Here is a 57,671-nt window from a genome sequence, read left to right as displayed (position 1 = left end):
ATCATCGCCTTACCCTTAAGCTTTTGCTTTTTAGCGTTAAAATGCTCTAGTATATCCTTAGCCACAGCCTGCAGTCTTTGCTTTGCACCTATGATTTGACTAAGTTTTAGGGCGTTAGTATTATTTTTGTCTTTTAAGTTCTTATCTAAATTTTCTATGAGCTTTTTACCCTCATCACTCAAATGAATCTTAGCAAGCCTACTTTCATAATACAGCGGCACAGTAGCCCCGTCCTCCACAGCCTGCTTCATATCATAAATATCGATATAATCCCCAAAAACACTACGCGTATTGGCATCATCTTTTTCTATAGGCGTTCCGCTAAAGCCTATATAAGTGGCATTTGGCAGGGCATCACGCACATTTTGCGCGTAACCATAGCTGATTTTCTCGCCCCTTAATCTCGCCTCAAAGCCATACTGCGTGCGGTGCGCCTCATCAGTGATAACGATAATATCCTCTCTATTGCTTAAAGTCTCAAAGCGTTCGTTCTCATCTTTAAATTTTTGCATAGTTGAAAAGATAATCCCACCTTTTATACCCTTTAGCACACTTTTAAGCTCTTGGGTAGAATCTATGCGTTTTGGAGTGGTTCTTAAAAGCTCGCTTGAGTGGCTAAAGGTGGTAAAAAGTTGATTGTCTAAGTCGTTCCTATCGGTTAAAATTACAAGGGTTGGATTGCTTAGCTTGTCTAAAGCCTTAGCTGCAAAAAATACCATAGAAAGGCTTTTTCCACTACCTTGTGTGTGCCAGACTACGCCGCCTTTTTTGCTTTCTCCAGCTACGCCCTCACTCATCGCCTTTTGCGTGCTTAAAATGGCTTTATTTACAGCATAGTATTGATGATATGCAGCGATTTTTTTGATGATTTTACTTTGTGCGTAGCCGTTTTTATCAAGGAATTTGACATTTTCATAAGTGATAAAAAAGCGGATAAAATCAAGTAAAACACTAGGATTAAACAAGCCATTTATAAGATTTGTTAGCTCAAGTTTAGAATCTGCTTGCTTATCTTTAATCTTCCACGATAAAAAGCGGGAAAAATCCGCACTCAAGCTTCCTACCTTAGCACTAAAACCATCGCTAATAATGCATAATTCATTCGCAACAAAAAGCGCGCAAGATTCTGCCTTATAAGTTTGAATTTGATTAAAGGCATTTTCCAAAGTCGCATTTATATCAAGGGGATTTTTCAGCTCAAAAACCACCAAAGGCAAGCCATTGATAAAAAGCAAAACATCAAAGCGATTTGTAGCCTTTTGACGAAAGGAAAATTGACGAGTTGCTAAAAATTCATTTAAAGCCACATTTTCAAAGTCGATAAGCTCTAAATTTATGCTTCGCTCCTCCCCACCAGCAAACACTCTTAAACTCATACCATTGATAAGATAATTATGAAAAGCCTTGTTTTGCTCTAAAAGCTCGTTATTATCACTTGCAAGCTGGGTAAGTTTTTTATACGCTTCTTTGACTAAATTTTCCTTTTGCTCCTCATTTAAAAAATCATATCTTTTATTTTGAGCGAAATTTAAAGCATAAATTGAGCGTAAAAACTCTTCTTGCAAAATCCACTCATCGCTTTTTCTTTGCAAGCTTTTAGCTTCTTTATACTCATAACCAAGATTTGTTAAAAGCTCTATAGCTTCTTTTTCTATGGTGTTTTCATTTATTTGGTTGGTTGGCATTTAGTTATCCTGTGATTGCTTAATGTTTGTTTCAATAAAATCTCGCATATCTTTGATTGATTGTTTAAGCTCTTCTTTTGTAAATCTATCGTTATGCTTATTTTCTGGGTGATGTATTTGGTGTCTTATATATTCTGTTAAAATTATATCTTCTGACTTTGTTTCGCCTTTTTTAGTAACTCTAATATATTCCCTAATATCCCTGTCCTTTTTATACTCATCAAATTTCTTTTCAGCTTCTATATATCCATATAATTCATTATGATATTCTTCATAGGCTTCGCCAAAAGCTAAGAAAATTATTTCATAAAGAGAAGGTATTGGCATACTTTGCTTTTCTATTTTAACAACTTCTTTAAAGCTCCCGTTATCTTTTAAAAGTCTTATATTATCAAAATCAAGCATTTTAACAATAGATGGACTATGTGTAGTAAGAATGACTTGAGTTTTATCTGTTTTAGAGAGTTCTAAAAGAGCATTAATAAGCATATATTGGTAATTAAAATGCTGAGAAGTTTCAGGTTCTTCTATCGCATAAATAATGTTTGGAGCTTTTGCCATATTTCTTTTTCTTTCAGCTTCAGCTCTAAAGAAATTTAATAAAATTAGCCTTTTAACTCCACTTCCTCGTTTATTAATAGGAATATCCTCATCGCCTGTTATGGAAACATTTTTAAAAACATCTACCCATTTTAAACTACTAGTTTCTGGTATATTCGGGTTTAAACTATCGGCAATTTCTGGGTTCATCTCTTTTAGCTTATCAATGGTGTTTTTAGTAACTTCTTGCAGCGATTCTCTAACTTTCTCTGCAACCTTATCTAATGTTTTTTGTATCTCTTCATCTTTAAAAATTTCACTTACGGCAAGTTTCATTGGATTTTGTATTTCATTGTCCCCATCACTATTTTTTCTATCTGATTGAAATAGTGAATATGAAGGCATATATTTTTTTAATTGTTCCCAAATATTTTTAGCCTCTTCTTTACTTGCGTCAATTTCAACTTCTTCACACTGCAAATCATCTTTAAAATGTTCCCATACGGCTTTTCTTATGGTTGCACTTTTCGTTTTGTCTTCACATTTAATTTCTTCGTCTTCTAAAATTTTTTTCAAGCTTGTAATTTTTGTTATTAATAAATTATTGCATCTTTCATTAGTCGGGTGATAGGCTTTGATAAAAACACTTTCAGTTGCTTTTGATCCAAATTTGTATTCTTTTATAATTTCAAGTTTTCCATCATTATTTAACAAATACTCATCACTTAATGTGGTAGGATTGGTAGAATCAATTATAATCTCACTAGGCAAATCATCAAAAACTATAGTTATTCTAATATTTGCATTTTCATTTTCAGCTAAAGCTTGCTTGTTAATATCATCTTTATCAAGCTTTACAACACCAGAATTTTCGTTTAAAAAAATATCTAATGCCTCTAATATAGTAGATTTCCCAAAATCATTTTTTCCAACAAGTGCAGTTAAGTTTCCAAATTCAATTTCTATTTCATCTTTATAGCTTCTAAAATTCTTTATTTTTACCTTTGAAATTCTCATTGTAAATCTCCTTTAAAATTTTTTAAAAAAATTATATCATATTCTAAAAATTAGTTTTGAAAAAAATGATGAAGTTATTCATATTTACTCTAAAATCCTTTTTAAAACTATATCACGCAGAGATTCTAAATTTTGAATTTCTCTTGCATTGTGTGAAATTTTGTCAAAATATATTGAAATTTCTTTCTCAAATTTCTCAATCTTTTCTTTGGGATATTTTAAAAGTTCCAAGTCCATAATATGACTAGGATAAATATGCGGTTGAACGCTACCCTCTTGCTTTCCATATAAAACTTCTTGATTCATTTTTAAAAATAAATAACAAAAATAAATATAAGGTGTAACACTTTCATCTATAAAAGATGAATCAGAAGCCCACACCGGCGTATAATGAATGCTTACATATCCTGCCGTGCCAGAAGCACTAATTGTAATAACAGGAGATTTTGTATTGCTTTGATTGTGGTAGCAAGCAGGTTTAACTCCACCAGCAATAACAGGATAAATTCCAAAAACAGCATCTTTTTTAGTGATGTTTTTTCCTCTTTTTACCTTTATCAAATCCCCTAATTTTCCAACTTCCCAGCTCTCTTTGGCATTTTCTATAAAATGATGGCGGAATAATGTTTGGGCTAGGATTTCTAGGGTTTTATTTTGTTTGTGGAGTAAATCTATTTTATCATCAAAGCTACTTAGAATTTGTGCTATTTTTTCTTGGGTTTTGAGGGGTGGTAGAGGGATTGTTATATCATATATAACTTGAGTTGTAAGACTAGGAACTGCTGTGCCAACATTAAGTAATCTAAAATCAATTGTTTTTAGTTTATAGTATAAAAATTTTGCATAAGCTAATTTTAAATCAATAATTGAATAAAACATTGTATCAACAACCCAAAATGGTTTTTCTGTATAAAAAATATTATTAAGAGTCCCTTTTCTTGGTATCAAAATAGATTTATTATTATAAATAGAAGTATCTACATATCGAATTATTCCACCACTTCCATAAGTTGGAATATTGCCATTATTTAAGCTTTTATGTTCCTTGCCATATTTTAACTTTATTATTTTTTCAAGTCTCACTTCCTCCCAGCTTTCTTTTTGCAATGATTGAAAAAAGTTAGATTCCATTATTTAGCCTTAGCACCTATCATATCAAGGCTTGCAAGTATTTGCTTATTTAGGACTTCCTCTTGTTTCAACTGCTCTCTTAACTCTGCATTGAGCCTTGCAAATTCGCCCTCAAAGTCAAATTCTTCATCATTATCCGCAAGTCCTACGAAGCGTCCGGGTGTGAGTATATACTCAAGCGCGCGGATTTCTTCAAGTGAGGCGGATTTGCAAAAGCCTTTTGTGTCCTCATAATCGTTTAAATCCGCATTTTCTTGGGCTTTTTGCCATTTGTGATAGGTGCTTGAGATTAGGTTTATATACTCGTTTGTTAGGATTTTATTTTTGCGGTTGATGAGCGTGCCTAGATTCCTTGCGTCTATGAAAAGCGTGTTTGTGTGCGTTTTGCCCCTTCTTAAAAACCACAGGCAGGCTGGAATTTGTGTGTTTAAAAAGAGTTTTGCGGGTAGATTGACTATGCATTCTACTAAATTTGCTTCGATGATTTGCTTGCGGATTTCGCCCTCGCTGTTTGTGTTGCTCGTAAGGCTTCCTTTTGCGAGCACAAAGCCAGCCCTGCCATTTGGTGCGAGATGGTGGATAAAGTGCTGAATCCACGCATAATTTGCATTTGAGCTAGGCGGCGTGCCAAAGTTAAACCTTGCGTCATTTGCAAGGCTTTCATTAAAATAATCTGAATCATTAAAAGGCGGATTTGCGATGATAAAATCCACCTTAAGCCCCTTGTGCGCGTTGTTTAAAAAGCTTCCCTCGCTGTTCCATTTCACTTGCGAGGAGTCAATTTTTCGCATAGCTAGGTTCATCTTTGCTAGTCGCCAAGTGGTTTGGTTGCTTTCTTGCCCAAAGATAGATATGTCATTTATCTTTCCTTGATGTTCTTTGATAAACTCCTCACTTTGCACAAACATACCCCCCACTGCCACAGCACGGGTCAAACACTCTGCCTTTGTAAGGCTCAAGCATGCTTACAAGCAGTTCCACAACGCTTTTTGGAGTGTAAAACTGCCCGCCTTTTTTGCCTTCAGCCAAAGCAAATTCGCCCAAAAAATACTCAAAAACATGCCCTAAAATATCGCTTGTATTTGCTTCTTTTAAGCTTATAGAATCAATTAAATTCATCAAATCCCCAAGTGTAGCACTATCAAGATTTTCTTTTGCATAGACTTTTGGTAAAACGCCTTTTAAGCTTTCATTTTGCTTTTCGATAAGCTCTAAGGCATAGTCTAAGTCCTTGCCAATGCTAGGCGTTTTTGCCTTTTTGATTAAGTCTTGCCAGCGCGCATTTTGCGGGATAAAAAAGATATTTTTTGCGATATAAAAATCCTCTTCCTCAGCGTCCTCGCCATCATTTACTAACTCATCATAAAGCTTTTGAAAACTATCGCTGATAAATTTCAAAAACACTAAGCCTAGCACTATGTGTTTATATTCAGCTGCGTCTATGTTTTTGCGAAGCTTATCAGCTGCGGTAAAAAGTGCGGTTTCTAACGACTTTTGAGGCTTTGCTTTTGTTTGTTTTGCCATCAATGTGCCTTTTGAGTGAAATTTTTATACAATTATACACTTTTTATCAAAATTTAAAAGCATTTTTTTGTAAGTGTATAAAACTTTTATTTAACAAAAAAAGCTAAAATTACGCCTATGTTTTTTATAGTTTCTTGTATTTTTATGTTGATTTTTGGCTTGGCTAATGTTTTTATTTATAAACGTTTGTTTATGAAAATTCCTTTTTTACAAGCTCATAGGTTTTGGGTTTTAGGCTTTGTGCTTGTGATTTTTGTGATGGAATTTGCTTTTTTGATGTTTAGGGCAGATGATCGCTTTAATAGCACTATATATAATGTTTTAGCTCATTCTTTTGCTTTTACTTATTTTTTCTTTTTTGTTACGCTTTTTGCTGAAATTTTAGCCTTTTTTATACGCTTTTGGGTAAAAAAAACGAGCAAACTTCCCTTAAATCCACAAAGACGTTCTTTTATCAAGCTTATTTTTAATTTTTCCTTGCTTATCTTTGGTATAGGGCTTGTGCTTAGGGGCTGGGGCAATGCTATGAATGTGCCAGCTGTAAAGCAAATGAACTTGAGCTTAAAAGGCTTAAAAAATGACTTAAGACTTGTGATGATTAGCGATGTGCATTTGGGTAAGAACCTGCACGATGTCTTTTTGGGCGAGCTTGTAGCAAAGATCAATGGCTTAAAGCCTGATATTGTAGTCATAGTTGGCGATTTAATCGATACAAAGCCTAAGGAGCTAGAGCATTATATACACAAGCTTAATGACTTACAAAGCAAGCTAGGCACTTTTTATGTGCTTGGCAATCATGAGTATTACAGAGGGCTTGATGAAGTTTTAAGGGTGCTAAAAACAAAGACAAATTTAAAGATTTTGATTAATGAAAGCGTGGATTTAGGTGAGTTTAATATAGCTGGGCTTGCTGATCTTGCTGGACTTCGCTTTGCAAATGATGAAAAAGGCGTTGGCTTAAGTGGCTTAGGGCTAAACTCAGCTACAAATTTTACTCCTGATATAAAAGCTACAACGAGTAATTTAAGCTTAAACAAGCCAAGCATTTTACTTTCTCATCAGCCAAAAAGTGTCAATGTGCTTGATGTGAGTGCTTTTGATCTTGTTTTAAGCGGACATACTCACGCTGGGCAGGTTTTTCCTTTTGGAGCTTTGGTGCTTGCTCAACAAGGCTTTTTGTATGGGCTTTATGAATTAAGTCAAAAGACTAAGCTTTATGTAAGTAGTGGGGCTGGATTTTGGGGACCTGCGATTCGCTTTTTAGCTCCAAGTGAGATTGTTTTAATGCAAATAAAGGCTGAGGCTTAGAGGAGGGGATTTTGGATAAGCTTATATCGCGAGTTTTTGGGGCAATTGCTGGTTTTGAGTTTTTTAGCTTTTTGCAAAATTTCATTAATCAAGCTTATGTGAATTATTTTAAGATAGACTTAAGCGAATTTCAAGACGCCAAAGAATATAAAAGCCTCACCGCCCTTTTTACAAGAGCTTTGCAAAAGCCAAGAGTTTTAGAACAAGGCTTTATCTCTCCTTGTGATGGTAAGGTTTTAGAATGTGGCAAAAGTTTTGTGGGTGAGGGGACAAATCTAGCCTTTAGCGTGAAAGGTTTTACTTATGATATCGATGAGCTTTTGCAAAACGCTTATGAAAAAAAGGAACTTGAAAAAGGCGTAAGTTACGCAAATATCTACCTTTCGCCTCGTGATTATCACCGCTATCACGCCCCTTGTGATCTACAAATTCTAAGCGCAACTTACACCAGTGGCAAACTCTTAAGCGTAAGTGAAGCAAATGTTAAAAAATACGCGAATTTATATGCAAAAAATGAAAGAGTGGTATTAAAATGCCTTACAGCTGAAAAAAACTTGTTTTGGCTTGTTTTTGTTGGGGCTTTAAATGTAGGTAAAATGTGCTTTGAATTTGACAAAAGCATACAAACAAATGCCCCACACGCTCATAATTTTACGCACACTTATGAGAATTTAAAGCTTAAAAAAGGCGAGGAGCTAGGGCATTTTGAGCTTGGCTCAACTATACTTATCTTAGCTTCAAAGCTTGAATTCCAGCAAAACTTAAGCCAAAAAAGTGTGAAATTCGGGCAAAATATAGCTAAGGCTTAATAAAAGAAAATCAAAAGCTAAATACTTAGTTTAAGCTGATAAAAAGTGTGTTTTGTGTGGTAAATGAAGCTAAAGCTTACCGCAATACAAATAACAAGAATTATTCAAAAGTGTAAAATAATCTCGCCTTAAAAGCTTTTTTGAGACTTTCAAGGCGAAAAAGTTTAGTGTGAGCAAGAACAGCCACAACCGCTATTTTCGTTAAAGAATTTTTCAAGATCTTCTATATTTGGGAGTTCTGTAACCTCAGGAACGATTTGTTTATACACAATCTTGCCGTCTTTAATCACGAAAATCGCACGAGCAAGCAAGCCTTCTAAAGCTCCATCGCTAAGCAAAACGCCGTATTTTTCACCAAATTCTTTAGATACAAAATCACTTGCGACGATTATATTATCTATGCCTTCTGTGCTACAAAATCTTCCCATAGCAAAAGGTAAATCTTGGCTCACTACGATCACTTCGGCATTTGGGTTTTGAGCAACTCTTTTATTAAATTCTCTTGCCTCAGTTGCACACACTGGTGTATCAAGGCTTGGCACGCTTAAAACAACTTGGATTTTAGCAGATTTTCCCACTTCAACCACGCCTAAGTCCTTGCTTTTAAGCTTAACAACAGGTGCATTATCACCAACGCTTACTCCGCTACCTTTAAGGTGCATTGGATTTCCTTTAAAAGTTACTGAATTCATTGTTTCTCCTTTTGGATTTTATATTTGCTTATTTTTAAGCTAGCCTTATTATAGCATTAAAGTCTTAATTTAAGATATTAATCACTTAAAATAAGTCTTTTTTAATATATGAGTGTAAAAATGTATCTTAAAATATATAAAAATTTGTTATAATCTGCTTTTTTAAAGGATAGCCTTGAATGTAAAAATTTGCTTAAAGCTGTGCTTGCCAGTAATCTTTAGTTATATACCGCTTGGAATGAGTTTTGGGATACTTGCTTCTAGCAATGATTTTTCCTTACTTGAAGTGATTTGTATCTCTTTTTTTGTGTATTCTGGTTCAGCTGAGTTCTTACTCATCGCTTTTATTACGGCTAAGCAGGGTTTGCTTGGTATTTTTGTTACGCTTTTTTTGCTTGGGTTTCGGCATTTTTTTTATACCTTAAGTTTGCTTGAGCGACTCAAAGGCTTAAATTTCTTAAGACATTATGTGATCTTTGCTCTTTCTGATGAAAGTTTTGCCCTTTTAAGCACTAATGAAAAGGGCTTTGAAAGCGTGCAAGATAAAAACAAAAAAAGTTTGTATTATGCTTTACTTTGCTTTATCAATCAAGTCTCTTGGGTGCTTGGCGGAATTTTAGGCGTGTTCGTGCAAAAGATGATGAAATTTGATTATAAAGGCATTGAGTTTTGCTTAATCGCTCTTTTTATCGTGCTAAGTTATGATGCGTTTAAGCTTAATCCAAACAAAAAAGTTCTTATTTTAGCCGCTGTGATAGGAATTTGTGGCTTTTTGTTTATCGCAAAAGCTTATATGCTCTTTATCTGCCTTACTCTTGCTTTGATTTTGCTTGTTTTAGGAAAAAGATATGTTTGATAGTTTTTATTTAGAGGCTGTTTTTTGTGGGTTTTTAGCGACTTATCTTGGGCGAGTTTTGCCCTTTTTACTCTTTAAACGCAAGCAAAACTCAAGCACTTTGAGTTTTATCCAAAAAAATATGCCACTTGTGATTATGGTTATTTTAGTGTTTTATTGTCTTTTTTCTTTTAAGCTTGATTTTGTGCTATTTTTTTCTTGTATTTTAGTTTTAGGGCTTGAAATTTATTTTAAAAATGCCCTTTTAAGTATGATTTTAGGGACTATTTTTTATATGATTGCTTCAAGGCTTGTGTGATGGATTATACCCTTTTTGTGCTTTCTTTTGCTTCGGTTTCTTTTCTGCCCGGACTTTGTATGAGTTTGGCTCTTTCTTTGGGACTTAGCATTGGTTTTAAAAAGACTTTGTGGATGATGGCTGGAGAGCTTTTTGGGGTTTTGCTTGTAGTGGTGCTTTGTGGGCTTGGGGCGAGTTTTATTTTGCAATTTAAGCTTGCTTTTGCGGTGTTTAAACTTTTTGGAAGCTTGTTTTTGCTTTACACAGCTTACACGCTTTTTCATCAAAAACTCGAGCTTAAAAAAGGTGAGTTTAAATTTAAAGATAAAAGCACGCTTGTGTTTCAAGGCTTTTTAGCAACTATTTCTAACCCAAAAGCGTGGATTTTTATGCTTGCTCTTTTACCGCCTTTTTTGCAAAAATCAAATTTACTTGTGTTAAGCTCTATCATCATTTTTATAGAGTTTCTAGCACTTTGCACCTATGCCTTAGGTGGAGTGGCTTTTGGCTTGTTTTTAGGCAAGCATATAAATAAACTCAGTAAATTTTCAGCCCTTTGTGTAGCATTTTTAGGCTGTTTTATGCTCTATGAGCTCTTTTTTGAGCTTTAAATTTCTTAGAAAAGCTTAAATTTATTTTACAGGCAAGCTAAAATAAAAGCATTTTGGCTCTTTTTCAAAGCCTATTTGTCCGCCATGTGCGTTGATGATTTGCTTGCAAAGGCTTAGTCCTAAGCCATTTCCCTTAAGTTTTGTTGTTTTAAAGGCTTCAAATACAGCCTTTTCATCTTTTATGCTTGCTCCATTGTCAAAGACTTTGATGATGAGTTCATTTTCTTTAAGCAGGCTTTTTATGCTTATTTTTCCATTTTGATTTTCGCTTTCTTCTATGGCATCTATGGCGTTGTAGATGAGATTTTGAAGCACAAGGTTGATTAAGGCTTTATCAGCGTTGATTGTTAAGTCTAAAAACTCAAAGCTAAAGTCAATTTCAGCATTAAAATTATAAGAATGACTAATTTGCTCGCATTCATCTTTGAGCTCTAAAAGATTGAAATCCCCTGAGTTTATACGCACGCCCTTAGTAAAAAGTAGGGTAGAATTGACTATCCTTTCTACCCTTGAAGTAGCTTTTTGAATTTCAAGCACTATGTGTTTGTTTTTAAGCTCTGTTCTTGAAAAAAGCGTGCTTGCAAGTAAAGAGATCGAGCCTATAGGATTTCTAATCTCATGAGCTAGATGCGCTGCCACGCTTCCCATACTTGCTAGCCTTTCATTTCGCTTTTCATCGCTTATATCAGTAGCTTGAATAATGAGCCTTCCTTCATGGCTGATATTTTTGATGATAAAAAAACGTCCCTCATACTCAAGCTCATAATGAGCCTTTGAGGTATCAATATGAGCTAGCAAAGCCTCATTTTTTAAAGCTTGCTCATTTTGCAAGATGATGGTTTTGCCCTCAAGCACCCAAAGCGCAGTTGGCAACACCTCGATAATCTCACTCATCATCTTTCTTAAGCTCTCATAGCTAGCTTGCAAGGCTTTGTATTCATTTTCTATAACATAGGTTTGTTCGATTAAGGACTTAAGCCCTTCTTGTAAATTTTCTTTTTCAGCAGAATCAAGGCTTTTTAAGATATTTTCATTCATCATTGTTCCTTTAAAAGTTCTTTAAAATCATTCAAATCAAATAAAAGCAAATCGCTTTCTTTGAGCTTTAACAGCTCGCTTGAAAAGCCAGATTTTGAAAAAAGCACATAAAAATTTGGCTTTATATCAAGGTTTGAAGCTTTGATTTTAAGTAGATTAAGCACATTTTTACACACTTTTTTATTTTTGTATTTCACCTCGCCCACAAAGCACAAATTTACATCCTCATAATACAAATCAAGCTCCAAATCCCTATGCCAAAAGCTTGAAATTTCAGCTAAATCAAGCTTTTTTTGTAAAAATTCTTTACTTAAAAGCTCAAAACACAGGCTTTGATAATGTTCAAAATCCTTTTTTATAAGTTCTAGCACAAGATCAAATTCGGCATTTAAGATAAGTTCCTCATTGGGCTTTAAAAAATAATAAAAAAATCTCATAAAATGACTACAAAATAAAATCTTATCTTGGATAACATACCCTCTTAAGTGTTTTTTAAGTTTTTGTCCTTTTGGGCTAAAAAAACGCTCCTCCTTACTTTTTTCAAAGCTTACAAAGCCAAGTTCTAAAAGCTCTTTAAGTGCAGCTGTAGCTTTAAAATGCCCGAGTTTTTTGTTGATAGAGTATTTTTTACGGCTATTTTTAGCAAGTATTTTTAGGGCAAGCTCGCTTTTTGCGCTCAATTTAAAATTTGAAGCGATAGAAGTATAATTTTGCAGATAATTAAAGTTGATATTTTCATACAAATCACCCTTGTTTTCAAAGCTATCAAAGCCCTCAAACACGCTATATAAGTCAAAAAGTTCTTTCATATTTAAGTCCTTAAAAGACTTTGAAAATTGGCTAAATTCTATATTGCTACCCTTAAAATGATAAAATTATTGTATAATTTTAGCAAATTTTTGCTGAGGTTTGCTTTGGAAATACAGAATTTAAGAAAAGATATTATTTTAAAAAAAGGCGTGCATTATTTTGATTTTGCAGCTTCAGCTTTGGCCTTAAAAAGTGTGGAAGCTCATCTTAAAAATACGCTTTTAACCTACGCAAACACGCATTCTGATAGTGCTTTGCACTCTTTTAAAACTCAAAATTTATATCAAAATGCAAGAAAAGAGATTAAAGCCTGTCTTGGTTTGAATGATGATTTTGCTTTAATTGCTTGCGGATATGGCTCAAGCGCTGCTATAAAGAAATTTCAAGAGCTTTTAGGTGTTTATGCTCCACCTCTTGTAAAAGAAAAATATCTTTTAAATTTAGATAAAAAAACCCTGCCCCTTGTCATCATAGGACCTTATGAGCATCATTCAAATGAGCTAAGTTTTAGAGAAGGCTTGTGTGAATGCGTGCGTGTACCTTTGAATGAAAAGGGCGAGTTTGATCTTGACTTTTTTAGTTCTGTTTTAGAAAAAAACAAAGAAAGAAAGATCATCATTAGCATTTCTTTGGCTTCTAATGTAACAGGAATTTTAAGTGATTATAAGGCTATAAGCAAGCTTGGACGCAAATATAAAGCTATTATTGCTTATGATGCTTCAGCTTTTGCGCCTTATCATCATATAGCTGCTAGCTTTTATGATGCTTTATTTATCAGCTCGCATAAATTTTTAGGTGGAGTTGGAGGATGTGGGCTTTTGGTGATTAAAAAAAGCCTATGTGCCCCTAAGCCTAGCTTTGCAGCTGGTGGAACTGTGGGTTATGTCTCAAGGAGTTCAGCTTCTTATCTTTGTGATATTGAAAGCTTAGAAGAGGGTGGCACACCGCCTATTTTGGGGCTTATTAAAGCAAGTCTTGCTTTTAGAGTAAAAGCAAATATAGGACTTGAAAAGATCGTTTCAAAAGAACAAAAACTTGTAAAAATGTTTTTTAAGGAACTTGAAAGTATCAAAGAAGCCATCATTTACGCAAAAGAGCTTAAAAATCGCTTAGCAATCTTTTCTTTTAATATCAAAGGCATTTCTCCTTTTGATCTAGCTTATCATCTAAGTAAAAAATACAAGATAGAAACAAGGGCAGGGTGTGCTTGTGCTGGACCTTATGGGCATGATTTGCTTGGCTTAGAAGATAATGTGAAATTAAGCACTAAACCGGGCTGGCTTAGGGTAAGCCTTCATTATACGCATGAAGAAGAGGATTTGCGTTATTTCTTTAAGGCTTTAAAGGCGAGTATAAAGGAATTGAGCTAGTTTTTTAAAATGAGAGCTTTTTATCAAAGTAAAACGAGCTCATTTTCTCTGCACTTAATCATCAAATTCTTGACTTAAGATAGTTCCATTTGCGTCTATTTTAAGCTCAAGTCTATTAGAAAGCTTGATTTTGTAGTAATTTATCTTTCTTTCAGCCTCGAGTAAAAATGTATTTGGAAATTGATTTTGTATGATTGCGGCGATATTTGCTGGCAATATAGAAAAATTAATCGGTGTGAATTTGCTACTAATTTCTTTCCAATTTCCCATTATATCAAACTCAAGTTCAGTGCCATCAGTAAGATACACTTCAAAAGAATTGCCATCTCTTTGTGCCATACCAACTTGTGCTTTAAAATTCGTGCTTAAAAATTGTTTAGTGTTTTCAGGCAAAGAGTCTGGAGATATGATAAGATCAGCCTTTGCAAGCAAACAAAGAAAGAAAAAAGCCAAAACAAACTTTTTAAACACTATAATATCCTTAATTTTTCTGTATTTTAGCTCAATTTTAGTGAAGCCAGCGTGAATTTTGGATTATCTTAACATAGAAATGTTATAATTTGCTAAAAAGGCTTAAAATTGTTTTGTGTTTTGCTTATCGCTTTAAATATCATTATTTATTTTCTTTTGCCAGATAATGAGCTAAAAGTTATTTTTGGCTTAAATTTAGCCTTTAAAGATGGTTTTTATTGGCAGCTTTTAAGCTCTATGTTTTTGCATGCTAATCTTACGCATTTAGCGCTAAATATGATCACACTTTATCAATTTGGCTTTGTTTTAGAACGTTATCTTGGAAGCCTTAGGTTTGCTCTTTTATACATACTTGGAGGGCTTGCTTGCTCGTTTTTGAGCTTTTTGTATATTGATATATTTGAAACGCATTTTGTGAATATTGTTGGTGCGAGTGGGGCGATTTGCGTTTTGATAGGGTATTATGCGTGTATTGATAAATCAAGTGCAAAAGGACTTGTAGTGGCTATTTTACTCATTAGTTTTGCACCTTTACTTGTGGGTGTAAATATCGCTTGGTATGCGCATATATTTGGCTTTTTGTGCGGATTTATCATCGCTAAAATGCGAATTTTAAAGAAATAGCTAAGGAAGTGATTATATGAAAAGGATTTATTTTTTACGTCATGCCAAAGCTGAGGAGAGTGCAAAAGAGGGCGATTTTTACAGAAGGCTAAGCAAGAAGGGCAAGAAAGATATACAGCTCATGCTTGAAAGACTTAAGAGCTTTGAATTCAACTTAAATTGCATTATCTCAAGCCCAGCTACAAGGACAAGCCAGACAGCTAGGGAATTTGCGCAGACTTTGGGCTGTGAGCTTGTTTTTGAGGAGCGTTTATACGAGGCTGAAGCTAAAGATATAATTAATCTCATCAAAACAATCGATGAAAACTACCAAGAAATAATGCTCGTAGGACACAACCCAGCCCTGAAAGAAAGCATTGAGCTTTTAAGCGAAATTCATTTGCCTTCCTTTGCGACTTGCTCTGTGTTGTGTTTAGAATTGCCAAGTTTTAAGGAGCTAAAACTACACCAAGCAAGGCTTGTATTCTTTGAAAACTCAAAGAATTTAAAAGAAAGGCATTTGTAAATTTGTGTTTTTGCAAAAATGAACTTAATAGACGAAATATGATAGGGGAGGGGAGTGATTAAATTTTGTTTTTAAAAGTTGGTTTTTATGTCTTAAAAATTAACAAAAGGCTAGAAAAATAACTAGCCTTTGTATTTTAGTGAATAATGTTTAATTAAAACGAAAAAGTATAGCGAAGTCCTACTTGATAAGGTTGTTTTACCTTAGAGGTTACGCCATTAGCTGTAGCTTCTTGATTTAAAAGTCCAAAACGAGTAAAAAGCTCAAAGCCATGTACATAATTATAAGTAGTTCTTAAACCAAGATTTAAAGCAACATCAAAGCCATCTGGTTCATCATTTCCTGTTCTTTTATTTTTTACTTCGTGGCTAACATAACCCAAGCCCACACCGCCAAAAACGCCATATTCAAGATCGCCTTCTTGAGCGAAATTGTAAAGCGCATCAGCATTAACATAAAGGTTCATTGTTTCAATTTGTGGATTGTTACCACCTTTGGTGTATTTAGTTCCCAAATCAAAGGTTCCATAGTATCTTACACCAAAATTCGCATCAAAAAATTCTTTATAACCAGCGATGATACCATATCTAAAGCCAGTATATGAGCCACCTGATCTCAAACTAGTTGAATTTGGTTTAGCTGCACCATAAGCAACATTTGCACCAACAAATGCACCAGAGTCTTCTGCAACAGCAGCACTTGCAAGCAAAGCCGAAGCTACTGCAACGCTTGTGAAAATCTTTTTCATTGTGTTTCCTTCAAAGTGTATTTCATTAAATTTTAAGATTTAACGATTTTGAAAGTGTAATTCTAGCCAAAAAATATAAATACGCACTTAATAAAATTAAAAATCTTTATAAAATCATTTCACAACACACAACATCAAAAATACAAACACCAAAATAACGCAAAAACATTAAAAGAATGGATATGATTTTAAAGCTGATAAAATAGTAAAATAATATTATTTAAATACAAAAAATATTATATAAGTATTTATAAATAAATTTATAAATTATTAATTTAAAATAAACTTAATTAATATGTATAATTATATGATATAATGTAAAATCAGCTTTGTATTTTAATTTTGTATTGAAAACTATAATTTTCAAACTTTTTTATATTTTTGCATACCATACTCTATTTTTACTTTTAAATTACTATTATATAGGATATTAAACCATTTTACCTTTTGAAGTTTATTTTTTTATCCATAGAATTTTAAGCATAGGTTTGTGTTTATATATACCTACTTTTTTAGCATAGCAAAAAATAAAATTGTAAGTATGAATATAACTCAATAAGAATTTATAATTTATATTTATCATTTAATATAAATAATGATAAAAAAAGAGTTTTAAAATATTATTTTTATTTTTTAATTTTGTTTAAAGCTCTTTTTCATTAAAAATATCTTACAATACCCTTTTATTTTAAGGAAAACCAAACGATGAAATACCCACTTGACTGCGAAGAGGATTTTGAGCATTCCCTGCTCTTTTGGCTTGCAAGATATGTTAAATTTAAGCTGAGTTCGCTTTCAAATAAAGAACTTAAAAACGCTCAAGCCTTGGCTATGGTAAATTTTGAACTTACAAAAAACGTGCATCATATAGAAGAGCTTGACGCCTTGGTAAAAAAAGCTAGAAATGCCGGATTAACAGGCGTAAATACTTATTTTAACCCTCTTAAAAAGCTTTATGAACAGCTTTGTTTTTATAAGCTTTACTCGATGAAGCAGATTGATGAGGAGCTCGTGATTGAAGTGCTTGCAAGCATTACAGGAGCTTTATCTGATGCGAGCAAGAAAAACTACCGCATTGCGATGATGAATTTTTTTGATTTTTTAGATAAGCAAAATGAAGAAGAAGGCAAGGCTCATATTTATGATATAAGCCTTAAAAACTGGGCTGGCATAAGCAGCTTTAAGGGCAAATTACCCGAATATATGAGCGAAGATGAGATTAAAAAATTTCTTGATGCGGTTGAAAATGCAGACTTTAAAGCCAACACCACGCGAAACAAGCTCATCATTAAAATCATCATCTTTACAGGCATAAGAGTAAGTGAGGCTATCAATCTCAAACGCAAGGATATCAGCGAGGAAAATGACTTATATATCATTCGAATTCGAGCTAAGGGCAACAAATACCGCGTTGTGATGATTAAAAAAGAATTAATTGAAAAGCTTTTGCAAGACTTAGAGATCAATTATCTTAGCCAAGACGCCCTACTTTTTAGCAACAAAAAAGGCACAGCTTTAACTCAAGCTTATGTCAGCCGTATAGTCGAGCAAATCCTTTTTAAAGCTGGCATTCGCAAGCAAAAAAACGGCGCTCACATGCTACGTCATACCTTTGCTACCTTGCTTTATAAAAAACAAAAAGACTTAGTTTTAGTCCAAGAAGCCTTAGGGCATGCTAGTCTTGATACTTCAAGAATTTACACACATTTTGATAGTGACAAGCTCAAGCTTGCTGCTGAAGTGGCTAAAGAAGTTAGCGAAAAAGAAATAAGTCAAGATGAGTAAGGCTAACTTAAAGCAAAATTTTGCTGTGTTTGGGGATCATATCTATCAAGATTTTGCCTTTTCTTTTTCTGCGAGAAATTATCAAGAAACCAAGACTTTTTTTGAAAAAATAAAACAATATAAGCAAGAGTATTTCATCATAATTTGTGTAAAATATGAGTTTTATACTTATCTTTTTGATACAAATTTTACAAGCAAAAAGCCTTATATATACGCACTTTGCTTTAAAAAACGATCGATTTTTAAGCTAAATTTAAATCCATTTATGCGCTACTACCCTACCCTTACTCAAAAGCTTGATAAAAAAGCTTACTGTAAGGCTTTTAAAAAGGTTTTAAAAAGTATCAAAAAAGGACAAAGCTATCAAATCAATCTCACCCAAAAGCTCAAGCTTCGCACGAAAATTCCAAGCTTTGAGCTTTTTAAGCTTCTTACAAAAGAACAAAATGCCGAATACAAAGCCTTTTTACAAAGTGAATTTGGCGAAATTTTATGCTTTTCTCCAGAGCTTTTTTTCAAGATAAAAGATCAAAAAATTCTTACTGAGCCTATGAAAGGCACGATAAAAAGGGGTGAAAATGAGATTTTAGATAAACAAAATAAGCACTTTTTACAAAATGATCATAAAAATTTAAGTGAAAATGTGATGATTGTGGATTTATTACGCAATGACTTATCAAAAATCGCTGATGAAGTAAAAGTTGATAAGCTTTTTGCGATCAAAACTTACAAAAGCTTGCACCAAATGATCTCGCAGATCAGTGCGACTTTAAAGGCTGAAACAACTTTGTTTGAGGTGTTTGAAGCGCTTTTTCCATGCGGATCTATAACAGGAGCTCCAAAGCTTGAGACGATGAAGCTGATAAACAAACTTGAGCGAAGAAAACGAGGCGTGTATTGTGGGGCTATAGGCTTGGTGCATAAAGATGAGAGTGTGTTTAATGTCGCTATTCGCACACTTGAGCGAAAGAGTTTAAAGTCTGATTTTAGCTTTGGTGTGGGAAGTGGCGTGGTGTTTGATTCAAAAGCTGGGGATGAATTTAAGGAATTAAAGCTAAAGAGTTCCTTCTTAAAGCCTTTGAAGCAGGATTTTTGTCTTTTTGAAACTATGCTTTTTAAATATGGAAAAATTTTGTTTTTTAAAGAGCATTTAAAACGTTTATTTCACTCTGCCCTAGCCTTAAATTTCAAACACAAAAAGCTTTTAGGAGAATTTAAAGGCATTTTAGAAAAGCAGCGGGCTTATCAGGATTTTACTAAGCTAAGTTTTGAAAGCTTTAATGAGCTTTTATTTTCTAAGGAAAATGATTTTTTTGATGAAAGTTTTGTGAAAAGTGAGTTAAAAGAGGCTGGTTTGAGACTCAAGCTTTTTAAGAATGGCGATTTTGAATTTGAGTTTTTTAAGATTAAGCCTTCACAAAGCAAGCTTTTATACTTGTCAAAAGACACGTTTATAAAAGATGATCTAAGCTTTCATAAAAGCTCTTTAAGGGATCGTTTTTCAAATTCAGCGAGTAAATGTGAGGCGAATTTATGCTATGATGAGGCGTTTTGTGATGAGAAAGAAAGACTTTTGGAAGGCTCAAGGACAAATTTAGTGCTTAGTTTAAATGGCAAACTTTATACACCAAGCTTAAAATTTGGTTTGCTTGATGGCATATATAGACAAGTCTTGCTTCAAACTCAGCATATCAAAGAAAAAACACTTTTTAAACCCGAGCTTTTTAAGGCTGATGAGCTTTGGGCTATTAATTCACTTAGAGGAGCTGTAAAGCTGAATTTAAAGGTTTTTGATGAGTAAAGTTTTATTTATCGATAATTATGATTCATTTTCTTATAATATCATCTATTTGCTTGAAAAATTTGGCTTTGAAGCGCTTGTTATCAAAGATGATGAGTATAAAAGCCCCAAAGAGCTTGAGGGTTTAAATTTCTCTCATATCATCATTTCTCCGGGTCCAAATGCGCCAAAACATACAAATTTAAGCACAAAAGTTATCAAGCATTTTCAAAAAAACAAAAAAATACTTGGCATTTGTCTAGGACATCAATGCCTTGCTTATGTGAGTGGGGGCAAGATCGCCAAACTAAAAGAACCAAAACACGGCAAAACAACGCAGATAAAATTCAAAGAAAATGCCCTATTTCGAGGTTTAAAGCAGAATTTTAAGGTATGCTTATATCATTCTTTATATGTGAAAAAACTTCCTAAAGATTATGAGGCTTTAGCTTATGATACAAACAATGTTCTTATGGCTTTAAAGCACAAAAAGTATGATATTTATGGAGTACAGTTTCACCCAGAAGCGATTTTATCTCAAGGCGCGGAGGTGATTTTGCTGAATTTCTTGCGTTTAAAATAAATTTACAAATCTTACCGCAAAAATCTCATTTTTTTAATCTCAAATTTAAGCTTTTGGTATTATAATACAGCCTGATTTTAAAGAAATAAAAAAGGAAAATCAATGTTTTTCAAGAAAAAAATACCGCCAAAAACAAGTATGAAAAAAGAGCAAATAAGCGATTATATGCTTGATGATAGGCTGTATGATTTTACACAAAATATAAGGCAAATTGCTAAAGATAAGGACAAGGCCGCCCTACTCGCAAGGCAATTTACAAGACTCATTAAAGCCGATAAAGGTTTATAAATTTAAACTCTACTTCTTTTTGATCTTTCATTTTTAGCCTAAAATCTTTTATATTTTTCAAAATTTTTTAATCACGCTTTGTGATGTCTTTTAATCTTTATAAATTCAAATCCACTGCATTTTTATCAAAATTTTTATTTTGTAGTTTTTAAGCTTATATTAAGGGGGGGGGGGGGCTAGAATACACCTTTTTAATTTGTATTTTAAAAAGGTTTTTGATATGTTTTTGCCCCTGCAACATAAATTTAAGTTTATCTTGATCGTAGTTTTATTTAATATCCCCCTAGCTTTTTATCCTCTTTTTTTATACGCTTTAAATTTAACTTTTAATGGCTCTAGTGTGTATTTTTTATGTGCTGGGGTGGCTCATTTTTATCTTTATTTTTTCCTTATCAATTTGGTGCTTGCATATCCCTTGTTTTTGGTGCTTAAAAACAAGATGGTTTTAGCGTTTTTTATCACTTGTTTAATCAATATCTTTGCTCATATCATACTTTTAACAGACGCGCATATATTTTATCTTTACCGCTTTCACTTAAGCTTTGCTATGCTTGATTTGTTTTTTAATGCAGGCGGTGAAGTGATTTCTTTAAGCACGCAAACTGTACTTGCTATCATTATAAAGGTGCTTGTGATTATATTTTATGTTGTTTTTGCCAGCCTTTTTGCCCTTTATCTTGCACAAAATAAAAGCCATAAAAGATTTTTTGTGCTTGTTTTGCCTTTGATGATAGTGCTGTATTTAAGCGTGAATTTTATACATGCTTTAAGTATGGCTAAACAAGACTTAGCAATCATCAATCTTGCCAATCGCCTGCCACTTTACAAGCCTTTAACTATGAATTCTTTTTTAAGAAAATTTGGCATTGTCGCTCAAGAGGGACAAAATGAGAAGTTTAAAGTTTTAGAAAGCGGGTATTTTGACTATCCTAAAAAGCCACTTGAGTATGAAGATGCAAGCTTAAAATACAATGTCTTGCTTTTGCTTAGTGATTCTTTAAGGGCAGATATGCTTAATGCCACAAATATGCCTTTTACTACAGAATTTGCCAAAAATGCAAGCGTTTATACTAACCACTATTCAAGTTCAAATTCTACTCGCGGAGGTATATTTGGCTTGTTTTATGGCTTGCCGCCTTCATATTGGCAGGTGGCTTTAACAAGCGGAAAAAGTGCTGCTCTTATCCAAGCGGTCAAAGATCAAAACTATAGTCTAGGCGTCTTTACAACAGCAAATTTATACAAGCCTGAATTTCATCAAACTATCTTTGCAGCCGTTGAAAATCTTCGAATGGGCTCAAAAGGGGAAACTTTTCTTGAAAGAGAGGAAAATACGATAGAAGATTTTCACAAATTCATTCAAAATCATGATAAAAACAAAAGATTTTTTAGCTTTGTATTTTTAGACAATATACACGCTTATACTTTTCCAGATGAATTTGCTCGGTTTAAACCTTATTCAAGTATCAATCATCTTTCTTTAAATGCTCAAAGCGATGCGAGCGAGTATTTTAACCTTTATCAAAACGCTGTGCTTTATACGGATGCAAATTTTAAAAGAATTATTGAAATTTTAAAAGAAAATCAGCTCTATGAAAATACAATCATCATTATAAGCGCAGATCATGGCGAGGAATTTAACGAAGATAAAGACAATCACTGGGGGCATAATAGTGATTTTAAGGATTATCAAGTTAAAATTCCACTCATTGTAAAATGGGGCGAGCAAAACAAAAGCGCCACGATACATACAAAAACAAGTGTATATGATATCAGCACAACCTTAATGCAAGAGGTTTTTAGAGTAAAAAATAATAGCTTGGATTATTCTATAGGTGAAAATCTTTTTCATCTTACAAATCGTCCTTATGTGCTAGCTGGCTCTTATACTGAAAATGCGGTTATAGAAGATGAAAGGATTGTCTTGATCAATGCCTTAGGTTTGCTTGAATTTAAAGATAAAAAATACCAAGATAGCAACAATACAAGCAAGAAAAATTTATTTGAAATTTTTGAAATTTTTTCTCGGTATTTGAAAAAAGAATGAAAAGAATATCATTAAGCAAAAGCTAAATGTATGAAAATAAAGAGTTTAAATGCAAAATCCTAGTTTTCACTCTTTTCTAGCACCTCAAAATATACTTCTTCAAGGCTAGAAAGCTCGCTTTGAGCAGTGCTAAGCTCCTCATACAAACTCGTTATACCTTGCTCCTCATAAAGCTCTTGCTTTGAAAGGGCGTGTTCTAGCTCTTTGATCTTTGTTTCAAGCTGAGTTATTTTATCTGGGTAGCTTTTTAGAATTTCTTGTTCTTTGTAGCTTAGTTTTGTGCTTTTATTTGTTTTTATATTTTTGCTTTTATATTCAGCTTCATCAGGCTCTTTAGAGCTTAATTTTTGGCTAAGTTCTTCAAATTCTTTAAGCTCTTTTTCATCTTCTAAAAGCTGAGTATAGCTTTTATGTTCGATCTCAATGCTACCATTTGGCTTAAAGACAAAGAGTTTTGAAGCGATTTTATCCATAAAATATCTATCATGACTTACCAGTAAAATCGCACCATTAAAGCTTAGCAAATACTCCTCAAGTATGTTAATAGTGGCGATGTCTAAATCATTTGTTGGCTCATCAAGCACGAGCATATCGTATTCTTTGGTGAAAAGCAAGGCTAAGGCTACTCTGTTTTTTTCGCCCCCGCTTAGCACAGCTACATTTTGAGTTAAAAACTCCTTAGGAAATAAAAATTGCTTCAAATAGCCATAAATATGCATATTTTTACCCCTAACTTCCACCCTATCGCCTCCATTTGGGCAAAAAATTTCTTGTAGAGTTTTTTCACTTTCAAGCAAGGCTCTTGCTTGATCAAAATAACCAATTTTAAGCTCCCCTCTTTTTATCTTACCGCTATCTGGGCTAAGCCTATCTAGCAAAATCTTTAAAAGACTAGATTTTCCACAGCCATTTTTGCCTACTATGCCTATGCGTTCAAGTTGTAAAATACGCGTTGAAAAGTCCTTAAACAAAAGCTTTTCGCCCATACTTTTACTGATATTTTCAAGCTCAAAAAGCATTTTTTGACGATTAGTGCTTTGAGTTTGAGTGAAGTTATTTTGTGCTCTTTGTAATTCAAGCTTGAGTTTGTTAATTTGGCTTGGGTTTTTCTTTGCCTCTTCTCTCATCTTTAAAATTCGCTCTTTACGCCCTTCGTTGCGTTTAAGCCTTGCTTTTACCCCACGTCTTAGCCATTCCTCCTCGCTTTTAAGCTGTTTGACTAAAGTCTCATAGCTTTTACTAAGACTCGCTAAAAGTTCAGCTTTTTTAGCCAGATAATAAGTATAATTTCCCTCAAATTTTCTCAACTCTCCTTCTTCAAGCTCCACACAACGAGTAGCTACCTCATCGATAAAATAGCGATCATGAGAGATGAAGATTACACAGGATTTTGAGTTTTTAAGATAATTTTCCAAAAAAGCACACATATACACATCTAAATGATTGCTTGGCTCATCTAAAAGCATGATGTCAGGGCTTTTAAGCAAGATGGCACAAAGCGCAATTCGCCTTAGCTCGCCCCCACTTAAAGAAAGCAAACTTCTATGCTCAAAACGTAGCAAATCAAGCTCTTTTAAGGCTCTATTCATTTTACTTTCTAAATTCCAAGCATCTTTACTCGTGATAAAATCAAAAAGGCTATTAATCTGCTTTAAAAGTTCTTTATTTTCAGGCTCACTAGCAAGCCTTTCATTTAAGCTTTCATAAGCTTTTAAAGCCTTAAATTCCTCAGCTAAATGTTCTTTCAAAGCCTCTTTAACGCTTAAATTTGAGTTAAAATCAAGCTCTTGAGCAAGCATAGCCACGCTTATATCATTTTGCTTAATCACGCGTCCGCTATCAAGTTTAAGCTTGCCATAAAGAGCTTTTAAAAGGCTTGACTTACCACAGCCATTTTTGCCGATGATAGCGATTTTCTCGCCCTTATTTGCACTAAAATTCACAGCTTTTAAAATGATTTTTTCACCAAATTTTTTATTTGCTTCTATACACTCAAGTAAAGCCATTTTTACTCCAATTCAAAAGAAAACTCGCTACCTTTATTAAGCTCGCTTGAAATTTGAAGATAGCTTTTATGTAGGCTGAGTATTTTTTTCACTAAAAAAAGCCCTATTCCAAAGGAATTTTCACTTTTTATATCCACTTTATAAAATTTTTTTGTGATGAGTTTGATTTGATCTTTGGCTATGCCTATGCCCTTATCTTTTACGCTTACCTTTTTATCCTCTACTTTTAAAATCACTTCATCTTTGCTGTATTTAAGAGCATTTGAGCTAAGATTGATTAAAACCTGTTCGATTAAAAACTCATTAGCAAAAACCATAGAGCTTTTACCTTCTAGCTTTATCCTATCATCATTTAGGGCTACTTTTTTTGCAAGCTCATACAAATCAAAGGTATTTTTATTATCTTGGCTTAAATTTAAGTTAAAAACAAGATTGAGCTGAGTAGTGAGCTTATTGAGCTTTTCGCCTTGACTTTCTATCTTAGCTAAAAGCTTATTTTGGCTATTTTCATCTTGAAAGTCCTTGTCTTTTAGGGTTTGTATGCTTAGCTTTATAACAGAGAGTGGATTTTTAAGCTCGTGAGATATGGCTGAGATAATGCTTGTAAGCTGGGTATTTTTAAGATTGATCTTATCGCTTTGTTTTTTGTTTTGTCTTTGTTTTTTAAGTAGGGTGGCTTTGGTTTTGTAAAGCTTTGCATTGAGTAAATTAAGCTCTTTAAAGATAGAGTTTTCAAGTAAAATTTCATCTTTGCTGTCTATTTTGCTTAGAAAAATTAAAATTTTCTTAAAACTTTGTTGCAATTTTTTAGCAAAAAAGCCTATAAACACAAAACAAGCTAAGGCGCAAAAGCTAAAAATCCCAAAAATACCCAGCCAATAATTCTTAAGCTCTAAAATTCTTGGATACACCAAAAGTATAAAAAAATCATCTTGATTGATCTTATAAAGCTTATATAAAAGCTTTTTGCCTTTAAATTCAAGCTCTTGAATGCTTTCATTGGCATTTTTTACAAAAAAATCGTAGTCTTTAAATGAAGCAAAAACACTCTCATCTTTTTTGATGATAAGATCAATGCGAGTTTGAGTGCTAAATTCTTTTATATTGCTTTCATTTAGGCTGTCAAATACAGAAAAACGCAAGATATCATCAAGGGTTTTGAGCTTTTGTTCATACTGCTTAAAAAGCAAGGTTTGTATATTGGAGTAAATCAGCACGGCTACACTTAGGGTAAATATACTTAAAATACCCACAAAAAGGAGCATAAAAATGTGTTTTGTTTTTAGCATAATTTATAGCCAATGCCCCTAACACTAATGATATGTTCTTTAAGACTTGGAAATTTTGCTCTAAGCCTTGTAAGAGCTATGTTTATGGTTTTATCATTGACACTATCATCTTGCCAGACATTTTCACTTAAAAACTGCCTGCTTAAGAGCGTGTTTTTGTTTTCAAAAAAGCATTTTAAAAGCTCAAATTCTAAATTTGATAAGATCGCTTCCTTGCCTTTAAAAAAGCATTGGTGGTTATTAAGATCAAGTAAAAAGTCCTTATATGCTAGAGTTTCACTTTCTTTTTTACTGCGTTTAAGCAAGGCTTTGATACGAAAAACAAGTTCATTAAAATCAAAAGGCTTAATGATATAATCATCACAGCCCTTTTTAAAGCCCTCTATAATATCTTCTTGCAAGCTTTTTGCAGTAAGAAAAATCACAGGCTCGTTATAGCCTTGTTTGCGAAGGCTGGCAAGCTTTTCTACACTATCTCCGCTTGGTAAATTTCTATCCACAAGCAAAAGATCAAAATCCTTTTCATCTAAACGCTCACGCACGCCCTCAAAATCAAACAAGCTTTCAAGCTCAAAGCCCTCTTTTTGAAGTCTTAAAGTTAAAAGCTCGTTTAAGTCTGTATCATCTTCGATTAAAAGTATTCTCATAACTCTGCATAATATGCATACACACAAGCTTCAAGATTGTTAAGCTCATCAAGGACTTTTTTATCTATCTTTTCATCAAGTAAAATTACAGCTAAAGCATAACCTGAACCATCGCGTCCTAGTCTAAAATCAGCGATGTTGATATGATTTTGGGCTAAAATTCCACTAATTGCAGCGATAACACCCGGAATATCTTTGTTTTTAAAGACTACCATTTTTCCTTTTGGTTTAAAATCAGTCTTAAAGCCATTTAAAGAAACTATTCTTTGATTATTTTCCTCAAATACAGTTCCACTCACACTAAAGCTTGAATTTGCCGTGCTTATCTTTACGCTTATTTTGTTGTTATAGCCTGAATTTGGCACAACTTCAAAGCCAAGTTCTATGCCCTTTTCTTTACACACAAACTCAGCATTAACATAATTTATACTATCACCTAAGATATTTTTTAAAGCCCCAACGCTGGCAAAAGTAAGCAAAGACTTCGCATATTCAGCCACTGCTCCTTCTGCTTCAAGCTTGATACTTGTGATAGCAGTTTTTTGCATTTGAGAGCATAAAAATGCCATTTTTGAAACAAGCTCAACATAAGGAGCGATGAAAGGTGGTAAATCTTCTGTTTTGATAGGTAAATTTAAAGCATTCGCAAAGGCTATATTGCGTGCTGCATTTAGGGCTTGTTCGCAAGCTTGAATGGCGATATTTCTTTGACTTTCAAGGGTATTAGCTCCAAGATGAGCTGTAACTGAGATGTTTTCAAAGTCTAAAAGCGGGTTATTTGTAGCTGGTTCTTTATCAAAAACATCTATACCAAGCCAAGCGATCTTACCACTTTTAAGTCCCTCACAAAGTGCTTCTTCGGTGTAAAGTCCGCCCCTTGCACAATTTATAAGTCTTATACCATCTTTCATCTTAGCAAGCTCATTAAGCCCTATCATACCCTTAGTTTCAGCTGTTTTTGGGGTGTGAATGGTGATGAAATCGCTTTGGCTTAGAATTTCATCTAAACTTTTGGCTACTTTCATATCTAAATCTGTGATTTTTGAATGTGGCACATAAGGATCATAAGCTAGAATTTTCATACCAAAGGCTTTTGCGCGAATGGCTACTCTTGAGCCTATATTTCCAAAGCCAATGACTCCTAAAACCTTATCTTTAAGCTCTATACCATACCATTTTTCTCTTTGCCATTTTCTTTCTTGTTTGAGCTGATTGTGCGCATTGACAAAAGATCGAGCCGCACACAAAAGATGAGCAAGACTTAATTCAACAGCTGCTATGGTATTTGCCGTTGGCACATTCATCACGATCACGCCTTGCTTTGAAGCGGCATTTATATCGACATTATCAACCCCTACTCCAGCTCTTATTAAGGCTTTAAGCTTTGGTGCGGCTTGTAAAAACTTCTCATCTACATCAGTTGAACTTCTCGTAATGGCTACTTCAACATCACCAAGCTTAGTTAAAAGCTCATCTTTTGGCACTTTTGCCGCTTCGATAAGCTCTATATCCTCAGCCTTTCTTAAAAGTTCCACACCCTCATCTAAGATCGCATCACAAACGATAATCTTTTTTTTCATAGCCATATCTCCTTTATTTGTGTGTTTATATCATAAATTTTAAGTCTTGCTTGTATATCTTTAAGCAAGTTTTGATTGTCTGTATCTAAGAAAATCTCAGTATTTGTTCCAGTCGAGGTAAGCGAATATTTTACCTTGAAAAAATTTAAAGTTTGTTTGAGACAAAACAAAGAATATACATCATTTTTATCAACGATAAGCTGAAAAAATTTACTTTTAGGCTGGTATTGGCTTGTATCTGGAGTAAAAACCATAGAAAATTGTTCTACAGCAGGCGTATAGTTTTTAGGGCTTAAATTTGCAAACCTATCCTGCCAAGTTTGATTATTTTGTTCTTGAATAGAAACTTGAGCTTTACTTTCTTCTTGCAAGTCATCAAAATTTGGGACTATATCATTTTCTGAAAAAAATAAAGAAAAGATAGCCACCAAAAGCCCTAAAAACAATACAGCTAAAACAGCAAAAAAGCTATATTTTTTCATCGCTCATTTTATTTAAGAAAGTTGTTCTTTGATGATATCGCCTAAACTTACTCTATCGTTGTTGTTGATTTCGTTAAGAACTTCTCTTTCTTTCATTCTTTTGAGATTTTTTACACTAAGACGAATTCTGTTTTTCTTTTCATCGACAAAACTAATGACTGATTCTATCTCATCGCCTACTTTAAGCTCTTCCATATCTTTAGCATTAATATCTTCTTTGTGAATGAGCGCATCAACTCCATCTCTAAGTTCAACAAAAACACCAAAATCCTTAATGTCTTTAATCTTGCCTTTTACGATCTTGCCTATACCAAATTCTTTGATATAAGCTTGCACCGGACTTTGGCTGAGTTCTCTTATGCTTAAAGAAATTTTTTGATTTTCTGGATCGATTTTGATGATTTTTACTTCAAGCTCATCGCCTATTTTATATAAGTCTTTGCACTTATCATTTCTATCCCAAGAGCAGTCTTCATTATGAAGCAAGGCTTCAATTCCATCTATAGCGATAAAAGCCCCAAAATTAGTAAGCGAGCTTACTTTTCCTTTGATGATATCGCCTACTTTATAGTTTTTTACAAATTCATCAAAAGGCTTTGCAAGAAGATTTTTTAAAGAAACTCTTAAACGCTTTTGGTTTGGATCGATTTCAATCACTTCAACTTCAAGTTCTTGTCCTTTGCTGATATGATCTCTTGGGTGTTTGATATTTTTATCCCAAGAAAGCTCGCTGATATGTAAAAAGCCTTCTATATCATTTCCCAAATCCACAAAAGCGCCATAATTTTCTATATTTGAAACAACAACCTTAATCGTATCGCCAAGCTCTAGGCTGTCTTTGATCTCTTTCCAAGGATCAGGCTGCGCTGCTTTGATCGATAAAGAAAGGTGTTTTTTGTCTTTGTCGTATTTTATAGCTTTTACACTTACGCTATCGCCTTCTTTGTAAAGTGCATTTGGATTAACATGCCCTTTATATGAAATTTCGCTATAATGCACAAGCCCATCTATACCGCCAACATCAACAAACATTCCATAACTTGTGATTTTTTTAATGATACCTTCGATAATCTTATCCTCTTCGACGATATCACTAACTAGTTCTTTGCGTTTCTTGCGTTCATCATCAAGAATTTTTTTGCGTGAAACGACTATGCTTTGTTCGTCTTGATCGATCTTAATGATCTTTACTTTCAAGCTTTTTCCGATGACATTGCCATCTTTTGCAAGATACTGCGAGCGAGGTAAGAAAAACTCAACACCCTCATCATCAACACAAACAAAACCGCCTTTGTTTTTAGAGATAATTTTTACATTAAGGATTTTATTATCATCTTCTGTATAATTTTTGATAAATTCAACGACTTTTTGTTTTCTTAAAGCTTTTTTATGAGAGACAAGAGGCTTGCCATTACGATTTCCTATCACAGCAACTTCAAGTTTGTCGCCTTCTTTGTAGAGTAAATTTCCCCCAGCATCTTTAAGCTCGTCTATTGCTAGAATTCCTTCTGATTTTTTGCCTATATCAACAAAAGCTTCTTCGTCTTTAATCGCAACAATCACACCTTGTGTTATGGCACCTTCATCTTTTTTATCAAATTCTTTTAGCAATTGCTCAAAGTTTTCTTCATCAGTGAAATCGTCCATACTTGTTTGAACTTTTTTGTTCGCCTCAGCCATCTTGGTCCTTTTAAAAATAATAAAAGCTTCATTGTAGCAGATTTTTTCTTTAATTAGAGTTAATTTTTACTTAAATTCTCTATTTTTTTGATGACTTTTTGTATGATCCAGTCAGGAGTTGAAGCACCAGCACTTATGCCGCAGTGTTTTTTATCTTTAAACCACTGAGCTTGTAATTCTGCTTCAGTCTCGATGAGATAACTATCTTGGCAGTTATTTTGAGCGATTAAAAAAAGTTGTTTTGTATTTGCTGAGTTTCGCCCACCAACGATGATCATCACATCGCTTTTTTTAGAAAGTTCTAAAATGGCTTCTTGATTTTTAAAGGTTGCATCACAAATCGTGTTAAACACTCGCACTTCTTTGCAAGCTAGCATTAAAAAATTTACAATTTTCATAAAATTTTCAACTTTTTTTGTAGTTTGACTCACCACAGCGATTTTGCTTGGTAGCTTTATGCCTTTAAGCTCGCTTTCATCTAAGATCACATACGCTTTTGTGCTTACATAGCTTTTTACGCCTTTGACTTCAGGATGATTTTCATCGCCAAAAATCACGACTTCATAGCCCTCAGCACTCATTTTTTCACAAATTTGTTGAGGCTTAGTGACAAAAGGACAAGTTGCATCAAAAATTTCTATATCTTGCTTTTTAAGCTCGGCTAAATCCTGCTTAGTAATGCCATGAGTGCGTATGATGGCTTTTTTTTCATTGCTTAATTCTCTTATATTTTGCAAGGTTTTGACATTAAAACCCTTAGCAAGCCTTGAAATTTCTTCATTGTTGTGAATAAGCGGTCCAATCGTTGCTGCATCTTTAATCTGCTCGGCTTTTTTAATCGCCCTTTTTACCCCAAAACAAAAACCATAATTCTTAGCTAACTCAATAATCAATCTTTGCTCCCAAGTTTAAAAGTATGTCTTTAAAATTTGGAAAAGAAGTATTTATACACTCACTCTCGTCTATTTCCATACCACACACAAGCCCTAGAACCGCAAAACTCATAGCTATGCGGTGATCGCCAAAGCTTTGAATTTGTGCTTTTTTGGGTATGCCACCTTCAATCTCAAAACCATCTTCAAGCTCGCTTGCCTTAATGCCACATCTTTGCAAGTTTTCAACCATGGCTTTAATCCTATCGCTTTCTTTAACGCGCAATTCTTTAGCGTTTTTAAGCACACTTTTACCCTTTGCCAAAGCAAAAGCTATGGCTAAAGCTGGAGCCTCATCGATGAGCCAAGCGATATTTTCACTCACTTTTACAGCTTTTAGCTCGCTACTTTTTACCCAAATTTCACCGATTTGCTCGAAACTTTTTTCATACAATTTATATTGTATATTTGCGCCCATTTTTTCAAGCACCTTAAAAGCTTCTATGCGGGTAGGATTAAGCAAGACATTTTGAATGCAAATTTCACAATGAGGCAAAATACACGCTGCTAAAGCAAAATAAAACGCTGATGAAGGATCATTTGGTATAGTGATATTTAAAGGCTTTAAAGGCTCTTTTAAAGGACTGATTTCAAGGCTAAGCTCATCTTGACTTATCTTTAAAGGTGCATTCATCGCCTTTAGCATAAACTCGCTATGATTTCTACTTAGGCTAACTTCACTAAAATACGACTTCTCACTTGCCATAAACCCAGCTAAAATCATCGCTGTTTTTACTTGAGCTGAGGAAATTTCACTTTTATAATCAAAGCCTTTAAGCTTGTTCCCTTGCACGCAAATAGGTGCAAGATTTGCATTATCCCTGCCATAAATTTGCGCTCCAATAGCTCTTAAAGGCTTACTTATCCTTTGCATAGGACGTTTATTAAGGTATTCATCTCCACTTAAAACAAAAAAGCCCTCAACTCCGCTTAATAAGCCCAGCATTAAACGCATGCTCGTGCCTGAATTTCCACATTCTAAAACTTGATTTGGCGAGATGATTTTTAAGGGCGGAGTGATAAAAACTTCACTGCCTTGTCTTGAAACTTCTGCACCTAGAGCTTTGATTATATTAAGGGTGTTTAAAGTATCCTCAGCCAAAAGATAGTTTTTAGCGTGATTTTGTCCTTTGCTAAGCAAGGAAAAAATCGCAAAGCGATGAGATATGCTTTTATCTGCAGCAATTTGATCTAGCTTTGCCTTGATTTCTTTCTTAAGAGGATAAATTTTCATCGCAATTCTAACTTTAATTTTGCTTTTAAGTGGGCTAAAATCGCTTCTATAGCAGCTGTTACTTCACTTTCTTCAAGCGTCTTATCCAAAGACTTGAAAAGGAAATTTATGCTTAAACTAAAATGTTCTTTTAAACTTTCATCATGATAAATATCAACTATCCTAAAGCTTTCTAAGATAGGAATTTTAAGTTCATTTACAGCTTGTTTTAAGGCACTATATGCAAAGCCTTTTGGCACAAGCAAGCTTAAATCCCTACTCATACTAGGAAATTTAGAATACACTTTTGCTTTTTTAAACTCAGCCTTAAGCTTTGATAAATCAAGTTCAGCAACATAAGTTTGAAGTAAGTCTTTATCTTGCTCGATCTTTAAATGCACCCTACCAACAAAGCCGATTAAAACGCCCTCTTTATAAATATCTGCTTGCTCGTAAGGACTTAAAAAATGATGATTTGAGCTTTGAAGCTCAAAAGAACCGATGATATTTTTAAGCTTGAGTAAAAAGGCGTAAAAGCTTACAAGCTGTGGTTTTGCTTTATTTGCTATCTTTGCTTCTTCAACAAAACCGCAACTTAAAAAGGCGATTTTATGGCTTTCATTTGATTTTTCATCAAACGTAGCACCGCTTTGAAAAAGTTTGATGACTTTTTGGGAATTTTTGATATTAAAACTTGCTGCGTTTAAAAGCTGGTTAATCAAAGTGCTTCTTAGGGCATTAAGATCTGAATTTATAGGATTTACAAGCTTGATTTTACTTGTGTTAAAACCAAGCTCATCAAGTTCTTTTTGACTATCAAGCACATAATGCACGCTTTCAAAATAGCCATTTGCTACAGCTTTAAGTCTTATATCTTTAAGCAGTTTATACTCATCATAAGTTTGATTAAAACGTTTTTTTTCTACAAATTCAAGTCCTTGTGCTTTAATATTATCAATGCCTATCATACGCACGATTTCTTCGCAGATATCAGAAACATTGCTTATATCACTTCGCCAAATCGGCACCTTAGCATTTAAAATTTGATCGCTAATAACGCTAAGTTCAAAGCCAAGCTTTTGTAAAATTTTAGCAATTTCATTTTTGTCTATATCAATGCCTATCATTTTATTGATATCAGCGACATTAAAATTCACTTCTTTTTGTTCTCTTTCACAAAGCACTTGTTGAGAACCTGTATAAATAGCTATGCTTGGGTATTTAAGCATTTTTTTAAGTAAGTATTCTACGCCTAAACTTAATCTTGGCTCACTTCCTCTAAAGCTACGATACACCACTTCGCTATCTTGTTCTTTGTAGTGTGGTTTTGCTTCAGCGATGATATTTGGGCAAGTATAACTTGCTTCGATGATGATAAGTTTTGAGTTTTCATTAAGCTTGGCAAATTTTTCTTCATAAATGCCTGTTATAGCGATTTGCTTGTTATTGCAAGAGATGATACTTTCAGCAAATTTTCCTTTTGAAATTTTTAAGCTCAATTCACTTTCACTCGCTTCTAAAACCTTAAAATCATAGGCATTAAAAATCACACCTGTTGAATGTGTAGCGTAATTTAAGAAATTCATCACTTCATTTTGACTTAAGCTTTGTATAGTGGCTAAGCGAAGTCTCATCGTCAAAGAAAGTTTAAGTTCATCTTTAAGCTCGATAACGCGGTAATTAAAAGTGCTTTGAAGCTCTTTTTCAGCAGTGATTCTTAACACCCTTCCTATACCAAGCGTGTGTTCTGGCTCGCTAAAGCTTTCTTGTTTTTTAAACTCAAGCTCTAAAGCAGCTACCAAATCCCTTGCTATGCCATAAATACTTAAGCAATCGCCTCTATTTGGGGTAAGTTCAACTTCTATGTATTCATCATTAAAAAGCTCATATTCATTTAAAGCTTTGCCCGGGATCAAATCCCCCAAACTCTCATCAAGCACCATAATGCCATCATTTATCTTAGCAAAACCAAGCTCGGTGCTCGAACATATCATACCACAAGACTCAACGCCTCTAAGCTTAGCCTTTTTAATCACTAAGCCATTTGGTAGCTTAGCACCTTCTAAGGCTACGGCTACAAACTGCCCTGCTTCAACATTGCTTGCCCCACAAACGATTTGCAAGTCAGTTTCTCCAACATCAACCTTACAAACATTAAGCTTATCTGCATCTTTGTGCTTATTTTTTTCTTTAACAAAGCCCACGACTACTTTATCTGGAGCTTTTAATTTATGTGCGTCATCAACTTCTATGCCTATGGCGTTTAAGGTTTTAACCAAATCCTGCAAGCTTTTAGAGCTTAAATCTACAAATTCATTTAACCAAGTTTTTGTAAGTATCATTTAAACTGCTCCAATAATCTTAAATCGCCCTCAAATAAAGAACGCAAATCCGGAATTTCATGCAAAAGCATAGCAAAGCGCTCAACCCCAAGCCCAAAGGCATAACCGCTTACATTTTCATAACCCACAAATTTAAAGACATTTGGATCAACAACCCCGCACCCTAAAACCTCAAGCCAACCTGTTTGCTTACAAACCCTACAGCCTTGCCCTTTGCAAAATACGCATGATATATCCACTTCAGCAGAAGGTTCTGTAAAAGGAAAAAAGCTTGGGCGAAAACGCACTTTAACATCGCCAAACATAAAGGTTAAAAACTCTTCTAAAATGCTTTTTAAATTCGCAAAATTAACCTTTTGACCTTCTTCAACCACAAGCCCTTCTACTTGATGAAACATAGGCGTGTGAGTAAGATCTAAATCCCTTCTAAACACGGCTCCTGGAGTAATCATTCTAATAGGTGGTTTTTGCTTAAGCATGGTGCGAATTTGCACTGGTGAAGTGTGTGTGCGTAAAAGTCTTTTATCATCAAAATAAAAAGTATCTTGCATATCTCTTGCTGGGTGAGACTTTGGTAAATTTAAAGCTTCAAAATTATGAAAATCATCTTCTATCAAAGGTCCTTTTTCTATGCTGAAATTTAAAGCCAAAAAGTATTCTATGATCTTATCCATAGTCGCCATTACAGGGTGTAAGGCTCCAACTTGGGCATTTTCATCAAAATAACTAAAATGCTGGGCATTTTCTTTCATCTTTTCATCAAGCGCAAGTGAATTTAGTTCCTTAGCCTTGCTTTCAAAAGCCTTGTTAAAAGCGTCTTTTTGTATATTTAACGAGTTTGCAAATTCTTTCTTTTCTTCGCCTTGCATATCCTTTAGCTTTGCAAACTCAAGTGTTAAAGAACCTTTCTTGCCAAGTATTTCAACACGCATTTTATCAAGCTCACTTAAACTCGAGCACGCTTGTATCTTTGAAATCAGTTCTTGCAAATGTTTTCCTTTTTTTAGAGTATAAAATTAAAATTTGGGGTATTTTAGCCTATTTTTAATTAAAAAACACATAAAACTTAGGGTATAATTGCTTAAATTTAAATCTTAAAGGAATATTATGCAAGAAAAAAGCGTATTTGAACTCATAGTCGAGGGAAAAATCCCTTGCAATAAAGTGCTTGAAAGTGAGGATTTCTTAGCTTTTCATGATATCAATCCAAAAGCAAAAATTCACATACTCATCATACCAAAAAAGCATTTTAAAGACTTTCAAGAACTTGATCCTGAAGTGATGATGAAAATGACAAGTTTTATTCAAGAACTTGCTGTGCTTTTAGGTGTAGATAAAAGCGGCTATAAGCTTCTTACAAATTGCGGTAAAGCAGCTGGACAAGAGGTATTTCACTTGCATTTTCATCTTTTGGCTGGATTTTAAGTAATTTCTTACAACTCAAGCTGCTTAAAAATTTAAAATATAACTAAAGCAGGCTTAAATTTTTTGGGATAAACAAGCCTTTCATATCCACACCTTCGTGTTCTAAAAGCTTGATTTTAGTTTGTATCCCACCTGCATAGCCTGTGAGATTGCCATTTGCTCCTACGACTCTATGACAAGGGATGATGATAGAGATAGGATTATGTCCTACAGCAGAACCTACAGCTTGAGCGGACATTTTAGCTTTGCCTTTTTCTTTAGCGATGATTTTAGCAATATCACCATAAGTCATTAGCCCTGCATAAGGAATTTCACATAAAATTTGCCAAATTCTTTGCCTAAACTCAGTGCCTATGGGTGCAAGTGAAAGCTCTGAAATAGCTGGTTTTTCGCCTTTAAAATAGCTTTTAAGCCAAGCTTTGGTTTGTTTAAAAATTTCTAAATCATCATTATATATAGCTTGAGCTTTTAGCTTGCCATCAAAATGCTTTTGACTTTCAAGCCATAAGCCTATGAGATTTTTACCATCACAAGCTAGGGTAATATCTCCAAAAGAAGAAGCATAGTTTGTTTGATAATAGCCTTTCACTTTTATGCCTTGATTTTTATTTAAAAGCGATAATATCATAATATTGCAAATTCTAAGTTTTTTATATATTCTATTTGGATATAATCTTAATTACAAGCTGTATAAAAAATTCTTTGAGTTAGAAGGTAAAAATATAAATGCGTTATGTATTGGTTTTATTATTTTGCTGCAATAGCTTATTTGCACAAGTAGAACAAGAAGATATTTTTGCAGATACAAATATCACAAAAGCTTACAGCCAAATGAAAAATAGTTTTTCGCAGGGCTATTATCTACCACAAGAGATTAAAACTATGGAAAATATCACACAAGCACTTGATGATGAGGAAAGTGAAATTTATGGATATAAAACACTTAAGGTGCAGTGGGAAAATGCGAAAGAAGTAAAAATCAGCCTAGAAGCTTTTGACAATGGAAAGAAAATTTGCACTTATAAAAGTTTTGATATATCTTTAAAGCAAGTAAATACACATACACAAAGCATTATAAAATCCAAAATACTATATCCACAAGATATTGAAACATATATAGAAAATGCTTGTGCTTGTAATTATTTTCGCGGTGAATATGGATATGATAAAGCAAGACAAAAAGAGCTTGATGAAAAAATAGAGCAATACTGCAAGCCACTTTCACAAGCTTATAAAATCTTGCAAGAAAAATATAATAATCAGCCAAAAATGCAAAAGATTTTAAAAAGGGCAAATGAATTATGAATGTTACAAGTAAAGAAATTCTTACTATTGCGGCTACTTATAATCCACAAAATTCACAATAAGGCAAGAGAAGATGAGCAATATGAGGTGTGAAATTTTTATCTTGAATAAAGCACAATTAAACAAAAGGAGTAATAAATGAAAAAGCTAGTTTTGTTGTTAGGCTGTTTGGTTTTTGCGTATGCAGAATTAATCATAGAAAAAGAAGAAGGCTTAAAATACCAACAAAAAATTTGCGGTGATGACTATCATTGCTCTGCCAGCGAAGAGTTTGTTCCTAATGTGGATATTTTAAAGGCTTTTTAAACAAGACTTGCAAAAAGAAATTAAATTCCCAAAATATGATATAAGAGCGCTTAATTTACAGGCAAATCCTAACTATGAACTTACCTAATGATAATGAGAATTTGAAGAAAACCATTATCATTACAACAGAAAGCGACAATTTAAATGTAGAGATAGAACTCACAAAGAGTAAAAATAAATTTGTAGTTACATATATTGTTGAAGCAGAAGAAAGCATAAAAACTTATATAAAAACTCCTAATGGAGTTAAAATTCTCAATCAAACTTCAATGTTATAAATCAACTATGAAGGATACAACTCTGCTCATTTAAAGATTTTATAAGAGAAGCATAAAAATACCTTTGGAGGTAATAATAAAAAGTGAGTCTTTGTTTTGCTTAATGCTATTTGTCATAAAAACACACTTAAGAATTGTTAGTAGCGAGAATTTTGGACAAAAGTGTAAAAAATTCAAAGGACTTGAATTTTAAGCAGTAAGGAAAAAAGACGATAAAAATTTGAAAATACTTTTTTTTATTTTTAAAAATTTGCGTATAATAAAAATGCTAAGTTTTACAAGAAGCACTTCTTAAAAAGCTTAACCTAGCCTTTTAAGAGCTTTTCTAAAATTTCAATTTGCTTTTCAACGCTTTTTACAGCGCTTGAGCCTTCGCTTTGCTTTGAATTTAAAGAATTTTCAAAATTTAAAAGCCTTTTAGCGCTTGCCTTATCAAAAAGAGGTTCTAGTTCGTGCAAATTTGTAAGCTCGCTTAAGTCAAGTCCCATTTTATCAGCCTTTGCTACCACTTCGCCGACTATAAAATGAGCCTTTCTAAAAGGGATATTTTTTTCACGCACTAAAAAATCAGCCAAATCAGTAGCCAGCAAATGCCCTTTTTGACAAGCTTTAAGCATATTTTCTTTTTTTATGCTGATTTCTTTAAGCATAGCATTTAAGATGATAAGACTTTGCTTTGCATTTAACACACTATCAAAAAGCCCTTCTTTATCCTCTTGCATGTCTTTATTATACGCAAGTGGTAGAGCTTTCATCGTGGTTAAAAGAGCGATTAAATTTCCATAAGCCCTGCCTGTTTTACCCCTTATAAGCTCGCATACATCTGGATTTTTTTTCTGTGGCATGATAGAGCTTCCTGTAGAATACGCATCGCTAATTTGTATGAAATTAAACTCAGAGCTTGAAAAAAGTATAAGTTCCTCGCATAGCCTTGAAGTATGCATGAAAATCACAGCTATGGTATAAAGCAAATCAAGGGAAAAGTCCCTATCACTCACGCCATCCATCGCATTTGGCATAATGCCTTTAAAGCCAAGCAAATTCGCACTTAGCATTCTATCTGTTTGATAGCTCGTGCCAGCACAAGCGCAGCTTCCAAGTGGGGAAAAATCAGCCAGCTCAAAACCTGCCTCAAGCCTTTTAATATCACGCATAAACATAAAAGCATAACTTAAAATCCAAAAAGAAAAGCTTACAGGCTGGGCGTGTTGCAAGTGCGTAAAGCTAGGCATAATGGTTGTTTTATGAGCCTTTGCGTGAGTAAGTAAAGTTTCAATGAGTTCTTTGAGTAAATTTTGCAAAAGCTGGTTTTGCTCTTTTGCAAAAAGCTTAAAATCAGTGGCGACTTGATCGTTTCTACTTCTTGCAGTGTGAAGCTTACCGCCTATTTCAGCACCTATTAAAGCTGAAAGACGTTTCTCAATCGCCATATGTATGTCTTCATCTTTGATGTCAAAGTGAAACTCACCAGCTTCAATCTCAGCTTCAATCTGCTTTAAACCCTTAACCATCGCATCTTTTTCAGCCTCGCTGATGATAGCACAATGACAAAGCATACTTGCATGAGCGATTGATCCTTGTATGTCTTGTTTATATAAGAGCTTATCAAAATTCAAACTTGCATTAAATTCTTGTAAAAGCTCGCTACTTTGACTTTCAAAGCGACCAGACCACATGGAATTTTTCATTTATTTATGCCTTGGGACCAAAACCGGAGTATTCTTTACCTTCAGCCACATCTTCATAACGTTTGAAATTTTCTACAAACATACTAGCAAGCTTCGCTCTTGCTTGTTTATAAGCATTTGTGTCGCTCCAAGTATTTATAGGATTTAAAAGCTTGCTTTCAACTCCAGCTAAAGCCTTAGGGATAGCCAAATCAAAAAGCTCAAAATTCTCAAATTCGCAAGCTTTTATAGAGCCATCAAGTATAGCATTAATGCAAGCCCTTGTTGCTTTGATACTCATTCTTTGCCCTACTCCATAGCCTCCACCGCTCCAGCCGGTATTAACAAGATATACGCTTACATTATGCTTGTCTATCTTTTGTCCTAAAAGCTTAGCATACACGGTTGGATGAAGAGGCATAAAAGGCTCGCCAAAGCAAGCTGAAAAAGTCGCTTGAGGCTCTGTAACGCCTCGCTCTGTGCCAGCTACTTTAGCTGTATAACCACTTAAAAAATAATACATTGCTTGTTCTTTAGTAAGCTTGCTTACAGGAGGCAAAACCCCAAAAGCATCAGCAGTTAAAAAGATGATATTGCTTGGATGTCCAGCTTTTAAGCTTGGCTCGTGGTTTAAAATGTGCTCGATTGGATAAGATACGCGAGTATTTTCAGTCTTTGAAGCGTCTTTAAAATCTACGCTTTTATCAGCATTTAACACTACATTTTCTAAAAGAGCATTTCTTTTAATAGCCCCGTAAATTTCAGGCTCATTTTCAGCACTTAAATTTATACATTTTGCATAACAACCACCCTCAAAATTAAACACGCCCTCATCATCCCAGCCATGCTCATCATCACCGATTAATTTTCGCTTTGGATCAGTTGAAAGTGTAGTTTTTCCAGTGCCACTTAGTCCAAAGAAAAGGGCTACATCGCCTTTAACTCCCACATTTGCCGAGCAGTGCATAGGGAATTTATTTTCCAAAGGTAGCCAATAATTCATCATAGAAAAAATACCCTTTTTCATCTCCCCACCATACCAAGTACCACCTATGACGCCAATATTTGCTTCTATATCAAAGATCACAAAAACTTCTGAGTTTAAACCTTGTTCTTTGTAGTCTTCATTGACACATTTGCACGCATTATACACCACAAAATCAGGGCTAAAATCCTTTAGTTCCTCTTCATTTGGGCGGATAAACATATTTTTAACAAAATGAGCCTGCCAAGCGATTTCGCTGACAAAACGCACAGCTTTTCTACTTTTTAAAGACGCGCCACAAAAGACATCTTGTATATAAATATTTTTATCGCTAAGTTGCTTTTTGGCTTTTGCTAGAAGTGTTTCAAAGAGTTCTTTTGAGATAGGATGATTTATCTTGCCCCAAGCGAGGTATTTTTGACTTGGATCTTGTTTGACAAAATACTTATCTTTTGGGCTTCTACCGGTAAATTCGCCAGTATCTACTGCAAAAGTGCCGTTTTTAGTAACTTCACCTTCTTTGTTTTGCTCTTCATGCTTAAAAAGCTCATCATAACTTAGATTATGAAAAACCTGCCCAACATTAACAAGTCCTAATTTATCAAAATCTTTAATCATTTGCATTGTTATTTCCTCATTCATATACTGCTAAAATTTGTCCTTCAGCTACGCTATCGCCAGCTTTTACGACTATTTCTTTAATCACTCCATCTTTTGGAGCAAGGGCTTCAATCTCCATTTTCATCGCTTCAAGCACGACAACAACTTGTCCAGCTTTTACCTTATCGCCAGCTTTAGCAACGATTTTAAAGACATTGCCAGAAATGCTTGCTTTTACGCCATCAGCATTCTCATCGCTTGCAACTTGAGTAGAAGCTTTTTCATTGTTACTTTCTTCTATCTTGCTTACGCTTTTGATATTAACATCTTTATCAAAACCAGCATGCACTTCAACATGGTATTTGTTGCCATTTACAGCTATGGTAAATTTAGTCTCATCTGCGCTGATATTTGAGCCTTTTGGCATACTTGAAATTTTACGCACATTGAGCTTTGCTTCGCCTTTTAAGAAAGCGATGCCTTTTTCTTTGCAAGCTGCAGCGATAAATACATTTTCTTCGCTTGTTTCAATGCCTTCTTTTTCAAGAATTTTACGCGCAAATTCCAAACTCTTAGTTTCATCTTTATCAGCCAAATCAATGGCAAGTTCAGTTGTTGGCTCTAAATTAAGCTGCTCGCTGGCTAATTTTATCACCTCACTATCAGCTGGCACAGGGGTTTTTCCAAAATAACCAAGCACCATTTTACCATATCCATCAGCGATTTTTTTCCACTTTCCAAACATAACATTATTAAAAGCTTGTTGAAAATAAAACTGAGAAACAGGAGTAACTGAAGTGCCAAAACCACCCTTTTCAACCACTTCTCTCATGGCTTTAATCACTTCAGGGAATTTATCTAAGATATTATTATCCCTCATCATTTGGGTATTTGCAGTTAATGCTCCACCTGGCATAGGTGAAAAAGGTATAAGCGGACTTACCATAGTTGCTTCAGGTGGCAAGAAATAATCCTTCAAGCAGTCCTTAAGCACTTCTTCATAAACAAGAATTTTTTCTGCATCAAGCCCACCTAGATCATAATTTTTACCCTTCACTGCGTGAAGCATAGTTAAAATATCAGGCTGACTTGTGCCACCGCTTACAGGAGAAGCGGCTAAATCTATACCATCAACCCCAGCTTCTAAAGCCGCTAGATAACACGCTACGCTTACACCAGCAGTTTCGTGCGTATGCAATCTTAAATGCGTATTTTCGGGCAAAAGCTTACGCGCCATTTTTATGGTTTCATATACTTTTTGAGGACTACTTGTGCCACTTGCATCTTTAAAACAAACACTATGAAAAGGAATTTCAGCTTCTAAAATCTGCTTTAAACTCTTTTCATAAAAAGCAACATCATGAGCGCCCTTACAACCCGGTGGCAAATCCATAATAGTAACGACTATCTCGTGTTTTAAGCCATGATTGACTATACACTCACCGCTAAATTTAAGATTATTAGCATCATTTAAAGCGTCAAAATTGCGTATGGTTGTCGTGCCGTGTTTTGCAAAAAGCTTGGCGTGCAGATCAATAAGCTCTCTACTTCCTGTATCTAAAGTAACGGTATTTACACCTCTTGCAAGGGTTTGAAGGTTGGCTTCTTTACCGACTATTGAGCGGAATTTATCCATCATTTCAAAAGCATCTTCATTGAGATAAAAATAAAGACTTTGAAAACGCGCCCCACCACCAAACTCAAAATGAGTAATGCCAGCTTCCTTAGCTGCTTCTAAAGCAGGGAAAAAGTCCTGCATCAATACCCTAGCCCCATAAACAGACTGAAAGCCATCTCTAAAGCTCGTATCCATAATGTCAATAAACTTCTTTGCCACCTTTTCTCTCCTTCTTGCAAAAAGTAAATTTTAACAAATCAACTTTAATTTTTGATGAGTTTTTTATAAATTACACAAAAAAATTATAAAAACTTATAAAAATAATAGCAAAAGGCGTGATAAAACGCAATACAAAAAACCAAAATTTAAACATTTTTCTACTCATAAAAGAGCTAAAAAGTCTGTAAATTTGACTTGTTTTGACAAAAAATCCTACAAAAATACTTATACAAAATACCCCTAAAGGAAGTAAAAAATTTGAAGTGAGTTTATCCAAAAGATCAAAAAAACTCAGTTCAAACACCTTAAGATACGCAGAAAAAGAAGCATTAAAAGACAAGATACACGCTATAGATAGCACAAATACCACAAAAGCACTCATCATCAAAGCTTTTAAACGACTTATCTTAAAAGTGCGTGTAAGATAAAAGATAAGTGGTTCTACCATAGAAACCGCACTTGTAATGCCAGCAAAAAACAAAGCCAAAAAGAAATAAAAGGCTAAAAAATTCCCAAACACACCAAGCTGATTAAATAAGCTCATCAAGGACACAAACACAAGCCCAGCTCCTTGCACGCTAGGATCAGATCCAAATTCAAAGATAAAAGTAAAAACGATAAGCCCCATCATCAAAGCGATAAAAAGATTGATACACACTACAAATATAGAGCTTTGAAGCAAATTCACTTTCTTTGGCAAAGCTGCTGCGTAAGTGACTATACAGCCTATGCCAAGGCACAGAGTGAAAAAAGCAAGTCCTAGCGCATCAAGCAAAGAATCAAAACTAAAAACCTTTAAATTTGGGCTAAAAAGGTGTAAAAAAGCTTGTTTAAAACCCTCAAACTGCGTGCAATACAAAAGCATAGCCAAAAGCATAAGAAACAAACTTGGCATAATGATAACATTAAGCTTTTCTATACCTTTAATCAAGCCGCGAGCAAGCACTGCAAAAGTGAGTATAAAAGAGACAAAAAAGCATAAAAATGATAAAGTTAAATCTTGACTTAAAAGCATATCAAAATCCGCTTTTGCCCAAGTAATATCCTTTGGTAGATAAAAAAGGCTGAAAAACATATATTTTAACACCCAGCCCATAATCACAAGGTAAAAACTCAGCACAAAAACGCCACTTATCATAAAAATGCCGCCAAATTTCCAATACTTCGCGCCTCTTACAGCCAAACTCTCAAAAGAATGAGCTAAGTCTTTTCTACTTAGCCTTCCCATAGCAATTTCAGCTAAAAATACGCTCAAACCCAAAGTTAGCGTAAGAAGTAGATACAAAAGCACAAAGCTAAAACCGCCATTTTTTGCGGCTAGGGTTGGAAATTTCCACGCATTTCCAAGCCCAACAGCCGAGCCAGCCACAACTAGGATAAAACCTATCTTGCTAAAATGTATCCTCATAAGCCTTTATCCAAAAAGCCTTATAATAACTGCTTGAGCGGATAAATGGAATTTATAGCAATGAGTATAATGATAAATGGCACGATAAAACGCAAGAAAAAATACCAAAGTTCAAAAAAGAAGCTATTCATACAAGGTGCAAAAAGAATTTGTAAAGCCTCTTTTTTCACCACAAAGCCTACAAAAATCGCTGCACAAAGCCCACCTATTGGCATAATGATATTTTGCACGAGATAATCAAGCACATCAAAAAAGCTTTTATTACCAAAGAAAGTAAAAGCAGTAGCTTGATTTGATGAAAGTATGCAAAGAATGCCAAGTATATAAACAAACACGCCTATATATACAAGAGCTTTAAGACGCGAAAATTTAAAGGTATTGATAAGATAAAAAGCAAAAGGCTCAATCATAGAAATCGCACTTGTAATACCCGCAAAAAACAAAGATACAAAAAAGCACACAGCTAAAATATTTCCCACCACGCCAAGTTTTGCAAAAAGCGTAGCTAAAGAGATAAAGATAAGTCCAGGACCTTGCTGAGTAGGATCAGCTCCAAATTCAAAAATAAAGGTAAAAACAATAAGCCCCATCATCAAGCCTATGAGTATATTGATAAAGATGATAGAAAGCGTGCTTGTGATGAAATTGGTGCGATCGGGCAAAGAAGCTGAATAAGTAATGATGGTGCCAACCCCCAAAGAAAGACTAAAAAAGGCAAGCCCTAAAGCATCAAGTATAGAAGCAACGCTGATCTTGCTAAAATCTGGCTTTAATAAAAACTCAAAAGCCTGAAAAGAACCATCTTTACTCAAAGCATAAAAAAGCATAAGCACAAGCAGGATAAAAAGACTTGGCATCATCCAGACATTAAGCCTTTCAATACCATTTTTAACACCCTTTGACACTACATAAAAAACAAGCAAAAACACAAAAGTAAAGCACACAAGCTGAAGCCAAGGGCTATTACCCACAAGTTCTTCAAAATAGCTTGTTGAACTTTGAATATCGCTTGGTAAAGTTACGGCACTAAAAAGGGCGTATTTGACAATCCAAGCAATGACTAAAGAGTAAAAAGAAACAAGCAAAATCGCTCCAAGCATAGTAAAACCGGCTAAAGCCCATGCTTTTTTGCCCTCTGGAGCAAGAGTTTTATACGCATTCACTGGATCTTTTTCACTTAACTTTCCTATACTAAGCTCTGCTAAAAACACCACAAAGCCAACACAAAGCGTTAAAAATAAATACAGCAAAATAAAAGCAGAACCTCCGTTTTGTCCAACCAAAGTAGGAAATTTCCACGCATTTCCAAGTCCAACTGCTGATCCAGCTACGGCTAAAACAAAGCCGATTTTTGAGAATTTCGAATTCAAAGTTAAGCCTTTTTAAATTTTATAATGTCAAAATTAAAGCTAAAAATACTTAAAAACTTGTTTAAATGCTTGATAAAATGCTTATTTTTTGATATTTGATAATAAAAGGTAAAATTTTTCACAATGCTTATAAAATAGCTGGCTTTTGGATTTTATTTTAAACAAAATTAAAGCTTAAAAAGGTTAAGATACGATTTTAAAACAGATTTTTAAAGCTCTAAGTAGGGACACGCAAGCCGAACTAGTTTTAAAAAGCTGAAATTTAAAGGAGAAAATATGAAAAAAATCGTTTTTTTAGTGCTTGCTTTAGCAAGTGTAGCTTTGGCTGAAACAACAGGTGCTCCTGTTGAACAAGAGTCTATGAATGTATGGATTAAAGCCTTTTCAGTGCTTGCAGCTGGCTTAGGACTAGGCGTTGCTGCTCTTGGTGGGGCTATTGGTATGGGACATACTGCTGCAGCAACTATAGCTGGAACAGCAAGAAATCCGGGTCTTGGCGGAAAATTAATGACAACAATGTTTATCGCCCTTGCGATGATAGAAGCTCAAGTTATCTATGCTCTTGTTATCGCTCTTATCGCACTTTATGCAAATCCTTTTATCGCTTTTGCTTAAAAATCAAGCCTCTTCTTTAGAGGCTTTTATTCCATGCGGTTATGGTGGAATTGGTAGACACGCTATCTTGAGGGGGTAGTGCGCTTCGCGTGTGCGAGTTCAAATCTCGCTAACCGCACCATTTTATCTATCTTAGATTTCCTTTTATAATTATAATACTGCTTCTTTGTACTTGCTCATTTTTGCAAAGCTTGTTTTAACTTTAACATTTTTATTTAAAATCAAAAAAAGACTAAAAAATATTTAAATTTTGCCGATTTTGTGAATGGAAAATAAATTTTAAGGCAAGACAATGACAATTAATTCTTACAATACAGGTTTAAATTTCACATTTTCAAAACCTGTCGCTACACAAAATGAGGAAAAAGATAAACAAAACGCTCAAGCACAGCAAGATAATGCGAATTTAAATACAGCAAATACACTCGCAAATTCTCAAAACAACAAGCAACAAACAAAAAGTGAAAATGCTTCAAATTCTACTCAAGAAAGTTCTTCAAGCGATATTATAAAAAATATAAGTGCTGAGGCAACTGAAAAGTTGAGCCAGACAACAAGTAGCAAAGAAGATGATCAAAAAGAAAAAAATGCCCTAGATAAACTCAAAGAACAACTAAAAATGCTTCAACAACAACTCGAAAAAACAAGTGATATGGATCTTAAAATGCAGCTCCTTTCGCAAATCGTCGTTCTCATGGCACAGATTGCCGAGCTTCAAAAGATCTTAGGCAATAGCGATGGCTTGAGTTTTGAAGCCTAAAATCAAATTTTTTAAGGCTATGATATGCCTTTTATAGCAAGATATCCAAGGCTGATAAAAATATCTTGATATCAAAAAAATAATGTCTAAAAAACCAAAATAAGCTTTGTGGTATAAAATCAACAATGATAAATGAAGCAAATAAAGAGACAAAAACAAAGAATGTTTTTACTCCAAAGCTCCTATTTTGCTTTCTTCGTGGTGGATATATTGCTCATCATTTTCCAAAGTATCGACAAAGCGTCCTATCCTCTCCCAACGTATATTTTTGTTCTCGTCCCAAGAAAAATATGTAAACCAAGGCGTGCCAACGATAAGCTTGTAAGGCACAGAACCCCAAAAACGACTATCATTTGAATGATCGCGATTATCACCCATCATAAAATACTCATCTTGAGGCACAGCATAATAATACGCATTTGCCCCATTCGCACCCACTTCACCAAAACCTGATAAAACAACAGGTTGCATAGCAAAGGCATTTCTGCTTAGATAAAGATTATAAGTTGCCTCCATATCCACTCGCTCATCAGTATGTATGCCTTTTTGTTTGTAAGGTTCTTTAACAAAAATTTGATTTTGAATATAAACGATACTATCTGCATAGTTTTGCTTCATATATGCATCGCCCTCGCTCATCTTAACATACAAAGTCGAACCAACCATCACAACTTCATCACCACCCTTTGCCACAAGACGTTTAACAAAATGAACTTTTGGATCAAGTGGATTGCGAAAGACGACTATATCACCGCGTTGGGGCTCTTTACCACGAAGCAAATGTCCATCGCCGTTAAAATCTGGTAAAATAGGCACTTCAATCCAAGGAATATGTGGAGTTGGCAAACCATAACTAAATTTTTTTACAAATAAAAAATCCCCAACCAAAAGCGTATTTTTCATCGAGCCACTCGGTATAGTAAAAGCTTGAATAAAGAAAAAAATCACGAGCAAAACGATGATAATTGTGCCTGTCCAAGATTGTGAGAATTTATGAAGACTCTTAAGTTTTTGCATTTTTTTCCTTAAAATAAGCTTTTATCTTAGAAGCTGTTTTGCGAATTTAAAAGTTGCATTTTAAACTAAACAAGCAAATGAACGCTTAATTTTCAAATTTAACGCGGTTTTTAGCTGCTTTGATAGTATTTTTCAAAAGCATAGCTATAGTCATAGGACCCACACCGCCTGGAACTGGTGAGATGAAGCTTGCTTTTTTACTTACTTCTTCAAAATCTACATCGCCCACAAGCTTATCATTAACGCGGTTTATCCCTACATCAACAACGATTACGCCTTCTTTTACCATATCGGCTTTTAAAAGCCTAGCACACCCAGCCGCAACGACGATTAAATCGGCTCTTTTGGTGTATAAACTTAAATCTTTTGTTTTGATATGACAGATACTTACACTTGCTCCTTCATTTAAAAGCAAGGTTGCCATAGGGCGTCCTACTATATTTGAAGCTCCTATAACCACAGCATCAAGCCCACTTAACTTTATACCATAGCTTTTTAAAAGATGAATCACGCCTTGTGGAGTACAAGCTACAAATCCACCTTTTAAATTTGAGTTCAAACAGCCTACATTAAAGGGATGAAAGCCATCAACATCTTTATTTGAATTGATACTTTCAAGCACTATATTTTTGTTGATATGAGCTGGCAAGGGAAGTTGCACTAAAATTCCATCAATGCTATCATCATAATTTAAAGTATTAATAAGAGCTAAAAGCTCATTTTGTGTCGTTTGTTCATTGAGCTTATAAACCAAAGACTTTATTTTACACGCTTCGCAAGCTTTGGCTTTGTTATTTACATAAGTATTGCTTGCTGGATCATTGCCTACTAAAACTACAGCCAAACAAGGCTCTATCCCTTGCTCTTTAAGCTTTTTAGCCTCATTTGCTACTTCTGTTTTGAGTTCTTGGCTGATTTTTTTTCCGTCAAGTAAAGTCATCATTTTTCCTTGAATTTATAGCTTTTTTTATAAAAAAAATTGTATCATAATAAAACTTTTTTTTCATTAAAGATAGACAATAAAGGTAAAAAAAATTGAAACTTATGATTTTATGTGTATTTGGGCTAAGCTTTGCTTTAGCTGAAGACTTTATCACTTTAAAAGAATACGCAAAAATGCTCTATGAAAATCCTCGTGGCATATCGTGCAAAGAATGCCACGGAGCCGATGGAGCTTCGCAGGTTTTGGGTTATTATACCAAAAAAGGCGAGAAAGAGCCTTTCATCGTGCCAAGCATACAAAATTTAAGCTTTGAAGCATTTAAAGAGGCTTTGCTTGAGGATAAAAATACAAAAAGCATAATGCCTACTTATTCGCTTACACCAAGTGAGATTATTACGCTTTATAATTACATACAAGAACTTAACAAGGAGAAAAAATGACAAATAAAAAAGCCTTTAAACAAGCTTGTGAGCTTATCGTTGGTGGGGTTGATTCGCCTGTTCGTGCTTTTAGTGCGGTAGGTTCAAATCCTTTATTTATCGACAAAGGTAAAGGAGCTTTTATCAGCGATATAGAAGGTAAAAGCTATATAGACTTCGTGCAAAGCTGGGGACCTTTGCTCTTTGGACATTGTGATAAAGACATTACAAAGGCTTGTGAAAAAGCTTTGAAAAAAGGCACGAGCTTTGGAGCACCAACCCTTTTAGAAACACAGCTTGCCAAACTTGTCTTAGAAAATTTCAAACATCTTGATAAGATCCGCTTTGTAAGCAGTGGCACAGAAGCGACAATGAGTGCCATTCGCCTTGCAAGAGGCTTTACAAGACGCGATAAAATCTTAAAATTTGAAGGTTGCTATCACGGACATAGCGATTCTTTGCTAGTAAGTGCTGGTTCTGGGCTGGCTACTTTTAATACCCCAAGTTCTTTAGGGGTTTTAAAAGATTTAGCTAAACACACTTTGGTAGCAAGTTATAATAATATAAAAAGCGTTGAGGCTCTTTTTGATACACATAAAGATATAGCTTGCGTTATCATCGAGCCAATCGCTGGAAATATGGGGCTTGTGCCAGCAAAGGCTGAATTTTTAGAAGAACTTGCTAAGCTTTGCAAAAAACACGGCACGCTTTTGATCTTTGATGAAGTGATGAGTGGATTTAGAGCAAGCTTAAAAGGCTCTTTTGGCATAAATGGCATAAAGGCTGATCTTGTAACCTTTGGTAAGGTTATAGGCGGAGGCTTGCCTGCGGCTGCTTTTGCTGGTAGGGCTGAGATTATGGATTTACTAAGTCCTTTGGGTGGAGTGTATCAAGCAGGAACGCTAAGTGGCAATCCTTTAGCCATGGCAGCTGGTATAGCAAGCCTAAAAAAAGCGATGAAAGATAAAATGCTTTATACTAAGCTTGCAGATCTTGGCGCAAGGCTGATGAAAGGCTTTAAAGAAGGTGCAAGCTCAAAAGGCATAGCCTTGCAAACAACTTGCGTTGGTTCTATGTTTGGCTTTTTCTTTAATGAAAATGAGGTTTTAAACTATCAAGATGCTTTAAAAAGCGATCTTAAGCTTTTTGCTAAATTTCATCAAGCTATGCTAAAAAGAGGCGTTTATCTGGCTTGCTCTCAGTTTGAAACAGGCTTTATCTGCGATAAAATGGATAAAAAGCTTATCGATGAAGTGTGTGAAAAAGCCTATGAAAGCTTTAAAAGTCTATGAGTAAAAGAGCAAAATTTATCAAAAAAGGCATAGAAGCAGCTGATGGCTTAAGTCTTGGAATTTCTATGGTTGTGGCTGTGCTTATAGGGGTTGGCTTGGGGTATTTGCTTAAAAAATACACAGGTATAAGCTGGCTTTTTTGGTTAGGCGTATTTATAGGCGTAGCAGCAGCGATTTTAAATGTATATAAAGCCTATAAAGCCCAAGTAGCAAGCTATGAGGAGTTTAAAGATGGGGTGCGTTATGCTCCTAAAGACTTAAAAGAAGATGATGAGGATTTTGATGAGGGTAAATTTGATCGATGAATGAGCTTTCAAACCTTGCAAAACAAGCTTTTATACAGCAAAAAAGCAAGCTTTTTATAAGCCTTTTATGCTTTCATTTGCTTGTGCTTTTTATAAGCTTTGCTTTTAAGGGCTTAAGCTTGGCTCTTTTTTTAAGCTTTGAATTAAGCTTTTTTGGAGCTTTCTTTATCTTTTTAAGCTCGTATTTAAACTATAAAAAATTTATTTTAAGAGAACTTGAAAGCTTAAACATTAGCCCAAAGCCCTTGTGTATTTGGTATAAAAAAGCCCCAAAAAAGCTTGTATTTGTCAAATTTTTAGACGCAAATGCCGATTTAAAACCAAGATTTAAGAATTTTTTATGGTTTTTTAGTGCCTTAAAAATGCTTGTGTATATAGTGTTTGTGCTTATTTTTTTATTTTTGCAAAAAAATGGATATTTAAGCATTTTTGGCTTATTTGCTGGTATCTTTGCCTTACTTATAGGCATTTTGTGTTTTGGAGTGGTGATTAGAAAAAAATGAGTGCGTATAGAAGAACGATGAAAAGCCTTGGGGCTTTGTTTATCTCGATGATCTTTGTTTTTGCGGGTTATGCGCTTATCGTTTCTTCAGTGGGCGTGATCCTTAAAGAGGCTGGAGTTTCTTCTTTTGGTATAGGACTTGTTAATTCTTGCTTTTTTCTAGGCGCACTTTTAAGCACCATAAGCGCTCATAAAATCATTACAAAGATAGGGCATATAAGGGCTTTTGGGGTGTTTGGCTCGTGCTTTGCTATTTGCATTATCTTGCACTCTATAAGTGATGCGATTTGGTTTTGGACGATTTTAAGGCTGGTGCTTGGGTATTGTTATTATGCTTTTTTAATGCTTATTGAATCATGGATTAACGATAAAGCAAAAAATGCTAATCGCTCAAGGGTTTTAAGCCTTTATGAGATCACTTTTTATCTTGCGCTTGGTAGTGGTACCCTACTTCTTGCTTTAAATTTAAACAAATATGAAATTTTCATCATTTCAGCTTGTCTCATTATGTTTTCATCTTTGCCTTTAAATCTTATCCGTATCAAAGAGCCTATTTTACAAAAACAAAGTCAAATTTCACTGCCTAAGGTTTTTGATCTTGTGCCTTTGGCTTTTGTAACAAGTTTTATCGCTGGTATGCTTTTAAATGGCTTTTTTTCAATGTCTTCTTTATATATACTTTTGCAAGGCTTTGAGGCAGCTCAGGTTTCTATTTTTATGTTTGCGATGATGCTTGGAAGCTTTAGTGCACAGCTTGGAGTTGGCTTTATCTCTGATAAAATAGGACGAAAATTTGCCATTATCTTGTGTGCAAGTATTGCTTTAAGCGCTACAACATTGCTTTTTTGTTTTAAGCTTGGCTTTGTGATTCAGTGCTTGCTTTCTTTTTTGCTTGGTATTGGCATAGGACCGCTTTATGCCTTAGCTTTAGCACGTGCTAATGATATGCTTGAGGATAAAAGCAAATTAGTTGAGCTTAACCGCTCGGTGCTTTTTTGCTACTCGCTTGGCTCTTTACTCTGCCCTACTCTTTTGGGTGCTTTAATGCAGTATTTTTCATATCAGGGCTTTACACTTTTTTATCTGTGTGCTTTGGGCTTTTTAATCCTTTTTGCGATTAATAAGCCAAATATAAGGAAAAATCATGATTAATCCCTCTGTAGCTTCAAGCCAAGTTGTTCAAACAAATAATAATTTAAATTTAAACAAAACAGATTCAAAAACTGAAAACAAAAACGATAGACTTACAAGTGATAAAAGCAATTCAAAAGAAGCTCTAACAGAGGCTTTAAAGAAAAATTTAGGACTTTCAAACACCACATTACCCACAAAAGAGCTTAGCACAAACAGCGAGGAGCTCAATTTAAAGCTTAAAGAACTTGTCAATAAGCTCTTAAATCAACTTGGCACTAAAGACAGCTCAAAGCTCATCGAGCAAGGAGAAAAGCTTAATTTTGCTCCAAATTTTAGCAACGAGCTTAAATTTCTTGCTAATGAGATGAAAAAAAATGAAATTTTTAAGGATTTATTTGCAAAGCTAGAGCAAATTTTAAAGCCAGCAAGCCAAATGAAAGCTGATAATCTTGCTCCTTTGTTTAAAAACTCAGGCGTATTTTTTGAAGCAAAGCTCAAAGACGCGCTAAATAAAGAACAGCTCCCAAGCAGTTTTCACAGCCTTTTAAACACTATAAAATCCCTTTCAAGCCCAAAAATAGCCACTCAAATCATAGCCCTAGCTGGCAAAGAACTTGACGCAAAAAGCTCTTTAAATGAGCTTAAAAACATCATACAAAATCAAAAAAATGAAAATACAAACCTTCTTAAAGAAAGTGCTTTTAAAACCCTACTTTCACTTGGTTCAAAACTTGAAAACTTTAAACTTTATATCAGTAAAAATCCAAATTTAGCCCAAGAAAAACTCAGCCAAATCGCAAATAATATACTCTCAAAACTTGAAAAACTTGAACCACAATTCAAACAAGAGCTTTCAAAACCTCAAAATTTAGCCCTAAAAGATACAAATTTTTTAAAAGATTTAAATCAAAGCTTTATGAAGCTTAAAGAAACGCTTAAAGACATCATTCAAGCTAAGCCTTTTACGCCTCAAAACACCCAAAATACTCAAGATAAAAGCCCAAGTTTTAATGCTTTTGTTAAGGTTGAAACAAATGTTAAAGAAGAACAAACAAGCCCTAAAGCTCCTTCATCAAATGTAGAATTTAAAGATGAAAAAAATGAAACTACGCAAAAAAATGAAGTCAATAAGGATTCAAACACCAACAAAAACACACAAGAGCTTCTTCAAGATGAGAAGCAAGAAGTGTTAAAAACTAATCAAAATGATGAAAAAACTCAGCCCAAAGACAGCAATTCAAAGACAAATGAAACCCAAAACAAAGACACAAATGAAAAGCTAAATTCAAACGAACAAAACAAAGAAAAGCTCACTCAAGATGAAACGCTCTTAGATGAAAATACTCAAGAAACAACTCTTAAAGAAGGAAAAGAAGGCATTAAAGAAAACCCAAAAGAAGCTGCTAAAGAAAGTGTTAAAAATGAAGCAAGTAAGGATTTAAACAAAGATGTAACTAAGGATATAAGCAAAGAAATCAGCAAAAACACCAAAGAAATACCAAAAGAAAACGCGACTCAAGCCCTAAAAGAAGGTCCTAAAAATCCACAAAATACCCAAACAAACACAAATTTAAACACACAAAACACCCAAGCTTTGCCAGAAAAAATGATACAAACACAAGCTAGTGAAGCCAACAAAGCCATACAAAATTTAGAAGCTAAGGTAAAAAACCTCGTCTTTTCAAATGAAAAAACCCAAATGCTTGAGCTTGAGCAACTCAGCAAAGATATAAACACTTTAAATAGAAAGCTCAATGAAAGCCTTAAACAGCTTGATTTAGGTGCTAGTGAAGCTAAAAGTAATTTAAGCGAACTTAAAAATCTAACGCATAAAATGCAAAATGCAAGTAAGGATTTAGCTCAAATTGCTACAAAAAATGAACATGAGGTTATAAATGAGCTAAAAAGTGATATAAAATCCACACTTTTACAGGTTTCAAATTTAGCCAAAAGCACAGATAATGAGGCTATTGCTAATCAAGCTAATCGCCTTTTAGCTCAAATTGAGATGAACCAGCTTATGTCTTTAGCTAATGAAAGCATAAACACTTATCTGCCTTTTTTTTGGGAGGATTTAAACGACTCAAAGCTTGTGTTTAAAAGGGGCAAGAAAGATAAATTTTTCGCTCAAATCAAGCTTGAGTTTGCTAAACTGGGCGAGCTTGATATACTCATAGCCTTAAATAATGAAAAATACATTGATATTAATATCATGGCAGAAGATAAGGAGTTTAGAAAGCGAATTTATGAAAACGCTCACGAGCTTAAAAGAGCGATCAATAAAGCTGGACTTTTAAGCTCAAATTTCTTTGTAGGCGATATAGTGCGAAGTAAATTTGATCAAACGCATGCTGGTATAAGGGATTATGATCTGCAAATGGGTATAGATAAAAAGGCGTAAAATGGCGAAAAGTTCTATCAAAAAAGCCGTCGCACTAGGCTATAATCAAGAAAGCAATCAAGCCCCAAAAGTCCTTGCCACAGGTAAGGGTGAAAGTGCGGCAAAGATGATAAGTCTAGCCAAAGAACACGGCGTGCCTATCAAAGAAGATGAAGACTTAGTCGAGATACTTTCCAAGCTTGATTTGGGCGATGAAATTCCACCAAATATGTATAAAGCTGTGGCTGAAGTCTTTGCTTTTATCTATCAAATGGCAAATAAAAAGTAAAAATACACAACCACGCCCAAGCTATAAAATTTCACATTTTATAGATTTTTTATCATAGACAAAGCAAAGAAGATGAAATTTACTTTCATCAAATTAGTATTTATATGAAAAACTCATCACATAGGTGCGTCCTCTGGCAGCATTATTAAAGGCTGATACATCGCCATTTATATTGCTTGATGAAGAATTATAAGTGTAAAGAGCGTTCATATAATTCCTATCTTGCAAATTTTGCACCTCGCCTTTGATAGTGAAATTTTTAAAGGGTTCTATGCTTGCATATAAGTCAATAATGGTTGGAATTTCCGGTAACTCTTCGCTTGAAACACCATAAACAAGATTTTCTGACAAAGGATTAATCCTTTTTGCTTTACCGGTATATTTAAACAAACTCCCTAAAACAAGTTTTTGGCTAAAAAGCCTCGTGCCAATATCCAAAGTGCCATAATCTTGTGGAAGTTCTGAAAATTGCGAAGCATTCATTCCCATGCCCGGAGCTGAAGCTGAAGAGAGAGAATGTGGATAAGAAGCCTTGCTGTGCGTGTAGCTTAATCTTGTGTAAAATACATTCAAATCAAAATTAAACTCAAGCTCCATACCTTGAAATTTGGCTTCATCGTTTAAACGAGGCACGAATACAGGATTGTCAGGGTTATCCCAAGCGTCATAAATATAGTTTTTGATTTTGGTATGAAAATACACTACTTTAAAACCCGTAAAGCTTTCTTGATCAAGCAAAAAGCCTTTAAAAAAGCTATTAAAGCCTATTTGATAGGTAGTTGCGCTTTCTGGCTTTAAAAAGACATTGATATTGCCTCCGCCTGCGCCTGAAGTAAATTGTTCTTGGACATTTAAAGCTCTTGTGCTTTGTGTATAACTTGCAAAAGGTGTAAAAAGTTCATGAAAGTTTAGAGCTAAAATTGAAGAAAAATTTAAATAATCATCTTTTTTTTCAAAAGGTTTGAAATTTGGTGGATTTGTCATATCATAATACTGCCCGCAAAATTCTCTCTTTGTGCATCTACCAACTTCTCCTGAAAGTTTTGAATGTGTGAAATTTAAATTTGTATTTAAATGAATGATTTCATAATTTAAATTTGTATCAAGATAAGCACTGCTTAATTCTTGTGTGCCTTGAGGTAAAAATGCAACAGCAGTTTCTAGATTAATATCATAAGCCCCTTGTGGATATTTTGTTCTGTTCCATTTGAGTTTTTTTCGGTAGTCATTTTTTTGATAGTTTGCTCCCAAAGTAAAATCAAAGCTTAAATTTTGGGCTAAATCGATTATGCTTTTGTTATTTAAATCTAGAACAAAAGCTTTGTTAAAGGACTTTACATCATCAAAATATCTATCTACTGGCAGAGTAATCCATATAAAATCTTGATCAAAATCTTGCATATTTTCAGTATAAGCAGCAAGAAAATTTATGTCAAAATATGAAGAATTTGGATTTAAATTATAGTTTAATTGATAATTATTGCTAGAAATTTCCCTACCTGCTAAGTGAGTTTCATAACGTCTATACGAAAAAATCGCTTTTTGATTGTCTTTAGGAGCAAATTCAAATTTAAGCAAATGACTTTGCGGTCTTTGTTCTAAATTTTTAGCAATAATAGAAGGTGGGATATTTGGATCAGAAGTATCAGTGCTAGAGCCTCCGCCACCTATCCTATAATCTTGTGAAATATTTCGCCCACTAAAAGCATACATCGCTCCTGCATAGCCTCCATTAAGAATACTATAGGATTTTTGTGCAAAGGCTATCATATACGAATGTCCTAAGCCATTTGTGCCATAGCTGTATTTGCTTAAAAGCCCAAAATTTTTGCCCTCGCTTACTATATCATCTATGCCTATGGTGCGAAAATTTGCACTTCCCATTAAAGCGTTGTTTCCGCTTGCTCCGCTAAAAGTGCCTTTGTTTATATCAAGTCCTATGATAAAATTTGGATCAATGAGTGTGCTAAAAGCCGAAGTTCCTGTTTCTGACATACCGCCCGGAGTTGGATGAGCGGTAGAATTTAGCCTATCCTCACTCGTGCCAAAAAAGGTTTGAGGCACACCATCGATCATGGTATTTACCCTGCCAAGTCCAGTCATACCTCTTATATTAACCGAAACGCCACCTTGTGAAGGATCAACTTGCGTATAAGCACCCGGA

General features: G+C 34.3%; 52 protein-coding genes, 1 tRNA gene and 1 pseudogene (1 of these 54 running past the window's edge). 26 read left to right on the top strand and 28 right to left on the bottom strand.

Features of this window, described 5'->3' with window-relative positions; genetic code table 11:
- From DMB95_RS02930 to DMB95_RS09825, 4 genes and pseudogenes are all read right to left on the bottom strand, one after another.
- A protein-coding gene (locus DMB95_RS02930; protein WP_142930855.1) for a type I restriction endonuclease subunit R crosses the window boundary here: on the bottom strand, window positions 1–1,685 show its 5' portion. The gene continues 1,411 nt to the left of window position 1, outside the view; 1,685 of the gene's 3,096 nt are visible here — the first part of the coding sequence; the start codon lies at window positions 1,683–1,685; the stop codon falls past the left edge of the window.
- Window positions 1,686–3,242 carry an ATP-binding protein gene (locus tag DMB95_RS02925; protein ID WP_142930854.1) on the bottom strand — a complete coding sequence of 519 codons (1,557 nt, stop codon included), beginning with the start codon at window positions 3,240–3,242 and terminating at the stop codon, window positions 1,686–1,688.
- An 84-nt stretch (window positions 3,243–3,326) separates the two neighbouring features.
- Window positions 3,327–4,373 (bottom strand): restriction endonuclease subunit S, encoded by a 1,047-nt coding sequence (locus DMB95_RS02920; RefSeq protein ID WP_142930853.1) that lies wholly within the window; start codon window positions 4,371–4,373, stop codon window positions 3,327–3,329.
- A pseudogene (locus tag DMB95_RS09825) lies at window positions 4,373–5,897 on the bottom strand (N-6 DNA methylase). The gene DMB95_RS02920 and the pseudogene DMB95_RS09825 overlap by 1 nt, the downstream one beginning before the upstream one ends.
- Window positions 5,898–6,014: 117 nt before the next feature.
- Here DMB95_RS09825 and DMB95_RS02910 point away from each other — a divergent pair.
- Window positions 6,015–7,205: a metallophosphoesterase gene (locus DMB95_RS02910; RefSeq protein WP_142930852.1), complete on the top strand. Its 1,191-nt coding sequence runs from the start codon at window positions 6,015–6,017 to the stop codon at window positions 7,203–7,205.
- A gap of 11 nt (window positions 7,206–7,216) precedes the next feature.
- Window positions 7,217–8,014: a phosphatidylserine decarboxylase gene (locus DMB95_RS02905; RefSeq protein WP_142930851.1), complete on the top strand. Its 798-nt coding sequence runs from the start codon at window positions 7,217–7,219 to the stop codon at window positions 8,012–8,014.
- A gap of 164 nt (window positions 8,015–8,178) precedes the next feature.
- Here the strand turns inward: DMB95_RS02905 and tpx are convergent, their stop codons facing one another.
- Entirely contained in the window at window positions 8,179–8,706 is a 528-nt protein-coding gene (gene tpx / locus DMB95_RS02900) for a thiol peroxidase (RefSeq protein ID WP_137633034.1), read from the bottom strand.
- 175 nt (window positions 8,707–8,881) lie between these two features.
- Here tpx and DMB95_RS02895 point away from each other — a divergent pair, with 175 nt between their 5' ends.
- Genes DMB95_RS02895 through DMB95_RS02885 form a run of 3 tightly spaced genes read left to right on the top strand, consistent with a single transcriptional unit; the run spans window position 8,882 to window position 10,450 of the window.
- Complete coding sequence (locus DMB95_RS02895; RefSeq protein WP_142930850.1) at window positions 8,882–9,562, top strand: AzlC family ABC transporter permease; 681 nt, start codon at window positions 8,882–8,884, stop codon at window positions 9,560–9,562.
- A complete protein-coding gene (locus tag DMB95_RS02890; RefSeq protein WP_142930849.1) occupies window positions 9,555–9,860 on the top strand; it encodes an AzlD domain-containing protein in 306 nt (101 codons plus the stop codon). The genes DMB95_RS02895 and DMB95_RS02890 overlap by 8 nt, the downstream gene beginning before the upstream one ends.
- Window positions 9,860–10,450: a LysE family translocator gene (locus DMB95_RS02885; protein WP_142930848.1), complete on the top strand. Its 591-nt coding sequence runs from the start codon at window positions 9,860–9,862 to the stop codon at window positions 10,448–10,450. Before DMB95_RS02890 ends, DMB95_RS02885 begins: the two co-directional genes overlap by 1 nt.
- Before the next feature lie 21 nt (window positions 10,451–10,471).
- On the opposite strand, the gene DMB95_RS02880 is transcribed toward DMB95_RS02885, so the two are convergent.
- Both DMB95_RS02880 and DMB95_RS02875 read right to left on the bottom strand, forming a co-directional pair.
- Window positions 10,472–11,488: a sensor histidine kinase gene (locus tag DMB95_RS02880; protein ID WP_142930847.1), complete on the bottom strand. Its 1,017-nt coding sequence runs from the start codon at window positions 11,486–11,488 to the stop codon at window positions 10,472–10,474.
- Entirely contained in the window at window positions 11,488–12,231 is a 744-nt protein-coding gene (locus DMB95_RS02875) for a DUF234 domain-containing protein (protein WP_260604818.1), read from the bottom strand. Before DMB95_RS02875 ends, DMB95_RS02880 begins: the two co-directional genes overlap by 1 nt.
- 171 nt (window positions 12,232–12,402) lie before the next feature.
- Between DMB95_RS02875 and DMB95_RS02870 the strand changes: the two genes are divergently transcribed.
- Entirely contained in the window at window positions 12,403–13,668 is a 1,266-nt protein-coding gene (locus DMB95_RS02870; RefSeq protein WP_142930845.1) for an aminotransferase class V-fold PLP-dependent enzyme, read from the top strand.
- Between the two features lie 54 nt (window positions 13,669–13,722).
- Here the strand turns inward: DMB95_RS02870 and DMB95_RS02865 are convergent, their stop codons facing one another.
- Window positions 13,723–14,139 (bottom strand): PepSY-like domain-containing protein, encoded by a 417-nt coding sequence (locus DMB95_RS02865; RefSeq protein WP_260604814.1) that lies wholly within the window; start codon window positions 14,137–14,139, stop codon window positions 13,723–13,725.
- Between the two features lie 108 nt (window positions 14,140–14,247).
- Between DMB95_RS02865 and DMB95_RS02860 the strand changes: the two genes are divergently transcribed.
- Both DMB95_RS02860 and DMB95_RS02855 read left to right on the top strand, forming a co-directional pair.
- A complete protein-coding gene (locus tag DMB95_RS02860) occupies window positions 14,248–14,763 on the top strand; it encodes a rhomboid family intramembrane serine protease (protein WP_137633025.1) in 516 nt (171 codons plus the stop codon).
- A gap of 16 nt (window positions 14,764–14,779) precedes the next feature.
- A complete protein-coding gene (locus DMB95_RS02855) occupies window positions 14,780–15,268 on the top strand; it encodes a SixA phosphatase family protein (RefSeq protein WP_142930844.1) in 489 nt (162 codons plus the stop codon).
- 154 nt (window positions 15,269–15,422) lie between these two features.
- On the opposite strand, the gene DMB95_RS02850 is transcribed toward DMB95_RS02855, so the two are convergent.
- Entirely contained in the window at window positions 15,423–16,016 is a 594-nt protein-coding gene (locus tag DMB95_RS02850) for an outer membrane beta-barrel protein (protein ID WP_142930843.1), read from the bottom strand.
- A 705-nt stretch (window positions 16,017–16,721) separates the two neighbouring features.
- Here DMB95_RS02850 and DMB95_RS02845 point away from each other — a divergent pair.
- The 5 genes from DMB95_RS02845 (at window position 16,722) to DMB95_RS02825 (ending at window position 22,499) form a co-directional block, all read left to right on the top strand.
- Window positions 16,722–17,801, top strand: coding sequence for a tyrosine-type recombinase/integrase (locus tag DMB95_RS02845; protein WP_142930842.1), 1,080 nt, complete (start codon window positions 16,722–16,724; stop codon window positions 17,799–17,801).
- Window positions 17,794–19,602 carry a bifunctional anthranilate synthase component I family protein/class IV aminotransferase gene (locus DMB95_RS02840; RefSeq protein WP_202922021.1) on the top strand — a complete coding sequence of 603 codons (1,809 nt, stop codon included), beginning with the start codon at window positions 17,794–17,796 and terminating at the stop codon, window positions 19,600–19,602. Before DMB95_RS02845 ends, DMB95_RS02840 begins: the two co-directional genes overlap by 8 nt.
- Window positions 19,595–20,164: an anthranilate synthase component II gene (locus DMB95_RS02835; RefSeq protein ID WP_142930841.1), complete on the top strand. Its 570-nt coding sequence runs from the start codon at window positions 19,595–19,597 to the stop codon at window positions 20,162–20,164. Before DMB95_RS02840 ends, DMB95_RS02835 begins: the two co-directional genes overlap by 8 nt.
- Window positions 20,165–20,266: 102 nt before the next feature.
- A complete protein-coding gene (locus DMB95_RS02830) occupies window positions 20,267–20,452 on the top strand; it encodes a molybdenum cofactor biosynthesis protein (RefSeq protein ID WP_137633019.1) in 186 nt (61 codons plus the stop codon).
- 220 nt (window positions 20,453–20,672) lie between these two features.
- Window positions 20,673–22,499 (top strand): sulfatase-like hydrolase/transferase, encoded by a 1,827-nt coding sequence (locus tag DMB95_RS02825; RefSeq protein WP_142930840.1) that lies wholly within the window; start codon window positions 20,673–20,675, stop codon window positions 22,497–22,499.
- 59 nt (window positions 22,500–22,558) lie between these two features.
- Here the strand turns inward: DMB95_RS02825 and abc-f are convergent, their stop codons facing one another.
- The 10 genes from abc-f to pheS are packed head-to-tail and all read right to left on the bottom strand — an operon-like array spanning window position 22,559 to window position 35,602.
- Window positions 22,559–24,505: a ribosomal protection-like ABC-F family protein gene (gene abc-f, locus DMB95_RS02820; RefSeq protein WP_142930839.1), complete on the bottom strand. Its 1,947-nt coding sequence runs from the start codon at window positions 24,503–24,505 to the stop codon at window positions 22,559–22,561.
- A gap of 2 nt (window positions 24,506–24,507) precedes the next feature.
- Window positions 24,508–25,794 carry a sensor histidine kinase gene (locus tag DMB95_RS02815; RefSeq protein WP_142930838.1) on the bottom strand — a complete coding sequence of 429 codons (1,287 nt, stop codon included), beginning with the start codon at window positions 25,792–25,794 and terminating at the stop codon, window positions 24,508–24,510.
- Window positions 25,788–26,441, bottom strand: coding sequence for a response regulator transcription factor (locus DMB95_RS02810; RefSeq protein WP_142930837.1), 654 nt, complete (start codon window positions 26,439–26,441; stop codon window positions 25,788–25,790). The genes DMB95_RS02815 and DMB95_RS02810 overlap by 7 nt, the downstream gene beginning before the upstream one ends.
- Window positions 26,438–28,021, bottom strand: a complete 1,584-nt coding sequence (serA, locus tag DMB95_RS02805; protein ID WP_142930836.1) for a phosphoglycerate dehydrogenase — start codon at window positions 28,019–28,021, stop codon at window positions 26,438–26,440. The genes DMB95_RS02810 and serA overlap by 4 nt, the downstream gene beginning before the upstream one ends.
- Window positions 28,018–28,503 (bottom strand): hypothetical protein, encoded by a 486-nt coding sequence (locus tag DMB95_RS02800; protein ID WP_142930835.1) that lies wholly within the window; start codon window positions 28,501–28,503, stop codon window positions 28,018–28,020. The genes serA and DMB95_RS02800 overlap by 4 nt, the downstream gene beginning before the upstream one ends.
- A gap of 12 nt (window positions 28,504–28,515) precedes the next feature.
- Complete coding sequence (locus DMB95_RS02795) at window positions 28,516–30,183, bottom strand: 30S ribosomal protein S1 (RefSeq protein ID WP_142930834.1); 1,668 nt, start codon at window positions 30,181–30,183, stop codon at window positions 28,516–28,518.
- A 59-nt stretch (window positions 30,184–30,242) separates the two neighbouring features.
- Window positions 30,243–31,076: a 4-hydroxy-3-methylbut-2-enyl diphosphate reductase gene (locus DMB95_RS02790; RefSeq protein WP_142930833.1), complete on the bottom strand. Its 834-nt coding sequence runs from the start codon at window positions 31,074–31,076 to the stop codon at window positions 30,243–30,245.
- On the bottom strand, window positions 31,066–32,349 hold the full coding sequence (aroA, locus tag DMB95_RS02785) for a 3-phosphoshikimate 1-carboxyvinyltransferase (RefSeq protein WP_142930832.1): 1,284 nt from the start codon (window positions 32,347–32,349) through the stop codon (window positions 31,066–31,068). Before aroA ends, DMB95_RS02790 begins: the two co-directional genes overlap by 11 nt.
- Window positions 32,346–34,670 carry a phenylalanine--tRNA ligase subunit beta gene (gene pheT / locus DMB95_RS02780; protein ID WP_142930831.1) on the bottom strand — a complete coding sequence of 775 codons (2,325 nt, stop codon included), beginning with the start codon at window positions 34,668–34,670 and terminating at the stop codon, window positions 32,346–32,348. Before pheT ends, aroA begins: the two co-directional genes overlap by 4 nt.
- Window positions 34,667–35,602: a phenylalanine--tRNA ligase subunit alpha gene (gene pheS / locus DMB95_RS02775; protein ID WP_442861442.1), complete on the bottom strand. Its 936-nt coding sequence runs from the start codon at window positions 35,600–35,602 to the stop codon at window positions 34,667–34,669. The genes pheT and pheS overlap by 4 nt, the downstream gene beginning before the upstream one ends.
- Before the next feature lie 175 nt (window positions 35,603–35,777).
- On the opposite strand from pheS, the gene DMB95_RS02770 reads away from it, so the two are divergent.
- Window positions 35,778–36,095, top strand: a complete 318-nt coding sequence (locus DMB95_RS02770; protein ID WP_137633007.1) for a histidine triad nucleotide-binding protein — start codon at window positions 35,778–35,780, stop codon at window positions 36,093–36,095.
- Window positions 36,096–36,138: 43 nt separating this feature from the next.
- Here the strand turns inward: DMB95_RS02770 and DMB95_RS02765 are convergent, their stop codons facing one another.
- Window positions 36,139–36,684, bottom strand: coding sequence for a methylated-DNA--[protein]-cysteine S-methyltransferase (locus DMB95_RS02765; protein ID WP_202922022.1), 546 nt, complete (start codon window positions 36,682–36,684; stop codon window positions 36,139–36,141).
- 137 nt (window positions 36,685–36,821) lie between these two features.
- Here DMB95_RS02765 and DMB95_RS02760 point away from each other — a divergent pair, with 137 nt between their 5' ends.
- Together DMB95_RS02760 and DMB95_RS09710 are read left to right on the top strand one after the other, a co-directional pair.
- Window positions 36,822–37,400 carry a hypothetical protein gene (locus tag DMB95_RS02760; protein WP_238386868.1) on the top strand — a complete coding sequence of 193 codons (579 nt, stop codon included), beginning with the start codon at window positions 36,822–36,824 and terminating at the stop codon, window positions 37,398–37,400.
- Window positions 37,401–37,538: 138 nt separating this feature from the next.
- Window positions 37,539–37,706: a hypothetical protein gene (locus DMB95_RS09710; protein ID WP_238386869.1), complete on the top strand. Its 168-nt coding sequence runs from the start codon at window positions 37,539–37,541 to the stop codon at window positions 37,704–37,706.
- Between the two features lie 583 nt (window positions 37,707–38,289).
- Here DMB95_RS09710 and argH read toward each other — a convergent pair.
- The 5 genes from argH to DMB95_RS02730 form a co-directional block, all read right to left on the bottom strand.
- On the bottom strand, window positions 38,290–39,672 hold the full coding sequence (gene argH, locus DMB95_RS02750) for an argininosuccinate lyase (RefSeq protein ID WP_142930829.1): 1,383 nt from the start codon (window positions 39,670–39,672) through the stop codon (window positions 38,290–38,292).
- A 4-nt stretch (window positions 39,673–39,676) separates the two neighbouring features.
- On the bottom strand, window positions 39,677–41,251 hold the full coding sequence (gene pckA, locus DMB95_RS02745) for a phosphoenolpyruvate carboxykinase (ATP) (protein ID WP_142930976.1): 1,575 nt from the start codon (window positions 41,249–41,251) through the stop codon (window positions 39,677–39,679).
- Window positions 41,252–41,270: 19 nt separating this feature from the next.
- Window positions 41,271–43,073, bottom strand: coding sequence for a biotin/lipoyl-containing protein (locus tag DMB95_RS02740; RefSeq protein WP_142930828.1), 1,803 nt, complete (start codon window positions 43,071–43,073; stop codon window positions 41,271–41,273).
- 70 nt (window positions 43,074–43,143) lie between these two features.
- Window positions 43,144–44,481, bottom strand: coding sequence for a sodium-dependent transporter (locus DMB95_RS02735; protein WP_142930827.1), 1,338 nt, complete (start codon window positions 44,479–44,481; stop codon window positions 43,144–43,146).
- 20 nt (window positions 44,482–44,501) lie between these two features.
- Window positions 44,502–45,851: a sodium-dependent transporter gene (locus DMB95_RS02730; RefSeq protein ID WP_142930826.1), complete on the bottom strand. Its 1,350-nt coding sequence runs from the start codon at window positions 45,849–45,851 to the stop codon at window positions 44,502–44,504.
- 276 nt (window positions 45,852–46,127) lie between these two features.
- Here DMB95_RS02730 and DMB95_RS02725 point away from each other — a divergent pair, with 276 nt between their 5' ends.
- From DMB95_RS02725 to DMB95_RS02715, 3 genes are all read left to right on the top strand, one after another.
- Window positions 46,128–46,466, top strand: coding sequence for a F0F1 ATP synthase subunit C (locus tag DMB95_RS02725; RefSeq protein ID WP_137633001.1), 339 nt, complete (start codon window positions 46,128–46,130; stop codon window positions 46,464–46,466).
- A gap of 35 nt (window positions 46,467–46,501) precedes the next feature.
- Window positions 46,502–46,587: transfer RNA gene (locus tag DMB95_RS02720), tRNA-Leu, on the top strand.
- A 171-nt stretch (window positions 46,588–46,758) separates the two neighbouring features.
- Window positions 46,759–47,226, top strand: coding sequence for a hypothetical protein (locus DMB95_RS02715; protein ID WP_142930825.1), 468 nt, complete (start codon window positions 46,759–46,761; stop codon window positions 47,224–47,226).
- 168 nt (window positions 47,227–47,394) lie between these two features.
- Here DMB95_RS02715 and lepB read toward each other — a convergent pair whose 3' ends face one another.
- Complete coding sequence (gene lepB, locus DMB95_RS02710; RefSeq protein ID WP_142930824.1) at window positions 47,395–48,243, bottom strand: signal peptidase I; 849 nt, start codon at window positions 48,241–48,243, stop codon at window positions 47,395–47,397.
- Between the two features lie 85 nt (window positions 48,244–48,328).
- Window positions 48,329–49,183 (bottom strand): bifunctional methylenetetrahydrofolate dehydrogenase/methenyltetrahydrofolate cyclohydrolase FolD, encoded by an 855-nt coding sequence (folD, locus tag DMB95_RS02705; protein ID WP_137632998.1) that lies wholly within the window; start codon window positions 49,181–49,183, stop codon window positions 48,329–48,331.
- 104 nt (window positions 49,184–49,287) lie between these two features.
- Here folD and DMB95_RS02700 point away from each other — a divergent pair, with 104 nt between their 5' ends.
- From DMB95_RS02700 to DMB95_RS02670, 7 genes are read left to right on the top strand one after another with little or no spacing between them, the layout of a single operon-like run.
- On the top strand, window positions 49,288–49,626 hold the full coding sequence (locus DMB95_RS02700; RefSeq protein ID WP_137633092.1) for a c-type cytochrome: 339 nt from the start codon (window positions 49,288–49,290) through the stop codon (window positions 49,624–49,626).
- Window positions 49,623–50,897: a glutamate-1-semialdehyde 2,1-aminomutase gene (gene hemL, locus DMB95_RS02695; protein WP_142930823.1), complete on the top strand. Its 1,275-nt coding sequence runs from the start codon at window positions 49,623–49,625 to the stop codon at window positions 50,895–50,897. Before DMB95_RS02700 ends, hemL begins: the two co-directional genes overlap by 4 nt.
- The gene (locus tag DMB95_RS02690; protein WP_142930822.1) at window positions 50,894–51,202 is read left to right on the top strand and encodes an AtpZ/AtpI family protein; all 309 of its coding nucleotides are present in this window, start codon (window positions 50,894–50,896) and stop codon (window positions 51,200–51,202) included. Before hemL ends, DMB95_RS02690 begins: the two co-directional genes overlap by 4 nt.
- A complete protein-coding gene (locus DMB95_RS02685; RefSeq protein ID WP_142930821.1) occupies window positions 51,199–51,705 on the top strand; it encodes a hypothetical protein in 507 nt (168 codons plus the stop codon). The genes DMB95_RS02690 and DMB95_RS02685 overlap by 4 nt, the downstream gene beginning before the upstream one ends.
- Entirely contained in the window at window positions 51,702–52,856 is a 1,155-nt protein-coding gene (locus DMB95_RS02680; protein ID WP_142930820.1) for an MFS transporter, read from the top strand. The genes DMB95_RS02685 and DMB95_RS02680 overlap by 4 nt, the downstream gene beginning before the upstream one ends.
- The gene (locus tag DMB95_RS02675; protein WP_142930819.1) at window positions 52,849–55,239 is read left to right on the top strand and encodes a flagellar hook-length control protein FliK; all 2,391 of its coding nucleotides are present in this window, start codon (window positions 52,849–52,851) and stop codon (window positions 55,237–55,239) included. The genes DMB95_RS02680 and DMB95_RS02675 overlap by 8 nt, the downstream gene beginning before the upstream one ends.
- Before the next feature lies 1 nt (window position 55,240).
- A complete protein-coding gene (locus tag DMB95_RS02670; RefSeq protein ID WP_142930818.1) occupies window positions 55,241–55,507 on the top strand; it encodes a FlhB-like flagellar biosynthesis protein in 267 nt (88 codons plus the stop codon).
- Window positions 55,508–55,600: 93 nt separating this feature from the next.
- Here the strand turns inward: DMB95_RS02670 and DMB95_RS02665 are convergent.
- A partial coding sequence (locus DMB95_RS02665) for a TonB-dependent receptor domain-containing protein (protein WP_142930817.1) occupies window positions 55,601–57,671 on the bottom strand: 2,071 nt, incomplete at its 5' end.

This window comes from Campylobacter sp. MIT 12-8780 (assembly GCF_006864535.1).
Taxonomy (GTDB): domain Bacteria; phylum Campylobacterota; class Campylobacteria; order Campylobacterales; family Campylobacteraceae; genus Campylobacter_D.
The sequence above is the reverse complement of the archived record's forward strand: the minus strand, read 5'-3'. Positions and strand labels throughout refer to the sequence as shown.

Coding starts and splice junctions, on each gene's coding strand:
- DMB95_RS02925 (WP_142930854.1), bottom strand. CDS start 3,242: ATGAGAATTTCAAAGGTAAAAATAAAGAATTTTAGAAGCTATAAAGAT.
- DMB95_RS02920 (WP_142930853.1), bottom strand. CDS start 4,373: ATGGAATCTAACTTTTTTCAATCATTGCAAAAAGAAAGCTGGGAGGAA.
- DMB95_RS02910 (WP_142930852.1), top strand. CDS start 6,015: ATGTTTTTTATAGTTTCTTGTATTTTTATGTTGATTTTTGGCTTGGCT.
- tpx (WP_137633034.1), bottom strand. CDS start 8,706: ATGAATTCAGTAACTTTTAAAGGAAATCCAATGCACCTTAAAGGTAGC.
- DMB95_RS02890 (WP_142930849.1), top strand. CDS start 9,555: ATGTTTGATAGTTTTTATTTAGAGGCTGTTTTTTGTGGGTTTTTAGCG.
- DMB95_RS02885 (WP_142930848.1), top strand. CDS start 9,860: ATGGATTATACCCTTTTTGTGCTTTCTTTTGCTTCGGTTTCTTTTCTG.
- DMB95_RS02880 (WP_142930847.1), bottom strand. CDS start 11,488: ATGAATGAAAATATCTTAAAAAGCCTTGATTCTGCTGAAAAAGAAAAT.
- DMB95_RS02855 (WP_142930844.1), top strand. CDS start 14,780: ATGAAAAGGATTTATTTTTTACGTCATGCCAAAGCTGAGGAGAGTGCA.
- DMB95_RS02850 (WP_142930843.1), bottom strand. CDS start 16,016: ATGAAAAAGATTTTCACAAGCGTTGCAGTAGCTTCGGCTTTGCTTGCA.
- DMB95_RS02845 (WP_142930842.1), top strand. CDS start 16,722: ATGAAATACCCACTTGACTGCGAAGAGGATTTTGAGCATTCCCTGCTC.
- DMB95_RS02840 (WP_202922021.1), top strand. CDS start 17,794: ATGAGTAAGGCTAACTTAAAGCAAAATTTTGCTGTGTTTGGGGATCAT.
- DMB95_RS02835 (WP_142930841.1), top strand. CDS start 19,595: ATGAGTAAAGTTTTATTTATCGATAATTATGATTCATTTTCTTATAAT.
- DMB95_RS02830 (WP_137633019.1), top strand. CDS start 20,267: ATGTTTTTCAAGAAAAAAATACCGCCAAAAACAAGTATGAAAAAAGAG.
- DMB95_RS02825 (WP_142930840.1), top strand. CDS start 20,673: ATGTTTTTGCCCCTGCAACATAAATTTAAGTTTATCTTGATCGTAGTT.
- abc-f (WP_142930839.1), bottom strand. CDS start 24,505: ATGGCTTTACTTGAGTGTATAGAAGCAAATAAAAAATTTGGTGAAAAA.
- DMB95_RS02815 (WP_142930838.1), bottom strand. CDS start 25,794: ATGCTAAAAACAAAACACATTTTTATGCTCCTTTTTGTGGGTATTTTA.
- DMB95_RS02810 (WP_142930837.1), bottom strand. CDS start 26,441: ATGAGAATACTTTTAATCGAAGATGATACAGACTTAAACGAGCTTTTA.
- serA (WP_142930836.1), bottom strand. CDS start 28,021: ATGAAAAAAAAGATTATCGTTTGTGATGCGATCTTAGATGAGGGTGTG.
- DMB95_RS02800 (WP_142930835.1), bottom strand. CDS start 28,503: ATGAAAAAATATAGCTTTTTTGCTGTTTTAGCTGTATTGTTTTTAGGG.
- DMB95_RS02795 (WP_142930834.1), bottom strand. CDS start 30,183: ATGGCTGAGGCGAACAAAAAAGTTCAAACAAGTATGGACGATTTCACT.
- aroA (WP_142930832.1), bottom strand. CDS start 32,349: ATGAAAATTTATCCTCTTAAGAAAGAAATCAAGGCAAAGCTAGATCAA.
- pheT (WP_142930831.1), bottom strand. CDS start 34,670: ATGATACTTACAAAAACTTGGTTAAATGAATTTGTAGATTTAAGCTCT.
- pheS (WP_442861442.1), bottom strand. CDS start 35,602: ATGCGTGTTGAAATACTTGGCAAGAAAGGTTCTTTAACACTTGAGTTT.
- DMB95_RS02770 (WP_137633007.1), top strand. CDS start 35,778: ATGCAAGAAAAAAGCGTATTTGAACTCATAGTCGAGGGAAAAATCCCT.
- DMB95_RS02760 (WP_238386868.1), top strand. CDS start 36,822: ATGCGTTATGTATTGGTTTTATTATTTTGCTGCAATAGCTTATTTGCA.
- DMB95_RS09710 (WP_238386869.1), top strand. CDS start 37,539: ATGAAAAAGCTAGTTTTGTTGTTAGGCTGTTTGGTTTTTGCGTATGCA.
- argH (WP_142930829.1), bottom strand. CDS start 39,672: ATGAAAAATTCCATGTGGTCTGGTCGCTTTGAAAGTCAAAGTAGCGAG.
- DMB95_RS02735 (WP_142930827.1), bottom strand. CDS start 44,481: ATGAGGATACATTTTAGCAAGATAGGTTTTATCCTAGTTGTGGCTGGC.
- DMB95_RS02725 (WP_137633001.1), top strand. CDS start 46,128: ATGAAAAAAATCGTTTTTTTAGTGCTTGCTTTAGCAAGTGTAGCTTTG.
- DMB95_RS02715 (WP_142930825.1), top strand. CDS start 46,759: ATGACAATTAATTCTTACAATACAGGTTTAAATTTCACATTTTCAAAA.
- lepB (WP_142930824.1), bottom strand. CDS start 48,243: ATGCAAAAACTTAAGAGTCTTCATAAATTCTCACAATCTTGGACAGGC.
- folD (WP_137632998.1), bottom strand. CDS start 49,183: ATGACTTTACTTGACGGAAAAAAAATCAGCCAAGAACTCAAAACAGAA.
- DMB95_RS02700 (WP_137633092.1), top strand. CDS start 49,288: ATGATTTTATGTGTATTTGGGCTAAGCTTTGCTTTAGCTGAAGACTTT.
- hemL (WP_142930823.1), top strand. CDS start 49,623: ATGACAAATAAAAAAGCCTTTAAACAAGCTTGTGAGCTTATCGTTGGT.
- DMB95_RS02690 (WP_142930822.1), top strand. CDS start 50,894: ATGAGTAAAAGAGCAAAATTTATCAAAAAAGGCATAGAAGCAGCTGAT.
- DMB95_RS02685 (WP_142930821.1), top strand. CDS start 51,199: ATGAATGAGCTTTCAAACCTTGCAAAACAAGCTTTTATACAGCAAAAA.
- DMB95_RS02680 (WP_142930820.1), top strand. CDS start 51,702: ATGAGTGCGTATAGAAGAACGATGAAAAGCCTTGGGGCTTTGTTTATC.
- DMB95_RS02675 (WP_142930819.1), top strand. CDS start 52,849: ATGATTAATCCCTCTGTAGCTTCAAGCCAAGTTGTTCAAACAAATAAT.
- DMB95_RS02670 (WP_142930818.1), top strand. CDS start 55,241: ATGGCGAAAAGTTCTATCAAAAAAGCCGTCGCACTAGGCTATAATCAA.